The sequence below is a fragment of the Tepidisphaeraceae bacterium genome (assembly GCA_035998445.1).
GTDB lineage: Bacteria > Planctomycetota > Phycisphaerae > Tepidisphaerales > Tepidisphaeraceae > DASYHQ01.
Window position 1 is genome coordinate 1 of the sequence record DASYHQ010000005.1, and the last position, 57,671, is coordinate 57,671.

Annotated in this window: 56 protein-coding genes and 1 tRNA gene (1 of these 57 running past the window's edge); 15 read left to right on the forward strand and 42 right to left on the reverse strand. The window is 59.3% G+C overall.

Going from position 1 to position 57,671, the window contains the following annotated elements; genetic code table 11:
• Positions 1-447: 447 nt before the first annotated feature.
• From VGN72_00160 to VGN72_00310, 31 genes are all read right to left on the reverse strand, one after another.
• Positions 448-621, reverse strand: coding sequence for a hypothetical protein (locus tag VGN72_00160; GenBank protein ID HEV7297748.1), 174 nt, complete (start codon positions 619-621; stop codon positions 448-450).
• 263 nt (positions 622-884) lie between these two features.
• Positions 885-1,262, reverse strand: a complete 378-nt coding sequence (locus tag VGN72_00165; protein HEV7297749.1) for a hypothetical protein — start codon at positions 1,260-1,262, stop codon at positions 885-887.
• Positions 1,259-1,441 carry a hypothetical protein gene (locus VGN72_00170; GenBank protein ID HEV7297750.1) on the reverse strand — a complete coding sequence of 61 codons (183 nt, stop codon included), beginning with the start codon at positions 1,439-1,441 and terminating at the stop codon, positions 1,259-1,261. Before VGN72_00170 ends, VGN72_00165 begins: the two co-directional genes overlap by 4 nt.
• Before the next feature lie 340 nt (positions 1,442-1,781).
• On the reverse strand, positions 1,782-4,484 hold the full coding sequence (locus VGN72_00175) for a hypothetical protein (GenBank protein HEV7297751.1): 2,703 nt from the start codon (positions 4,482-4,484) through the stop codon (positions 1,782-1,784).
• Between the two features lie 74 nt (positions 4,485-4,558).
• Positions 4,559-5,083: a hypothetical protein gene (locus VGN72_00180; protein ID HEV7297752.1), complete on the reverse strand. Its 525-nt coding sequence runs from the start codon at positions 5,081-5,083 to the stop codon at positions 4,559-4,561.
• Entirely contained in the window at positions 5,080-6,057 is a 978-nt protein-coding gene (locus tag VGN72_00185) for a hypothetical protein (GenBank protein HEV7297753.1), read from the reverse strand. Before VGN72_00185 ends, VGN72_00180 begins: the two co-directional genes overlap by 4 nt.
• 8 nt (positions 6,058-6,065) lie before the next feature.
• Entirely contained in the window at positions 6,066-7,973 is a 1,908-nt protein-coding gene (locus VGN72_00190) for a hypothetical protein (protein HEV7297754.1), read from the reverse strand.
• Between the two features lie 270 nt (positions 7,974-8,243).
• Positions 8,244-8,624, reverse strand: coding sequence for a hypothetical protein (locus VGN72_00195; GenBank protein ID HEV7297755.1), 381 nt, complete (start codon positions 8,622-8,624; stop codon positions 8,244-8,246).
• Between the two features lie 54 nt (positions 8,625-8,678).
• Positions 8,679-9,596, reverse strand: a complete 918-nt coding sequence (locus tag VGN72_00200; protein HEV7297756.1) for a phage tail tube protein — start codon at positions 9,594-9,596, stop codon at positions 8,679-8,681.
• Positions 9,597-9,671: 75 nt separating this feature from the next.
• Positions 9,672-10,133: a hypothetical protein gene (locus tag VGN72_00205; GenBank protein ID HEV7297757.1), complete on the reverse strand. Its 462-nt coding sequence runs from the start codon at positions 10,131-10,133 to the stop codon at positions 9,672-9,674.
• Positions 10,130-10,771 carry a hypothetical protein gene (locus VGN72_00210; GenBank protein ID HEV7297758.1) on the reverse strand — a complete coding sequence of 214 codons (642 nt, stop codon included), beginning with the start codon at positions 10,769-10,771 and terminating at the stop codon, positions 10,130-10,132. Before VGN72_00210 ends, VGN72_00205 begins: the two co-directional genes overlap by 4 nt.
• Positions 10,771-11,379: a hypothetical protein gene (locus tag VGN72_00215; GenBank protein HEV7297759.1), complete on the reverse strand. Its 609-nt coding sequence runs from the start codon at positions 11,377-11,379 to the stop codon at positions 10,771-10,773. The genes VGN72_00210 and VGN72_00215 overlap by 1 nt, the downstream gene beginning before the upstream one ends.
• Positions 11,380-11,438: 59 nt before the next feature.
• Positions 11,439-11,774 (reverse strand): hypothetical protein, encoded by a 336-nt coding sequence (locus VGN72_00220; GenBank protein ID HEV7297760.1) that lies wholly within the window; start codon positions 11,772-11,774, stop codon positions 11,439-11,441.
• A gap of 27 nt (positions 11,775-11,801) precedes the next feature.
• A complete protein-coding gene (locus tag VGN72_00225) occupies positions 11,802-14,057 on the reverse strand; it encodes a hypothetical protein (GenBank protein ID HEV7297761.1) in 2,256 nt (751 codons plus the stop codon).
• 11 nt (positions 14,058-14,068) lie between these two features.
• Positions 14,069-14,938 (reverse strand): Mu-like prophage major head subunit gpT family protein, encoded by an 870-nt coding sequence (locus VGN72_00230; GenBank protein HEV7297762.1) that lies wholly within the window; start codon positions 14,936-14,938, stop codon positions 14,069-14,071.
• Positions 14,939-15,037: 99 nt separating this feature from the next.
• Positions 15,038-16,375: a S49 family peptidase gene (locus VGN72_00235; protein ID HEV7297763.1), complete on the reverse strand. Its 1,338-nt coding sequence runs from the start codon at positions 16,373-16,375 to the stop codon at positions 15,038-15,040.
• Positions 16,372-17,805: a phage portal protein gene (locus tag VGN72_00240; GenBank protein ID HEV7297764.1), complete on the reverse strand. Its 1,434-nt coding sequence runs from the start codon at positions 17,803-17,805 to the stop codon at positions 16,372-16,374. The genes VGN72_00235 and VGN72_00240 overlap by 4 nt, the downstream gene beginning before the upstream one ends.
• Before the next feature lie 12 nt (positions 17,806-17,817).
• On the reverse strand, positions 17,818-18,048 hold the full coding sequence (locus tag VGN72_00245; GenBank protein HEV7297765.1) for a DUF6148 family protein: 231 nt from the start codon (positions 18,046-18,048) through the stop codon (positions 17,818-17,820).
• A 44-nt stretch (positions 18,049-18,092) separates the two neighbouring features.
• Positions 18,093-19,868 (reverse strand): terminase gpA endonuclease subunit, encoded by a 1,776-nt coding sequence (locus VGN72_00250; GenBank protein HEV7297766.1) that lies wholly within the window; start codon positions 19,866-19,868, stop codon positions 18,093-18,095.
• Between the two features lie 112 nt (positions 19,869-19,980).
• Entirely contained in the window at positions 19,981-20,232 is a 252-nt protein-coding gene (locus tag VGN72_00255) for a hypothetical protein (GenBank protein HEV7297767.1), read from the reverse strand.
• A gap of 2 nt (positions 20,233-20,234) precedes the next feature.
• Positions 20,235-20,711, reverse strand: a complete 477-nt coding sequence (locus VGN72_00260) for a helix-turn-helix domain-containing protein (GenBank protein HEV7297768.1) — start codon at positions 20,709-20,711, stop codon at positions 20,235-20,237.
• On the reverse strand, positions 20,677-20,841 hold the full coding sequence (locus tag VGN72_00265) for a hypothetical protein (GenBank protein HEV7297769.1): 165 nt from the start codon (positions 20,839-20,841) through the stop codon (positions 20,677-20,679). Before VGN72_00265 ends, VGN72_00260 begins: the two co-directional genes overlap by 35 nt.
• 213 nt (positions 20,842-21,054) lie before the next feature.
• Positions 21,055-21,303 carry a hypothetical protein gene (locus VGN72_00270; GenBank protein HEV7297770.1) on the reverse strand — a complete coding sequence of 83 codons (249 nt, stop codon included), beginning with the start codon at positions 21,301-21,303 and terminating at the stop codon, positions 21,055-21,057.
• Positions 21,303-22,172 (reverse strand): DNA cytosine methyltransferase, encoded by an 870-nt coding sequence (locus tag VGN72_00275; GenBank protein HEV7297771.1) that lies wholly within the window; start codon positions 22,170-22,172, stop codon positions 21,303-21,305. Before VGN72_00275 ends, VGN72_00270 begins: the two co-directional genes overlap by 1 nt.
• A gap of 208 nt (positions 22,173-22,380) precedes the next feature.
• On the reverse strand, positions 22,381-24,012 hold the full coding sequence (locus VGN72_00280) for a DUF1565 domain-containing protein (protein HEV7297772.1): 1,632 nt from the start codon (positions 24,010-24,012) through the stop codon (positions 22,381-22,383).
• Entirely contained in the window at positions 24,009-24,761 is a 753-nt protein-coding gene (locus tag VGN72_00285) for a hypothetical protein (GenBank protein ID HEV7297773.1), read from the reverse strand. The genes VGN72_00280 and VGN72_00285 overlap by 4 nt, the downstream gene beginning before the upstream one ends.
• A 7-nt stretch (positions 24,762-24,768) precedes the next feature.
• Positions 24,769-25,179 (reverse strand): sigma-70 family RNA polymerase sigma factor, encoded by a 411-nt coding sequence (locus VGN72_00290; protein HEV7297774.1) that lies wholly within the window; start codon positions 25,177-25,179, stop codon positions 24,769-24,771.
• Between the two features lie 4 nt (positions 25,180-25,183).
• Positions 25,184-25,681, reverse strand: a complete 498-nt coding sequence (locus VGN72_00295) for a sigma-70 family RNA polymerase sigma factor (GenBank protein HEV7297775.1) — start codon at positions 25,679-25,681, stop codon at positions 25,184-25,186.
• Entirely contained in the window at positions 25,674-26,024 is a 351-nt protein-coding gene (locus VGN72_00300) for a hypothetical protein (protein HEV7297776.1), read from the reverse strand. The genes VGN72_00295 and VGN72_00300 overlap by 8 nt, the downstream gene beginning before the upstream one ends.
• 340 nt (positions 26,025-26,364) lie before the next feature.
• Positions 26,365-26,916 carry a hypothetical protein gene (locus VGN72_00305; protein ID HEV7297777.1) on the reverse strand — a complete coding sequence of 184 codons (552 nt, stop codon included), beginning with the start codon at positions 26,914-26,916 and terminating at the stop codon, positions 26,365-26,367.
• 125 nt (positions 26,917-27,041) lie between these two features.
• Positions 27,042-27,398: a hypothetical protein gene (locus VGN72_00310; protein ID HEV7297778.1), complete on the reverse strand. Its 357-nt coding sequence runs from the start codon at positions 27,396-27,398 to the stop codon at positions 27,042-27,044.
• 1,292 nt (positions 27,399-28,690) lie between these two features.
• On the opposite strand from VGN72_00310, the gene VGN72_00315 reads away from it, so the two are divergent.
• The 4 genes from VGN72_00315 (at position 28,691) to VGN72_00330 (ending at position 30,444) form a co-directional block, all read left to right on the forward strand.
• Positions 28,691-29,035, forward strand: coding sequence for a hypothetical protein (locus VGN72_00315; GenBank protein HEV7297779.1), 345 nt, complete (start codon positions 28,691-28,693; stop codon positions 29,033-29,035).
• Positions 29,036-29,053: 18 nt separating this feature from the next.
• Positions 29,054-29,629, forward strand: a complete 576-nt coding sequence (locus VGN72_00320; protein HEV7297780.1) for a hypothetical protein — start codon at positions 29,054-29,056, stop codon at positions 29,627-29,629.
• Positions 29,630-29,742: 113 nt separating this feature from the next.
• Positions 29,743-30,165, forward strand: coding sequence for a hypothetical protein (locus VGN72_00325; GenBank protein HEV7297781.1), 423 nt, complete (start codon positions 29,743-29,745; stop codon positions 30,163-30,165).
• A gap of 87 nt (positions 30,166-30,252) precedes the next feature.
• Complete coding sequence (locus VGN72_00330) at positions 30,253-30,444, forward strand: hypothetical protein (protein ID HEV7297782.1); 192 nt, start codon at positions 30,253-30,255, stop codon at positions 30,442-30,444.
• A gap of 118 nt (positions 30,445-30,562) precedes the next feature.
• On the opposite strand, the gene VGN72_00335 is transcribed toward VGN72_00330, so the two are convergent.
• The 3 genes from VGN72_00335 to VGN72_00345 all read right to left on the reverse strand — a co-directional run bounded on the left by VGN72_00335 (position 30,563) and on the right by VGN72_00345 (position 33,221).
• On the reverse strand, positions 30,563-32,047 hold the full coding sequence (locus VGN72_00335; GenBank protein ID HEV7297783.1) for a tyrosine-type recombinase/integrase: 1,485 nt from the start codon (positions 32,045-32,047) through the stop codon (positions 30,563-30,565).
• Between the two features lie 228 nt (positions 32,048-32,275).
• Positions 32,276-33,049 carry an imidazole glycerol phosphate synthase subunit HisF gene (hisF, locus tag VGN72_00340; GenBank protein ID HEV7297784.1) on the reverse strand — a complete coding sequence of 258 codons (774 nt, stop codon included), beginning with the start codon at positions 33,047-33,049 and terminating at the stop codon, positions 32,276-32,278.
• A gap of 99 nt (positions 33,050-33,148) precedes the next feature.
• Positions 33,149-33,221 (reverse strand) — tRNA-His (locus VGN72_00345).
• 158 nt (positions 33,222-33,379) lie between these two features.
• On the opposite strand from VGN72_00345, the gene phnD reads away from it, so the two are divergent.
• The 3 genes from phnD (at position 33,380) to VGN72_00360 (ending at position 37,124) form a co-directional block, all read left to right on the forward strand.
• Positions 33,380-34,474, forward strand: coding sequence for a phosphate/phosphite/phosphonate ABC transporter substrate-binding protein (gene phnD, locus VGN72_00350; GenBank protein ID HEV7297785.1), 1,095 nt, complete (start codon positions 33,380-33,382; stop codon positions 34,472-34,474).
• A 91-nt stretch (positions 34,475-34,565) separates the two neighbouring features.
• Positions 34,566-35,882 (forward strand): homoserine dehydrogenase, encoded by a 1,317-nt coding sequence (locus tag VGN72_00355; protein HEV7297786.1) that lies wholly within the window; start codon positions 34,566-34,568, stop codon positions 35,880-35,882.
• A gap of 42 nt (positions 35,883-35,924) precedes the next feature.
• Positions 35,925-37,124, forward strand: coding sequence for a cofactor-independent phosphoglycerate mutase (locus tag VGN72_00360; GenBank protein ID HEV7297787.1), 1,200 nt, complete (start codon positions 35,925-35,927; stop codon positions 37,122-37,124).
• A 346-nt stretch (positions 37,125-37,470) separates the two neighbouring features.
• Here VGN72_00360 and lpdA read toward each other — a convergent pair whose 3' ends face one another.
• Positions 37,471-39,342 (reverse strand): dihydrolipoyl dehydrogenase, encoded by a 1,872-nt coding sequence (gene lpdA, locus VGN72_00365; protein ID HEV7297788.1) that lies wholly within the window; start codon positions 39,340-39,342, stop codon positions 37,471-37,473.
• A 229-nt stretch (positions 39,343-39,571) separates the two neighbouring features.
• Here lpdA and VGN72_00370 point away from each other — a divergent pair, with 229 nt between their 5' ends.
• Positions 39,572-40,651 carry a DUF3524 domain-containing protein gene (locus VGN72_00370; GenBank protein ID HEV7297789.1) on the forward strand — a complete coding sequence of 360 codons (1,080 nt, stop codon included), beginning with the start codon at positions 39,572-39,574 and terminating at the stop codon, positions 40,649-40,651.
• 209 nt (positions 40,652-40,860) lie between these two features.
• On the opposite strand, the gene recN is transcribed toward VGN72_00370, so the two are convergent.
• The gene (recN, locus tag VGN72_00375) at positions 40,861-42,639 is read right to left on the reverse strand and encodes a DNA repair protein RecN (protein HEV7297790.1); all 1,779 of its coding nucleotides are present in this window, start codon (positions 42,637-42,639) and stop codon (positions 40,861-40,863) included.
• Between the two features lie 92 nt (positions 42,640-42,731).
• Entirely contained in the window at positions 42,732-43,076 is a 345-nt protein-coding gene (gene metG / locus VGN72_00380) for a methionine--tRNA ligase subunit beta (protein HEV7297791.1), read from the reverse strand.
• A 145-nt stretch (positions 43,077-43,221) separates the two neighbouring features.
• On the opposite strand from metG, the gene VGN72_00385 reads away from it, so the two are divergent.
• The 4 genes from VGN72_00385 (at position 43,222) to VGN72_00400 (ending at position 47,352) form a co-directional block, all read left to right on the forward strand.
• Positions 43,222-43,428 carry a hypothetical protein gene (locus tag VGN72_00385; protein ID HEV7297792.1) on the forward strand — a complete coding sequence of 69 codons (207 nt, stop codon included), beginning with the start codon at positions 43,222-43,224 and terminating at the stop codon, positions 43,426-43,428.
• A gap of 189 nt (positions 43,429-43,617) precedes the next feature.
• Positions 43,618-44,676, forward strand: coding sequence for a pyruvate dehydrogenase (acetyl-transferring) E1 component subunit alpha (pdhA, locus tag VGN72_00390; GenBank protein ID HEV7297793.1), 1,059 nt, complete (start codon positions 43,618-43,620; stop codon positions 44,674-44,676).
• A 27-nt stretch (positions 44,677-44,703) separates the two neighbouring features.
• Positions 44,704-45,771: a pyruvate dehydrogenase complex E1 component subunit beta gene (locus tag VGN72_00395; protein HEV7297794.1), complete on the forward strand. Its 1,068-nt coding sequence runs from the start codon at positions 44,704-44,706 to the stop codon at positions 45,769-45,771.
• 111 nt (positions 45,772-45,882) lie between these two features.
• Entirely contained in the window at positions 45,883-47,352 is a 1,470-nt protein-coding gene (locus VGN72_00400) for a dihydrolipoamide acetyltransferase family protein (protein ID HEV7297795.1), read from the forward strand.
• Between the two features lie 652 nt (positions 47,353-48,004).
• On the opposite strand, the gene VGN72_00405 is transcribed toward VGN72_00400, so the two are convergent.
• Both VGN72_00405 and rpsT read right to left on the reverse strand, forming a co-directional pair.
• Positions 48,005-49,612 (reverse strand): glycine--tRNA ligase, encoded by a 1,608-nt coding sequence (locus tag VGN72_00405; protein HEV7297796.1) that lies wholly within the window; start codon positions 49,610-49,612, stop codon positions 48,005-48,007.
• A 260-nt stretch (positions 49,613-49,872) separates the two neighbouring features.
• Positions 49,873-50,199: a 30S ribosomal protein S20 gene (rpsT, locus tag VGN72_00410; protein HEV7297797.1), complete on the reverse strand. Its 327-nt coding sequence runs from the start codon at positions 50,197-50,199 to the stop codon at positions 49,873-49,875.
• A 427-nt stretch (positions 50,200-50,626) separates the two neighbouring features.
• On the opposite strand from rpsT, the gene VGN72_00415 reads away from it, so the two are divergent.
• From VGN72_00415 to VGN72_00425, 3 genes are all read left to right on the forward strand, one after another.
• Entirely contained in the window at positions 50,627-51,142 is a 516-nt protein-coding gene (locus VGN72_00415) for an adenine phosphoribosyltransferase (protein HEV7297798.1), read from the forward strand.
• Between the two features lie 76 nt (positions 51,143-51,218).
• Positions 51,219-51,425: a hypothetical protein gene (locus VGN72_00420; GenBank protein ID HEV7297799.1), complete on the forward strand. Its 207-nt coding sequence runs from the start codon at positions 51,219-51,221 to the stop codon at positions 51,423-51,425.
• Between the two features lie 106 nt (positions 51,426-51,531).
• A complete protein-coding gene (locus VGN72_00425) occupies positions 51,532-52,479 on the forward strand; it encodes a hypothetical protein (protein ID HEV7297800.1) in 948 nt (315 codons plus the stop codon).
• 187 nt (positions 52,480-52,666) lie between these two features.
• Here the strand turns inward: VGN72_00425 and mfd are convergent, their stop codons facing one another.
• The 3 genes from mfd to VGN72_00440 all read right to left on the reverse strand — a co-directional run.
• Positions 52,667-56,071, reverse strand: coding sequence for a transcription-repair coupling factor (mfd, locus tag VGN72_00430; GenBank protein HEV7297801.1), 3,405 nt, complete (start codon positions 56,069-56,071; stop codon positions 52,667-52,669).
• Positions 56,072-56,465: 394 nt separating this feature from the next.
• A complete protein-coding gene (locus VGN72_00435) occupies positions 56,466-56,771 on the reverse strand; it encodes an acylphosphatase (GenBank protein ID HEV7297802.1) in 306 nt (101 codons plus the stop codon).
• Between the two features lie 55 nt (positions 56,772-56,826).
• Positions 56,827-57,671 carry the 3' portion of a hypothetical protein gene (locus tag VGN72_00440; protein HEV7297803.1) on the reverse strand. It continues 121 nt past the right edge of the window, so the window shows 845 of its 966 coding nt (coding positions 122-966); the start codon falls outside the window, past its right edge; its stop codon occupies positions 56,827-56,829.

A 57,671-nucleotide genomic window follows, 5' to 3' on the forward strand; every position in this document is an offset into this window, starting at 1 on the left:
CGCGGGAATGGTCGCCACCACAATGGTGGGCGAACTTGTATCTGCTCGTCGTGCTGCTCTGCGTGCTACTCGCCGGCCTGGGCAGTTGGTGGGCCGTTCACGTTCTCGGCGGTGCGGCCGCAGCATAACCAGCCAATGCAGTGGACCGAGCCGGCGGGTAAGCTTTTTGTGGTTCGATAGCCGGCGCGGCGCCGGCTCGGCCACTGATCGGCATTACGTTATCCCACCTGCTTTGCGTCGTCTGCCTCACTCCGGGTGATCTGCGGCCCCGCAATGGTGGGTCCGATTGGAGGATCTGGGTTTTTGCCCCGGGGAACATGCGGAAACAAAGAGGCGGCGTGGCACTCTCGGCTAAGAAAGAAATGCCGTAGCAGGAGCGCCAGAACGCATTTCTGCCAAGAAATCTGCCAAAAAATCCCCGCTCACCGTCTCGCCTGTTAGGGTGGGCTACTGACGCTCCAGTCGCCTTTGTTCTATTAGCTCATCACCACGAGCGGTCAACTCTTTCAACCTCACCATGAGCTTGGGGAGGTCATCGGGTAAGACGTTCTGCATGTCAGTACAGAGCTTATTCATCTCCCTTGCCAGCGCCTCAAACATTTCCTCGGTGATTCGGCTCATCTCAACTCCATCCAGCGGCGTTCGGGCGGCAAGACGCAAGGTCAAGCAACTGGTACGTGGTTACGGCCCTTGAGGTTTGATCCATCGGGATTTCTCTACCCTTTGCCCCTCTTGCCCCGCACAACGAACTCGACCTTGCAAACCTCTGCGGCGACGGTAAAGTTCACGGCAACCGCCGAACGGTCCCCCGCCAGCTTTCCCCCCCAAGCTGGCAATCGTTCGGCGGTTTTTTTATTCGTCAGGTTCTGCCGCCAGCGTCCACATCATCGCTTGGCCTTTACCCGTTTCGGCACCTTTGGTAGGTCATCACGCATCAGGTTGTTCTTGAGGATGGCCCGGTAAGTTTCAGCCACCGCTGCGGCATCCTCACCGTCGAGGGCATCGGCAATGGCCATTAAGTCATCCATCCCGACGACGTACTTTTCCAACCCGAAAATGCTTTGCAGCGAGTCGAGGGTTTCCTGCAACGTCTCGAATTCCTCGTGCGTGTCGTCGCCCTGAGTCGCTGCGTCAAGTTCCTTCACCTCAGCCGCTAGGCCAGCGATGATCTTGACATCGAACTCGTTGACCGGTGCCGCCGTTGCTTTTCGTTTTGCCATTGGGGCAAGTTTATAAGCTGCGGTTTGACGTTGCCAGTTCACTCGGCTTTTCGCCTCATCCCCCTGACGATGTTGAACAACGTCAACAGGCCCACAGCGATGCCGACGAGGGCACCGCTGATTCTGAGGCCCTGCTCAAACTGTGTCATCGTGAGGCCGACAGCCGCAAGCGACGACGAAATACCAATGGTCGCTTGTGCGATGATGTGCTCACGGCTCATGTGCCCCCTGTTTGTCCACATATCTAAATAGCTTTCGATGGCTCGGTTGTCCCAATTTCGACTGCTGCCCACTTTCCAATTGGGCAACTCTCACCTGCTAAAGTCGTCTTGGCCTTCAAAACGCAACCGCATTTTGAGCAGGTGCATTTCCTCGCCGGCAGCAGCGGGCAAGGCTTGGCGTGCTCGCAACCACGACAGATACCTCGACGCTCCTCAATGATCGGCAGCGGTGCCTGCTCCAAACCGATGACGGCCTTCGTGAGTCCTACTGCACCCTTGGCCACCGTTTGTGCTGCTGATTTTATTTTTGACTTACATCCACACCCCATCATCCCCCAATTTAGATTCCATCGTCAGCACTAACCGTCACATTCGTAATGGTAGTCACGCCAAACGGTGCTTCAGGGCACTGGAAGAATGGCTCAGCAGGGATGTACACACCTTCTGGCGTGTCACCCGTTTCTTTGACGCCCCCGCCACGATCTCCAAAACCCACCTCCCACTTGCAATCCTCTATATACAGGTATGCTTCGGATATCTGCGTAAACCCGTACCAAAGACACGGGTTTGATGGGTCCACTATCTCAACTATTCCACTGGCGTCTCCCTCTATGATGCCGCCGTTGCAGTCATCAATCGAGTAGTGAAAGGAAACCACGTACGACGTAGCCAAACCGGTTGGGCACGTACACGGGGCAGGTGTAACCGGGTCACATTCCTCACACGTCGAAAATCGCTCTCCCGGCGAAACCGACCCGCCACCTTCGGGGCATGGCGTGCCGTCGCCTGGGCAGTCGCCACCGGTTGATGCGATGGTGCAGCGGCCATTCTGGCCAGCAACGTAGTAGCACTGGCCACCGATCTTCGTAACCGGCTTACCACTGCCACCACCGGCCACCCAATCCAAAACGTTGACGTAGCTGCCACTTGGCTGGCCCGTCTCGCAATTGATGAGCGGCAGGAAATCGAGGTCAGCGTTGCACGCCGTACACGTTTGGTAGATCGCATCGGGCGATGGGCTGCTCTCGATGTCGCCCGAATCCTTTAGGTACGTGACGACGTAACACTCGCTGCCGAGCCGAATCGTCTTGCCAATGAGGCCAGCGGCAATCGGCACATACTTATCCACCAGTTCGCCGGTCGAGCAGCACTTGAGCCGCAGTCGATTCGGCAAGGGAATCGGCGGTTTCTTCGGTGGCTTTGGTTTCGGTGTCGGCGTCGGCGGTTCCCCCGGCTCGTCAGGTTCTGGCTCTGGCTCAGGCTCTGGCGGTGTCGGTGGCGTCGGCGGGTCAGGCGGCGGCGGCGGGTCTGGCGGTGGGTCTTCATCGCCGTTGCAGATGTCGCACGACTCGTAACTATCGTCGGCGTTAGGGCACACCGATGCAGCACCGTCAGGTCGAGCCGTGTTTCCAGTGCCACCGCCGTGGCTGTAGCAAAAGCCAGCGTACGAAAAAATCACCGGGCCACTGCTACAGCAGTTCGATATCCACACTTGCGGTGGCTCACCGACACCGCCCTCACTGGCACACACAGAGGCGAGCGACCCCTTAACGCACCCGGCACAGGTGGTGCCCGATACACCGCCACCGATGACGTAGGCATAATCGGGAATCGGTGCCAGCGTCGAGGATGGCGAGAACGAATAGCACACGTCATCGACGGTGACGGTGATGTCGTCGGCAGGGATATCGGGTTCAGCGATCCACACATCAGCGACCGCTGCACCACATTGCCCCGAACATGGCGAGCCTTGAATGCCCATCAGCGGCGGGTCAGTCGGGTCAATAGGTTCTGGCGGGTACGTGAACAGTGCGGCAATACAGTCGTTGCAGTCGAGAAATGAATTCTGAGGGTTGATCGTCGTGGTACCACCAACCGGGATGGCTGAAATCGGCTCGTCAGGATCGACGTAATAGCACACCCAGTTCTTCAAGAATGTGATGGTGCTGTCAGGCAGGTCATCAGTCTTGACGTACAACTCTTCGGCATAGGATGCGTACGGCTGGCCCACGCACGGCAATGCCCTAATGCCTTTTTCGATGTGTGGAACGCCGCACAGACAGCTTTGGCAGTCATCGTATTCGAGCGTGGGGGTGCGAACGATGGCACTGGCACCGTCAGGCATCGTCACCGGTGGGTCAGTCGGGTCGATATACCAGCAACGCCCCGCCTCCTTAAAGTACCACACGGTCTCAGGCAGGCTGTCGAACGGTATCCATACCTGCGGTGCCTCTTCGGGGTTCGGCTGCTCAGGGCAAGCGGTGGCAAGCACGCCCTTCACACATGACTGACAGTCTTCATATGGGCTGCTCGACGGTGGCGTCACCAACGTTGCACCAAACGGGATATCCTGTGCGGTCTGAAATTCGTTGATCGAGAAACACCTACCGTCAACCTTGAACGTCACCTGCCCTTGTTCGGGCAAGTCGGCGTATCGCACCCAAACGTTTGGCAGGTTTTCCAGTGACTGATTGGCACAGATGGAAGCGGGTGCCCCGCCGTTACATGCAGGGCAATCGGCGTAGGTGCCGTTAACGTACACGACTTTATGAGCAGGCGTGATGACCACGGGAGTGCTGCCCAAGTTGAATGAGTAGCACAACCCGGCGTACCTGAAATATCGAACGCCGACGTAGCCCACGCCCTGCATACGCACGAGCAGGTTGGCAACCACGGCCTCTGGTGGCGATCCCTCGCAGGGCGTTGCTACGTGGCCATACTGGATAATGGGTGGCGGGTATCCACCGCCGCCCCCACCGCCCCCGCCCCCGCCTCCCCCTCCACCGCCACCTCCACCACCGCCATCAGGAGGTGTTTCGGGATTGAGGCAGGTTTCGCAGTCAACGTAAGGGGCAATGCTTTGCAGCCACACGTCGCCCCGTGGCGGTTTCTGTTGCTCACCGTTCGGGTCGATGGTGTAGCACCAGCCGTAGAACTTGAACACGGCCCCGAACTCAGGAATCGCTTCATGCTTGACCCACACGGTTGGCGCTTGATCGGCCAACTCCTGTGGGATGGGGTTGCCTTCCTCGTCTTCATCCAAGCACAGAGTGGCTTGGATGTACGAGCAGCACGCCTCGAAATCGCATGTATAAAATATCCCCGGCATAGACCTCTTTATGGGCAATTACCTTCAGGTGCCGACACACCGTTTTCGTAGGAGAAAATCCAAACGAGTACGTCGTTGCAGTCCTCAACCAACGTGGCCTGCACGACGGGATTCCCCTGCACCGGTTGAAGGCTGTAGCCCGGTGGCAGCGTCGATACGTTTGTCGAGTTGCCCTGTACCCCGCTGTCACTGTTGTTCGCCTCAATCGAGTTGTAGGCCACTCCTAGATCGGCGTGCGTGTTTCCATCGGGCACGTCTTCCCACATCCCATCATCAACGAGTTGGCTTTCGACCCATTGATATTTCCATCGATTCGTTGCACCGGTGATCGCTGCGTAACCGGTGATCCTGATCCACATCGAAGGGCCAGCCTGTTGGTTTGCCCGTCGCCTGCCACCGTGCTGGCGAGTTTGCGAATTGACGTAGATGGCCGTGGGCGTGTTGACGACGCCCGGCCCTTTGATGCTGTCGATTTTCTTTCGCAGCCGATTGAACTCACGTTTATCGGCCTCTGTGAAAACGTATTGCGTCAAATGATTACCCCCGCAAAAGCCTTAGCTTTGTATCGCTTGTACAGGAGGTATTTGGCGTCAGCGGTCCCCTCGATGGTCGCACCCGTAGGCGTACCGCCGGGTCGAGCGACAGGCGTGTACTGCTCACCACCGTCACGTACCTTTAGCGTCGAGTCGAGCGGCTTACCGGTGCCGTCGAGCAGCTTGTCGTTTGCAACGTATTCGCCCTGATCGGTACACAGTGAGCCATTCTTGACGCCCTCGTCGTTGTACCAACCCGATGACCCTTGATCTAAAATGCGGCACTGATGCGGCTGCGTCGTGCTGATCTCGGCCAAGTCCCAAATCTCAAATGTTCGAGTGATGGGGACGTAGCTATCGGTTGCCTTGTACATCCTCGCAGGTGCGATGCTCACGCACTTCACTGTGCCAGCGGCAAACGTGACGGTAGTGCTATTGGGTTGATCGACCTCGATGGAGTCGCTGTTGACCGTGTTGATGTACGGCTTGTAGCCAGCGTAGTTGTAAAACTCTTCGTTGGTCGTGATCGTCAGCGTGCTGTAGACGTAGGTGCGGCTCGGCGGGTTCGCAGGAGCATCACCAGCACTATTTAGGACGGGGTTACCGTCGATGTCCCGGTCAAACGGTTCGCTGACAATGTTTGGCGACCACGAAATTTCAGCCGGTGCGTCGAGCGGGTCTGCGTCATCCTCTGGCGTCTGCCAACTGCCGTTGGGTGGCACCGAGTAAACGGCAGTGACCTCGTGTACGCCAAGGCCAACGGTGCGGGGCTGAAACGTCTTGAGCTTCAGCGCCTCCATGTTGAGGTGCGAAGAGTTGTAGTTGATGTTAAAGGCTGACCTGACCGCAGAGACGGCACCGAAACCGTCAGCGGCCCCCACCACGTCGAACGCTCGATTAAACGTATTGCCGTTAATCTCGGCATCGAGCGTACCACCGATGTTCGACCATTTTTCAGTTGCTACTGCTGGCATTCACCCCCTTACTCAAGCACGCCTGCGGTCAACGTGATTCCCTGTGTCTGTCCCCGTTGCCGATACTCGACGAGGTAATCGCCGAACATCTTGTTCAGTTCCTTTTGCAGCTTTTTCGATTCTTCTGTGTGTTTGCTTGTCGCCTTGGTCCAGTCGGTGCTAGCCTTTTCGCTCATCGCAGCAGTGACGCCTGTAAGCGTGCGAGACTCGGCAATCTCAAATTTGCCCGAACGCTGCGGCGGCGGCTCTTCTGCAACTGCGGTATCGAACGCCTTGCCCTGCAAGCTCACCCACTGTTGCAGCATCGTCGTCATCTCGTTCTTCTGCTCAGCGGTGGCGTTGGGGTTCTTAGAGAACTCTGTGACCTCTACCTGCCGTCGCCTGAATTCGTCTCTGATCGACTCAGCCTCAATCTGCCGTCGTGCCGTAGTGCGTTCGGTCAAGCTCGTCGAGGATTCGGCGACCTGCTCAAGGATGTCCTTACGCTGTTGCTTGATCTGCTCTGTGACGGCCATCTGCTGCGTGACGGCCTGCCCCTTGATGCCCTCCTGCGCTGATCGCTTGGCCTGCTCTGCGGCCTGCCGTTGCTCAGGAGTCGCAGCGGGATTGTCGAGGATCGCCTGCTGCGTCTCGATGATCGTGGTGAGGCGTTCGTACTCCTGCCGAGACGACTTGATCGTTTCGAGCCGCTTAAGCTCAAGCTCGGCAGAGCGGTTGCCCGCTGCGGCCTGCTGCGTCAGTTGACGGGTGCGAATGTCCTCAAGCTGCTGCTTGACGAGGGTCTGCTTTTTTTCCTCAACGCCACGCTCAATCGTGTTGATCTGAATCGTGGCATTGGCCTTAAGGCCCTCAGCGATGAATGCCGGTGCCGTCTTAAGCTGTTCTTCAAGTTGCTTTTCGATGGCCTTGCGTTTCGCCTTGGCGTTCTCATCGACGAGCAACAACTCAGCCTCTAAATCCTTACCGAGTGCCTTGAGCCGATCTGCCCGCTGCTGAACTTCCAGCGACGCCGTTTCATCGCTGTACTTTTCGATCATGCCAGCGGCCTTGTCGGCGTGCTCCTGTCGCAGCTTATCGACCTCAGCGCCCTGGGCTGCGATCTCAGCCCGTTCAACCTCAGCATACTCCCGGCGTATTTTTACAACTTGCTCCTCAGCGGCCCTGTTGATCGACGCCTTGGCAGTCTGCTTTTGCTCGTCGTCGAGCGTGTCATCATTGATGACGGCCTCGACCTGCTGTTTGCGTTGATCCTCGACAGCAGTAACGGCGTCGTCTCGCTTCGTGCTGATGCCCTTGAGCTTGGCCCTTGAATCGAATTGCTGTTGTAGATCGGCACGTTCGGCATCGTTGTCGGTGGTGGCGAGCTTTCGGCGTTGGTTGGCCTGCGTCACCGACTCTGCGATTTCCTTCTGTAGCTTTTGCTGTTGCTTGAGCAGGCCAAGGCGGTAGTCGATGAGGGATTTTTGGAGCTTGGCGCCAGCGTTGATCTTATCGATCTCTGCCTGCTCGCCGGTGATGAGTTCCCGAATGTTTTTGCCAGCGGTCGCAAACCCGCCGATGATCGGCAGGCTTTCGAGTAGCGATTGCGTGAGGCCAGCGGCATCGGTCTTGCCGTCCCTCAGTGCGTCACGCAGTTCGATGGCCTTGCCGGTGACGTTGGCCAGTCCCTCGCCAGCAAAGCCGACGAGGCCACCCTTTAGCACCTTGCCAACGGCGTCATCCTCACCGAGCTTGTTGCCGACGCCTTTGAGCCGGTCGTCTAACGACGATTTAGGGGCGTTGACATTGGCAGCGGCAGCATTGACCTCAGCGAGCTTACGCTTGAGTGCGTCGGCAGAGGCACCGGCTTTCTTAGCTTCAGCGCTGATGCCGTCCCGGCCTCTTATCTCGACTTCAAGAGTTTTCTTACTACTCATGCTTGGCCTCCCACTGTCGCCACTCACGTGAGACGACGTTCAACGCATCGACAAACGATTGCGTCTGTGCGAGGCCATTGCCATCCTCTGGCAGCACGTTGTTTTCGAGGTACTGACGTACCCAAGAAAACATATCCCACGCCTCATCACTCACCTGCTGCCGAGCACACGAGGTCAGCATGACATAGCCGTCGTCGCACTGGTTGCACCCCCTGCCGTAGCAGGTGACGCATTGCATATCGGTAGGCTCAGCCGGTGAGGGGCAGTCGCCTACGCACTTGCCTTTGCCGTCGATTCGGCAGAGTTCCCCCCAGTAGATTGCCGTCGCAAGGCAGAGACTTTTTTTTCGTTCTCACTCAATCGCATCTCGATGACGAGATGCTCGACAAGCTCGATGACATCATCGAGCGTCAACACGCTTTCGAGCTTGCCGATGCTGTACTCGACAGGCCTACCATCGGCATCACCCACGTTACGCCACCCGACGAGGATCATGCCGATTGCGGCAAGGCTCTTATCAATAGTGACCTCCTCATCGCTCGCCTTTTCGGCGTCGATGAGGAGCCGTCTGACCTGTCGATACTCTCGGCAGGTCACAAACCGGCCAACGAGGGCAGGCCGCACATCCTGCGGCTTGTCCCTGTCGGCCATCAACACGTATTCAAAAGTTTCTGATGATGAGACTGATAACCCCACCCGGCCCCCTTAACTGAATGCGATGACCAACTCGGTATCAGGCTCGTCGTTGTCACAAGTCAGCCTGAATTCGGCATCGTTGGTGACGAGGCCATCACGGTCGCCCTCCTGCACATTGATGTACTGCAATGCAGGTGCGGTGATGGTGACGATGTTGTTGGCCGTCGCACCGATGACGAGGTTGAGTGCGGCGGTCGTGCCAGCCACCCAAGCTGCATAGATGCCGTCAGCGGCAACCGTCAACGATTCGGGGTCGATGTTGCCCGTGAGGTTTCGCTCGGTCACGACGGCACGGTCATAACCGGTAACGTCGGTGATGTCCTCGACGAGCTTGAGGGTGTTGTTGGTGGCGAGTTTCAGCGTCGAGATTTTCTTGGTGCTGCCACCGATGGTGAACGTGGCACCAGCGGCACGAGGCGGTATGACTGCGTATGCAGGCAATGCCAGCATCGCACCATCAGTGACCGCTGCCCAAATGCCAGTGAACTCGAAATTAATTGTTCCACGCACGCCACTGGTAACGTCAACGGTAAACGTTCCCATCGCACCGGCCATCTTTTTGACGATGCCATCCTGATAGCAACCGAAAGTGACCGTCTTATAGTCGGCGGGGTCGCTCGTCGGCGAAAACGTGGCGGTATCCTCGACCATACCGCAACCGAGCAGCAAGTCAGCCCATTGCGGCACGGCATCAGCACCGCCGCCAGCCAGTTCGACGCCAAAGGTGATCTTGGCACTGCGAGCGCCGCCAGTGCTGACGAGGCGACTCAGCGAGCCGGTCGCAAACCGGTCGGTCTGTGGAATGTCGTATTGGATGATCGGGTCGATTGACCAAATACATTCAGCGGCGGTCAGCGTCTCAGCGGTCCCCGGCGTGGTTTCGAGCTTGAACGCCAGTACACGGCGCTTTTTCAGTTGTGGCATCATCCCCCTATGTCTTTATGTATGTATGTCCTGCTCCACCTGTATAAATAGCCAGCGACGCCCACCTGTCCAAAGTCATCAGGCCGATGCGGGCAATTCAGGATGGTCGAGGATGTGTCGGTAACGCACGTCAAAGATGGCCGTTGTCCCCGCATACTCCCCTTGGACAGGTGGGAAGTAGAGCATCGGCCTGATGAGCGTGTCGATTGCCAGCCCGCCCCGTGTCGTGTCTGCGGCTAGAGCTTTATGCAGGGCCATCGCAACCTGATTGTTGTAGGTGTCGATTGGCGTCTCGTCGTCGTCGAGCGGGATGACGTACGTCACCACGGCGTAAGGCTGCAACCATCCTGAGTATCCCATCACCGATGATTCCTCATCCTCGACGGGCGAAAGCTGGTGAATGATAGACTTGAGATGTCTAGGTTCGTTGACGGCCTTAGCACGATGCACGTCGAGCTTGATCTCGTAACCGTTCTCGGTGGTGATGGCCTGTAGGCTCGTCAGTACGTTCTCGCTGATTCGTTCAAGTACACTTATCATTTCCCCCCTGCTGCGATGGTCGCCAATGCCTTGTCGATTGCGGCCTGTAGTATCTGAGTATGCATGCCACTGTTTTTCTGGGCATGCGTTGTAAAGTCGAGGCGGTCAACCTGATTGATGGCCTTGCGAAAGATCGCCAGTATCTCGGTACGGGTGCCCTTGCGAATCTTGCCAGTCTTGGTCAGGCCACCGACCTCACGAATGATGATCGGCCCCCGAGGTGTCGGGATGATCTTGACCTCACCGCTGGCGAGCATCTGCCTGATCTTGTTGGCCGAATACTTACGGCCCCCGTTGGCTTTCATTCCTGCCTCAGTCAGGATCGGCATTGCCTTACCTTTGGCCCTGACCTGCCCGCCCGTCTCAAAGATCGGTGCCGCTTTCCACTTGGTGTATTCAGACACGAACAACTGATCGAACGTCTCGACCTTTGACGGGTCGCTCGCACGAAACTTGAAGGTGTTCCCAACCTTTTTACTCTTAAACTTGCCGACACCGCCGGCACGAAACGTATCGATGTCATACCTGCCGATGTCCCGGTATCCCTTGGCCAGTTCCTTCAGTAGCACCTTGGGCGCTGTACGCATCGCTTGGGCCAGCCCGTCAAGCTGCATGAGGTTGATATCGCTGCCCATCATTAACGAACCCTCAGCGTGTGCATGCCTGCATCAGAGTTGACGACAGCGGTAACGAGTAGCGTCTTAGCGGTGCCGCCGTACACCGGTGAAAACGTGATGGTATCCCTGCCGTGTTGTACGTTGACGATGCCGAGATTTGCATCGTTGTAGATACATATCTCGGTGAACGTCGCCAGCGTCCTGCCATCCTCACCCACCTTTGTGGGCAGGCTGCGATTGACGACGGCCCTGATGGTCTTGCTGTCACCGCTGAACTCGTTGTAGGTAATCGGCTCTGCGAACTCGTTGATGAACGTGTCGGTGTCATGGCTCAGTTGAATCATGAAATCGCTCGACGAGTCGGGAATGCTCGTGATGCCTGACCACGAGAACACGCCCTCAGCAATGACCTCATCGTCGGCCTCGACGGGTTCGGCCCCGATCTGCTCGTAAAGGGTCACGAGGTACGAGCCGTTTGAGACGAGCGGGAAGTCGCCGAAATACTCGTCGGTGTCTGCGTCGAGCGTCAGCGTGATTGCGTAGCTCGACCAATCGGCATCTACCTTCGTGACGAGGCTCGTACCGCTGATGTACTTGCTGTCAGCGACTCGATAGGCGACGAAATACATCGGGTTCGCACCTGCGTAATCCTCACCGCTCAGTATGATCTCTCTCCCCATCCTCCCCCTTACTCAGTGACCACTGTTTCCTGTACCTCTTTGAGCGTGATGACTGCTGTGCCGTCTGGATTGATGACGTACCCATACTCAGCAGGCACCACTGAGCTTTCCTCACCAGTTACGTCAGAGATGAACGTGGCGAGCTTTGAAGACAGTTGAAAAAGCTCAGCAGCATCAGTGCCGTAAGCCTCTGCCATAGCCATCGGCGTGTGACTGCGATTGGCCCAAAAGCCACGGGCCAGCATCCCGTATTGGCTCTTGACCATGTTCAAGAATCTCTGGATGTGTTCCTTGTGATCCTCTACCGCTTTGGTTGCTGTGTTATCGTTAATTAGAATCGCCATTGTCTTATTTCCTTTACGCTGAAATTGTTAAACCACACACCTTACTTCACCCGTTGTGGTCACGTAGAACGTACCGACTGCCAACCCACCTGTAATCGCTGCTGCGTTGGTATTGTATTTGGTGGCGGTGTATCGCTCTATCCTGCCGCCATCCATATACAGCGTGCCGCCACCTGAACCCAAATCGCCCATCTGGATCGTGCCACCGTCAACAAACAATGTGCCACCTCCAGTACCATCGCCAAAACCCATAAACAGATTGTAGCCGTTCTGATTTAGCGTGCAGTTCTGAAGATAGCCACCCTCGCCACCACCGTCGATAATGCCACCGTTCATCGCAATGACGCTGCCAGACGACGATGACATTTCAAGCGCAAAGCACTGGTAAATCGCACCATTACCCATATCAATCGTGCCACCGCTTGCGTTAAGCGTGCCGCCGCTTAAATCGCTTGTGTAGTTGCTGTCTGGGTGCAACAAATAATCGGTTTGGCTTGACACATATGCGGTATTTGCGTTACCTGCTTCATATGCAAAGAAACATTCACCGCTGAACGTGCCAGTACCGCCTGCCGTGATAGACCAACCGTCACCTGTAATATCGGTAACGCCAGTAATGCTACCGCCATCCATGTACAGCGTGCCGCCGCCTGATCCGGTGCCATCATTCATATTGATAACGCCACCGCCCATATAGAGCGTACCGCTGCCGTTGAATATGAGCGTCCCACCCGAACCCATCTCAATACCGCCGTTGAAATAGGCAGTACCATTTACACCAAGCGTATCAGTTACGTTGGCTTGATAGGCAACCAACTGGCCTTCAGCGGTGATGTCACCTGCTGTCGTCACGTTGCCGCTGCTGTCGGTCTGGAACACGTAACCCGCACCGTCCACGAAATGCGAGAAGCCCGACGCAGCATCGACGCCGATCGAATCGTAAGTGGTGTTCAGATACATCTGACTCGACGAAAGGCCACCAGTAACGAACGATCCAAGCGTGATGGCACCAGCCGTCAGCGTTCCACCATCGAGATTCAGCGGGCTGGCAGATGTGCCTTGGAGCAGACCGTAGTTGGTCAGTGCATCCTTGATGTCGGTCGTGGCCGATTGACGAGCTACGGGAGTGCCAGCATTGAAGAAACTCAGAGTTGAACCGTTGTGGTCCAAGGCTCCACTGACGGTCACGTTGCTGTACGCAAAGAACGGGTCGTAAACGTCCACGTAGGCGTTGGGGGTATCGACCCTCAACGAGCCAAAATTTTTGAGGCCGCTGGTGGCCGTGATGGCACCTGCTGTGACAGTCCCCGTGAACGTGGGCGATGCTAAAGGTGCCTTGGCATCCAATGCCGTTTGCAGGCTCGTCACCTGAGAGATGGGGATATCGCCTGACAGTGTTGATGCGATTGATGCAGTGCCCGCCGTGTTTGCGTACGAGGCTGTACCCGCCGTTGACGCAAACGTCGCCGATGTGGCAGAGGTGGCCGTGGTGGCGTTACCAGTGAGCGAACCAACAAACGTGGGAGCAGTGACGGTCCCCGTAAACGTGGGGCTTGCCAAGGGAGCCTTGGTGTCGATGTTGGCTTGGAGATTTAGCAACTCGTCAGAGAGGTAAGCCACTTCGCCCATCGTGTGACCGTGGAGCACGTTGGCTTTGTCGGTCAGGAGCGTGTCCACCTGAGCCGTGGTATACGCCCCCACCTGTGAGGCCGTAGTGCTGTGTGGGTTTGATGTGTTGCCCGTATGGGCCGTCAAGTCGCTGAGTGCTGCCTTGCCGTCAAGCTCCCCTTGCAAGCTCGTAACTTCGGCCTCGACGTTATCGAGGTCTACCTGATCGGCTTTCGCTGCCACCGTCACAGCTAACGCATCAACCGTCGATGTGGCTGCCTTCGTATCCACCAGCGTCGAAAGCTCGTCAACGTCGCCCTGGGCGGCCTTGGTGGCGACGGTAGTGGTAAGCGTATCGAGGTCGTCATCGGTGGCGAACTCGTTGGCGTTGCTGCCGCTGTCAGTCAGGTTGCCATCGGCGTCGAGGCCAGCGAGGTTGCCAGCGGTCGCACCAGCAACCTTGTCGGCCTTCCCTGTCGCCTCGACGACTGCCGGCGTTTCGTTCTGCCACTTGCCGCTCGTCTGGTTGTAGGTGAGCACCTGTCCATCGGTTGGGTTAGTAACCCCAACGTCGAGCAGTTGAATGAGTCGTCGGTACACTCTGGCAAAGATCATGGCCCCCCCTAAGAAAACAGCACCGGCGCTCTTAACGCCGATGCTGTTAGATTTGCTCACCCCCCGATGGATTAGGCAGCGTTGCTCAAGGTCGCCTTAACGGCACTCTGATAGCGACCGGGGCAGGCACCACGAACGGCGTCGTATGCAAACAGCACCTTGCGATGCTCCCGTGCATATTCTGACTCAGGCCCAAGGGCGATTGGCTCGGCAACCACTTCGCCAGCGATGACGGCCTTGACGGCACCGTCGTTACGCAGCATGTAAATGCTGTCGCCGGTCAGAGTCGGCACGAAGATCGGCTTGACCTTGACGCCACCGTCAGCGAGTCCCTGCAACGGGTTGTCACTGAGGTTGCTCAGGCGTTCGTTGCTGACGGCCTTGATGGCTGCGGTCCACTTTTTCATGTCGCCGACGAGCAGCGTCACGCTACGGCAATCCTCACCGTTGGCCTCGTCGCCCTGACGGTCCTTAAGGCCGATCAGGTGAGCGAACAAATCGAGGATGACGTTGGCCATTTCCACGTCAGTCGGCGTCAACTTATTCGCAACGGCAAGCGTCGAGATATCAGAGGCCGTCACGAGGTTTTTCTGCGTCTGAGCACCCGACAGAGTGTACGGGTGGTCGGTGTCGAAAAAGTTCTGCCCGTCAGAGCAGATGCCGTTAGTGGTCAGCACAGCCGTAACCAACTTGTTGAACTGGTATCGAGCCTTGCGGGCAAGTTCACGCACGTTGTTCTCGAAAATCCCGATGGAATCCAAGTTGTAGTTATCGAGCGGGTATTCCACGCTCGACTCGTACGGTGCCGAAGTCAGCGTAATTTCGAAATCAGTGGGCACGTTCTTTTGGCGGGTGCCGCTGAACGCAGCCAGATTCGGCACGCTTTCCATGCCGGGGATGATCGTGCTGAGCGAGTTCAGCCCCGTGTAAATGTTCGCCACATCGTTCGCCCACAGCCCATCGAACGGGCCGTTGTACGCATCCATAAATGCGCCGATGTAATTCTTAATATCAACTGCCATTGTCCCCCAATCACTTGTTTACTTGTTCAACTCGTACAGCTTGTACGAGGCGTAATTCGCCTTGCTACCAAACTGTTTCTGCAACTCTGTGCTTGCGTCCCATTCCCGCTCGAACTCCTCACGGGTGCTGGCAACGCCATCACGCTTAGGAGCAATAGCCACCGGCTCTGCTCCCACCGACACGCCGCCACGCAGCGAATCGTTTTCGTTCTTGAGCAGGGCCGCATACTCTGCGGTTGCCTTGCCCAAATCGTGCCCCTTGATGTACTGCTCGACGGCGAAACTTGGCCGATCTTTGCAGAGGCTCACAAGGGCCTTGAATCGTTCCTGCTCGTGTCGCTGCGCCTCAGCGTATGCGTCGGTAGCAGCGGCTTTGATCTTCGTTTCGATGCTGGCCTTAGCTTCGTCGTCTTCGTCCTGCTCAGCCTCTTGATCCTCGTTTTCCTTTTCGTCTTCGTCGTCGTGTTCGTCATCCTCGACGGTCACGGCAACCTCGACCTCGACGCTGGCTTTGGCTTTGGCTAGTTCATCGCTCGTCAGTTCGTTTTCAGGCATCTTGATTATTTCCTTTACGTCGTTCCCACTCAGTTTTCTGATTACGTTTTCGACGGTATCGATACCGTCGATAAGGCCCATCTTTAAGGCGTCACTGGCAACCCAAACTTGGCCCGTTGCGACGTTCAATGCATCGCCTTCACTCATTCCCCGCCCCGTCGCCACGGCCTCGACAAACAGCGTGTACACGTTGTCAATCGTTCTTTGCACGTCGGCAAGCTGCTCATCACTGATCGGCAGTCCCTCGACGCCCGTACCCTTTTGGCTACCAGCCTTGACGAGCTTCGGCACGATCCCGGCCTTTTCGTACAGCGTGCTCGTGTCGTACATCACGGTGTACACGCCGATACTGCCGACGAACGCCGTGCGGTTCGCAAACACTTGGCCGGCCTGCGATGCCACCCAATAGGCTGCACTCGCACCAAGGTCAGAGATATATGCCGTCACCGGCTTTCGCTTGTTCGCCGCTGCAACGGCCTGAGCCAGTTGATCGGTGCCGCTGACCTCACCCCCCGGTGAGTCCACATAGATACAAATAGCCTTCACCGACTCGTCGTCCAAAGCGGTCGAAAGATTTTTCAGCAACTCGGTCGTAGCGGTGCCACCAAAGTATTCGAGGTAGATGTCGTCATACTTGGCGACGAGTCCCACGAGGGTCATTACGGCAACGCCGCCGATGACCTGATAAGGCTCACGCTCCTGCGGTTCGGCCTGTGCCTGTTGTGGTAGCTCTGCCTCAGCCATCGCCATGAGTGCCGGCTCGTGCATCGCCCATAGGCTGCCGTTAATCAATTTGTTCACGCTGCCTCCCCTCGTTGGTCGAGCGTCTGCATGGCAGCGCTGTGATATATCGGGATGCCACCGGCACGCAGGGCGTCGAGTTCGGCCTTACGCTGCGTCACCATCTCATCCCAATCCTTACCCTGACTCGTCAGCACAGATGCCAGCGTCTCGGTGCCAACGTCAATGCTCATCTGCATCGCTTGCAGTTCCTTGATCGGGTCGAGGTACGGCCACTGTGGTGCAATCCAGCGATGCTCAAACGCATCGGGTCGTGCAGGCAGTTGGCCGTCGTTGATGAATTTGGAAACTCGCCATCGGTAGATGCGAGCGAGATACCTATCGGTCATCAGCTTTTGCATCGATTCGAACGATCGATAGGCTTGGATCATCGAGGCCCTAGCACTCGCATAGCTCGTACGTGAAAAGTCGAGCAGCACGAGTTCAATCGGCATACCCAAGCTAAGGCCCAAGAGACGCATGAACATGGTGAGGGAGTCAGGGAAGCTCTGTTGCGGCTGGCTTGGGTTGATCGTGGTGATGCTTTCGCCCGGTTCAAGCACCGGCATCATGCCCGGCTCAAACCCCATCTCTCGCTGCTGTTGTCCCTGTCGGTTGCCGGTCGTGCCCAAGTTGTTTAAGAATTGGTTCGGCTGTGCTTTGGTGATCGCAACGCCGAAGCAAGCGGCCATTCTCGCTGCGACGATGACGGCCTCGATATACCCGTCGAGTTGATCGAATAGCCCAAAGCTCTGCGTGAATGCCGACTCGCCACGAACCTGATTGAGCCGCTTAAGGCGTGGAAGGAAAACGAAGTCGTTTGCGTCAACGGCTCGGTGTACCTCGTTGCCGTTGGTCCCGACAGCAGCGATGAAAAAGCGAGTAGGCCGGTTGTATTGATTGAGTCCAACGCCGTCGATGATGCTGTCGTCGTTGCGACCGGTAGGCGTAGAAATCAGGTCAGATTCAATGGCCTGCAATCGGCCCTCTCGCAGGAGGATGCTGCCAACGTCGCCGTCACGAATGTGCGAGCGAAATACAAGCCGCTGATGCTCGGCCCACGTTAGCCCCGTGATGTCGGCGGTATCGAACCAATCGTAAAACAGGCCCTCTGCCTTTTTGTTCCATTCGTTGTCATCGGTGGTCGATTGCAGTTCGAACCCGGTGCCGATGACGTTATCGACGCAGCGGTTGAGCAACCCGTCAGCAATGATGTTGTTTCGCTCAAGCTGCCTCGCACGATTACGCATCTGCGACAGTGCGTAGGAGTTTGCGATCTGATATTGAATGCCCGATTGCGTCGAGCCGGGCCAAGCGGTCGATAGGCGTGTCGGCACGGCACCGCTGTAGCTGCCGAGTATCTGGCCTGCTGTACGTGCCTGCTGTCGCTTGGCCCCCCACGTAGGAGAGACGAAACTGATTGTGCTATCGAGCCAGTTCGATTGCCCCACCGCCCCCCTTACTTAGTTGAACCGGGCCAGCACGATGCCGGTTCCTGTTTCGTCGTCTTCTGATTCGGCCTGCTCTTCACGGGCGATCTCGTTTTGCAACCATGCGATGGTTTCACGTACTTCGCTCAGGCTCGCACGGGTCAGGCTGCGACCGCCGGGCATCGTGTACGCCTGCCCCGTCGAGATGGTCAGCAGGGCCGATTTGTAAACTGCTAAAAGTTCTGCGTACGTTGGTTCTGCCATGATCCCCCACCGGTATAAATAGCCTCGTTGCCCCCGCTGTCCAATCAGCCCATCCAACGATTCGAGGTCTGTAACCATTTGCTCGGTCGCATCCTCATCGAGTTGGGTTTGTGTTGTGGCTCAGCGGCCTGCTGTCGCATGAGTTGTACGTGCTGCCGCTGTGCCTCAAGCTCTGGCTCGCTCGGCAGGACCGATGCCCCAACCACGTCAGCGGCGGCACACTGGTAAACCTCAACGTCAAGGTAGTGATTGGCGGCGCTGCTCGATACGAGTTCCCAACTCATTGCCCCGGTTCGACGGTCGATGACTTTGTGCTCTGCCGCCAGATGCTTGAGGTAGATATCGCCAACCGCTGCGTTGATGCCCCACTTTCCCTCATGCCTGAGCGATAGCAACCGATCCTTGAAATAGTCGGTATCGAGGATGGCGAGCGTTATGCCAAGCTCTTTGGCGACGATGCCCCACGAGATAGTTTGCTTTGGTTTGGTGCTGGCACCTTTGACCGGCCTGATACGGGTGTCGGTGCCGCAAAAGTTGTATATCTCGTCGGTGCGATAGCCTGAGTCGATGAGCATCAGGACGGGCATCAGATAGTCGTCCCACCCGTCGAGTTTGTACGGGCGATTGAGACATTGCTCCCGTAGCTCGTCGAGGTCGTGCGTTATGCCGTGATGGATCAACTGCGATCTGTAGCCGTTACCCCACGCTCGTACGCCGTAGTAAAACCCCTTGCCGTCGCCGTGTACGTCAGCGGTTGCCGTGAGCACCGCTGCCCACTTCGGCACGACGAGCGGTGCCGGTGCCGTCTCGATGTCGGCACTGAGGTCAGACACCTTTACAGTGGTGGCAAGGTGTTCGAATACTTCTGCAAGCCACTGATTACGAAACTCCATCATCATGCCGACATCGCCGATTGACCGGATGAACTGTGCGGCCATTGCCGAGAACGAAACCCAAGGGCTGTACAACGCCGATATCTGAAACCCAACCCGCTTGGCCTTTGGACGCAGGCCGGTGACGGTGCCGTCGATGTCGATGCTCTGCCCCTCGCTGAGCCACACGCCACGCAGGAGCATCGCCGGTTTGTGTTGATCGGTGATGGCCTGCTCGCAATGCACACACTCGTAGTAGCTGCATTGCGTGGCCTCGATGTGGTCGGCACGTTTGATCTTGTCGTCGTCGTCGTGATTGAACTTGACCTGTTGAAAGTCGAGGGCCTGATACTCGTGGCAATGAGTACAAGGGACGTGATACCGGCGGCGGTCCCCGCAATCCTGATACGCCTTGTAAATCGCACCCTCACGGGTCGTGGGCGTCGAGCCGATGACGATTCGCTTGCGGTGCAGGTAAGTTCTGGCTCTGGCTCTGGCCAAGCTGATCGGGTCAGCGTCTCGACCCGAAAAGGCAGGGTACTTATCAACCTCGTCTAAAAAGATGTACCGACAGGCTCGACGGGCAAGGCTCTGAGGGCTGCCTGCCCAACCGAGATAGAGCGGCATCGAATCGAACCGCAGGGCCTCTTTGGTGATGTCCCACTTTTCGCCCGTCAGATGTGCTTTGATTGAGGGCGTGAACTCGATGAGTGGCTTGAGGTTTTCCTCGACAACCTTGCGAGCTTCATCTTGCGACGGCATCACGAGCAGGGCAGGTGCTGGCTCTTGATCGATGGCCCAACCGATGAGCGATTGCAGGGCAGTGGTAAAGCCAAGCTGAGCCGCTTTGAGAATGACGATCTCCTCAACATCCTCAGTGACGGCATCGATGATGCCAGCGATGTACGGCGTGCGAGACGAACGGTAGCGGCCCGGCTCTGCCGCCACGCTCGATGGCAGGTAGCGATTCGCATCTGCCCATTGAGTGGGCGTGAGCCGTTCGGGCGGTGCCCATGCAGCACGTTCTTTTTCGGTGAATACTCTCCCCACTCACCCCCAATCACTGCCAGACGTTTTCAACCGAAAGCACCTGCGCCCCATCGGCCAGCACCATCGACACGGGAGCCGATGCAATCGTGACGGTGTACCACTTGAACGACGCACCGATTGCGGCCAGCTTGGTGTTTTCGTCCTCGCACCAACCTATGATTTCCTCCATGAGCACAACGTCGAGCCAGTAGTTTCGGGTTGGCGTTGCCGGCATCGGCTTGTCGTCGTTGATGTGTTCCACGTAGTCGAGCCAGTCAATCATAGTTATGCCTTACTAAGTCCCTGTAGTACGTCCCTGATCTGTGCGTCGAGCAACTTCTCAATTGCCGGTGCGTCGAGGCCGACGAGGCTTGGCGCCAGCGATGCTGAGATGCCGAGCAGTCGATTTTTGACCGTCACGAACTTTTGCACGTTGTCGGCCTCGACCGCTGCGGCCTCGACGAGCACGCCCTTATCTCGTGCAACCATGATCTCGTATCGCTCTGCGAGGGCGTTCTCTTTCCTGATGCGTGCCGCTTCCAACGTAGGGCTGATGAGTTCCTTCGGCCTGCCCCGTTCACCGGTGAGGCCCTGTGACTTCATCCATGCGACGACTTCCCCCTCGTCGAACTGCCGAGCCTTGCCCTTGCCGCTCTTGTCGTGCGGGCAACCCTTGGCCACCCATCGCTTGACGGTTGACTCGTCAATGTCGAGCAGGTCGCAAAGCTCAGCGGTCGTTAGCGTTCTCGTCGTCGTCCCCATCGTTCCCCCTCGGCTTTAGCAACCAACAGTGCAGGCCGTCGATGCTCAGGCCGTCCCGCTCGACCTCGTAATCGTCCAACGCTCCCTCGACGAGCAGCCGCTCGATGAGCGGCACCAGTTCGGCGGTCACTCGCAAGTTGGGTTTAATAACGCCCCCTCTGTGGCTCGCTGCTGCGTTTGATTTACTCGACGACACGAGTGCCGCCCCTGTTGCTCGTCGTCGCCCTGGTGCGTCCTAGCGGCCCGTAGCGGGTCATTTAAGTTGGCGGCGCTGGTATCGCTTGATAATTGATCTCGCCAACTTCAATGATCCCACCCCCGGTCAAAGGATTGTTATGCCCCCCTACCCTGCCAAAGTGACCGATTTTGCCTGTTTTTCAGGCATTTCGACGTGTCGCCAGTTCCCAAGCCAACCCTCAAGGAACGTGTTCACCGCCTCTGCGTTCGGCGCAATGGCAAGTGCAGGACCGGGAATCGTCATCACCTTGATAGCGTTGAGGATCGCCCTGCGTTCCTCGTCGGTGAGTTCGTTCCTGTGGCGCATGTACTCTGATGCCATGACGCACAAAGGTTCTGGATTGATCTGATTCATTATGCTGCCCTCGCTTTCGTCCCCTTAAGCTCCTGTGCAATCGGTGCGAGCAGGTGAGCGATGACGGGAATGGTGAACCCATTACCGAGCATCCTGTAACGCTGCGACTCGCTTGCCGCTGCGGTGTAGTCGTCGGGTACACCTTGCAACCGCTCGACCTCGTGAGGCGTAAACCGTCGAACGATGGGCATCAGGTAATGCCTACGGTCGATGAGCATTGACGACGGGTCGCCCCTGCATGCGGTCGTAAGGGCACCGGCCTTATCGTGGTCGGTGTCGTTATGCCAGCCTTGGTCCCACCGGGTGCGGCCATCCTTAAATTTATAATCCATCATTCGATAACGTGGATAAGTTCGAAAATGCTCAGGGTCGAGGATGTCGGCCAGTCTGATACCATGATCCTCTGGCTGAGTGACTTGCCAGTTGCACCAGTAGTACCGACGACGACGCTGAGCCGTCATGAGTGCGGAGTTGATGAGTACCGGCTCGACGCCTAGCTCTGCGCTGATCGCATCACGGTTCACCTTGCTCATCGAGGCGACGTTTTCCATCATCCAAAAGCGAGGCTTGACCTCACGTAGGATTCGCAACGCCTCGTAGAAGAGTGAGGAGTGCTGCCCCTTTAGTCCCTCTTTCTTCCTGTTGAGGCTCGACAGGTCAGTGCATGGTGAACCGAACACCATGAGGTCAATCGGCACTGGCATCTCAGCGACCTTGCAGACATCACCGATCTGTTCGATGTCGGCAAAGTTGGCTGCTGATACAGCCATTGCGTGACGGTCGATTTCGCTGCTGAAATAGTTTGTGGGCGTGATGCCGAGCTTGTGAAGAGCTAGGCGAGTCCCCCCGAGGCCGTCAAAAAGGCTCAAGACATTACACGACATCCACCCCCTTAGCTCGACGGGCCTTTGCCCGTGCTGCGACCGCTTGCAACTGTGCTCTCGTTACGAGCTTCACAACTGACCTCATTTCTTTCGGTGCCAGCACTTGCCGCTCTAATACCGACAACTCGAATATCTCTCGTTTCGTCGTTTTGACTCTTTCGCTCATAGACCTCCTATTGTCTTAACCGAGTATCTATGCAGCAGATTTTGAAATCAGTTTGCTATTTTTCTCGATGCCCATCTCTTGGCACTTTTTCAGATTCCATCGGCCCGTGGCGTACCCGCCAAAAAACCAACAGAGTCCCCTGCTGTCTGGTGAGAATTGGTTGCCATCGCTGACGATGCCAAGGTCAGACGGTTTGACCGGATGGCCAAAGATGCTCCCATCAGTGTGGAAAGGACCATCCAAGATCGTGCAACCGATGATGTCGCCCCCACCAAACATCGTGTGGACCTTCTCACCCGTACGATGATCGTCATACGATCTCTCTTTAGGCTTGCCCTCCCATGACATCTGACGTAGCTCCATCGCAAACCCTTTGGGGTCGATGTCCTGAGCCAGCTTGTTGAACTTGTGGCCTTTCACGCTCCAACGTGTGAAGTTCCACGTCTTGCCCCCGTCAACGCTCCACTTACCCGACTCCCAGATGCCGATGTGCCCTGAGCCTCCCTCAATGGTCAGCCCACCCTTGGCAAGCTCATAGGCGTAGTAGTCGATGTCACAGTCAACGAGATGAACGCCCTCGTTGCCGATGTCATCCCACATGTCTAGGCCGTTGTTTCCAGACGCCTTGTGCCTGACCATCCTTCGCCTGAGCGTACGGGCGAATTTGTTGACCTCGTACCCCTTGGACTTGCCAAACTTCCCGCCACCGTAATCCTTATACGAGCCACCCTTGGCTGCTCTGGCAGCATTCAGGACGTGCCCGTAGTTGTTCCTGTGATTTTCGCAGTCCTCAAAGTAGTTGTCTTCGCAACGAGCGGCCTGAAAACCATCCAGCCCATTATCGTTCGCCTTCACCCTGTAGAACTTTGTGTCATTGATCTCGTTGCCGATGGCACATCCACCGCCGACGTTGAACTCGCTAGTGATGTCCTTAAGGATGCAGCCAGAGCCAGCCCTGATGGCTGACTCGTCAGGGTGATAACCGCTGAAATACTTGGTGACGGTGAGGTTGGATACCTCTGCGTTTCTGCTTTTGCTTAGGTCCAGACCAAAGGGGAGCTTCTCATGACCATCAAGCACGACACCGGCCTCTGACTCGCCAACGAGCTTGATCGTCTTAGTGATGGTGACGGCCTCGTAGTACCAGCCTCTGTAGACAAAAATGCTCTGGCCATCCTTGGACAGGTCTACGGCCTTCTGAATGGTTTGGAGCGGCTTATCGTGCGTCCCTGCGTCGTTGTCGCTGCCCAGAATGCTGACGTAGAAGTCGTAGACAGGAGCAGGAGCGGGTTTAGGTGGCGGCGGGGTCGATGTTGATACCTTGACCCACTTCCCAGCCTCTTGGCGCCACCACATCCCGTGTGCGGTTTGGTAGATCGTGCCCGCAAGATCGATGATCGCATCGACCTCATTGGTTACAGGATCGACTACGCCGTCACGAGCGATCTGCCCATTTACCAGCGTCCACACGGTGCCGTTGCCGTCCTTCACTGCCGCTGCTGGTGGCGAGGCGGTGCCGAATTCGGCAGTCGGTAGGAGGCGAGCCTTTAGGGCCTCAATCTCGGCCTGTAAGGTCGCCTTTGCGGCCTCTAGTGCGGTCGCTGTAGACGACAGTGCGTCAACCCCTGCGTAAATCTGCTGAGTAGTCTCTGCAATCAACTTCCCCCTTTGATCTTTCTAAAAAACCAGTTGTCGGCGGCACTGGTGATGAGGCTGATGCCACCGCTGAGAATCCCGAAACCGACTGTTGAAATCGTCGCCAGTACAGCACCGACAGGCCCCGGCAAAGCAAGTGCGACCGCACGCAGGACTATCGAGATTGTCAAAAGCCACCAGAACCATCGCATGATCCATTTGATGATGCCGTCGAGGTACTGCCCGACGACGACAAACCACCGGCCATTGAGCTTGTCGTGATCGGCCTTGAGTTCGTCGAACCGCCGCTGCGACTCGTGCAACGTGTTTGCGTGTGCAACACGTTCGGCCTGCAACGCTGCGGCTGCGGCCTTGAGGTCGTCCCCCTGGGCGAATAGTTCGGTCGTAGCGGTGTCGAGGTTGACGACGTACGGCCCAACGGTATGCGGTTTGGCGATTTCAATCTGATTGATGGCGTGCGTGCGTCGAACGTCGGCACGCACGATGCTTTCCCCGGTGATGTTGCTCGCTGGTACGAGCTTCCCCTCGTTGACGCATCCAGCGACGACGAGCGAACCGAGAAACATCATCCAACAGACTGGCCTGAGCCAACGTCTCTGTTTTCTAACTTTTTCAATCGGCTCAGGCTCAGGTGTCTTTTCAACGATGGGTTTCCTACCCATGTAGGCGACGGTGCCGGGTGGGAATACACCTGCCTCACCCTGCCCATCACCCCGATATTCAAACGTGAACGTGACTGGTTCGATTTCCACCGTCCCCCTATACGAGCCGTCTGACGGCCTGCCTCAGTCGGTAATGCACTGTGCTCTTTGGCGTCCTGCTCCTGCTGCCGATCTGCCTGATGGTCAGGCCCTCGACGTAATGCATCTTCAGCAGTTGTCGCTCGTCGTCGGTCAGCCGTGGATCGTCGAGTAACGTCTCATTCGGCGGTGCATCCTCGACGGGAATCTCGATAACAAGCTCGACGTTGGCCTCGTGCCGCTGCTCTCGTCGCCAGCATCGCCACGCCGCTTGTGCCATGCATAGATACAAATAGCCACGGCTCGTCGCTTTGTCCCGATGCTTACGAGATAGGGCCTGCCATCCTGCCAGCAGCGCCGCCTGATGACAGTCGTCTCGGTATCGTCTATCAGGTTTGATCTTGTTAATAACGATGTCGGCGATCCTCATTAGCTCATCGGTTGTCATCGAGCACCCCCAATCGTCGTCGCATCTTTGCGAGTGCCTTTTCGGCAGAAATCTGTACCGCTTGGTGTGATACGCCGAGCGTCTTAGCTATCGCTCGGTAGGTCAGCCCATGACGGTATCGAGCGTCGATGATGTACCGCTGACGGTCGTTGAGTACGGCTATCGCTTTGTTGAAGCTGTCGAAGTCTATGTCGGGCGGCGTTGGTGCCTCGTCGGTGCAGAGTTCGGCAGCAGCGGCAAGGTACTTTTTATATCGAGTTTGTTTGTCAGCCTCGTACATGAGCTTTCGCTCGATGAGGATGGATGCGTAGACAGCAAAGCGAGTATCACCTGCCACGTACGTCTGTGCGGCTCGCCACAGGGCGATTAGAGCGACCTGTCGGCAGTCGTCGATGTCGAGGCCGTTGCGTCTAGACCACTTGTGAGCGATGTAGTAGGCGAGGTTCTGATTCTCGTCGAAGAGCTTCTGCTGTTCGTCATTCACCTTCCCCCAATCCCTGTAGCTCGACCACTGCCCATGACAGTCTGCTCAGGTCGTCGAGCTTCACCGTGATGAGCCATTCGCCGTGGTCACGTCGATGCATGACAACAGGTACGGCATCGCCCTTGGCATCACTGACGGCCTGCTCGACGGCGTTCTCAATGTTGAGCTTCTGCACCCGTTTGATTTCGAGATGTACCCCCGGCAGGCCGACGACATCGGCGTCACCGTTGCCGCCGCTGTACTGCTGGCCACGTCGGCAGTCGGTGCCGAAGAGTTCATTGAGCCGCTTGGCCGCTTCCAGTTCGCCCCGCTTCCCCTTGGTCCTGCTGTTTATCTTCCCCACTCTCCCCCTCGTTGAACGCCTCGATTAACTCATCATTGAGTTCGCCGTCGTCTGTCGCCGCTGCGATCAAAAACTCAGGCCCCCCGTTGACACGGCACAAAATAAGGCCGTCAACGATGCGATATACTGCCGCCATCGCCCCCCTTAGTTGTTGCTTCCCCACTGATCGGGTTGATCCTCGACACGCAGCGGCTCTTCGAACCACTCAGCGACAACGGCCTCGTGGTCCTTAGCCTGGCCTGCGTGAACTCCTAGCAACTGTCGCTCTACTGCCGACAACCGGGAATTGATCTCATCGAGCCTCAGCATGGCGTATCGTAGTATTACGGTTAGTTCTTCATCATTCAGATGCATTGTCCTCCTGTAGTGCTACATTAGTTTCGAAGCGACGAAACCAACTCATGTTTTCGAGGTGATGCCACCTGATCGATAGGAATCGCCCGCCATCGTAATTCGTCTTGCGCTGCACGGCCCACTCGTCGTGCAGGTTGTCCTCGGCGAACTTGTAAAGTTTCGAAGTAACCGCAACACCGAGACTCAGGATGCTCCCGTCGAGGTACGCCTGTACCGTGATAGTCGGTTTGAGTCCCGTGTGTGCCTTGTGCTTTTGAAATTCAGTGGCAAGGCCGGTGGATCGTCGCCACCGAATCGTAAAGTTGTTGTACGTGCCGTGGCTGGCCCTCAGTCCAAGGCCATGAACCTGCCCGCCGAAACAGGCGACGGCATCCAACCCGGCCCGGCGGTCGAGCATCGCCTCAAGTGACGAGGCGTGCTTGTTGATGCTGATGACCTGAGCGTTGAGAAATTTAGAAATCGCCGGGATGACGTACCTGTCATTCAGTTCCTGCGATGTCGCCCAAGTCTCGTCTACGTGTTCTTGATATGCTGTCATTGATACCCCCTATGTGCTAGTAGAGTATCTATGACGCAGATTCTGATTCTTGAATGAAAATAAAAAAAGGTGGCTCACGATGAGCCACCCGTACGAACAAACAGTTCGCTGAGTTTCTAAATTTCTCAACCTGTCGGCGGCGGTACAGTGAGGCGATTGTTACCGCCCAACGGCATCTTCTTGTCGTTAAGGATGTCCAGTATCTCTTGCTGCGTGGCGAGCACGATGACAACGCCGTCGAAATCAGGATCATCGTCCCTCACGCACACGACGATATCAGGATGGCCGTCCTGCTTCCCTTCAATGGCGATTGGCAACGGTTGACCGTCTGCGAACGCACTAACGGCCATTGCCATAAGGTACTCCGCACCGGGTACACCTACGACCCCTTTGGTGGGAAGGAACGTTACCATCTTGCCGCATCGGTCTGAGAGTTCCTGCAACATCACCCGTAGTGTCTCGTCGTCTTCTAGGAGATTCATCTCGATAGTTTAACGAAGTGCAGGAGGCAGTTCTTTCACTTCTGAATTTGTTGTTTTTCAGGCCGCTAAAATATCGTCTGTCGTAACGATATACATCGAGGGCCAAATCATTCGCTTGTGCGTATGACCCTTGGATAAGCCAATCGACATAGCGTGCCGCTTGTTGGCTATCCTAGTACAGTATTCAAGATTTCCAATTCGGTTGTCGGTCTTGATACCGTTCAGGTGGTTGACTTCCAACGTCGAGGGACCAAAGAATGCCCATGCAACCAAACGATGTACGAGCCTGAATCTCGTCTTGCCGTCTATCATGAAATTGACGTAGTTGTATCCATTACTCGATTGTTGTTGAGTAAGACTGCGTATCTTGTTGAACCTGAGACTTCTGACATTCCCAAAGTTACTTACCTCGTAGTGTTCAAACTCGATTGGTCTCCAAATCTCCTCAGTCATTCTCCCCTTCTTAAAGTTCTCTTCCCTTAATTAAGTAAATTAATAGTTACTTAACAAGTAGTATGTCCTATTAGATTCAAGACTTGTCCTATCCTTCTCAGTGTAACCCCCGAGCGAACCTGCCCTAGCCTCTTCCCACCCTTTGAAGAAAAGAGTGTTAATGGAAGATCGACTAAGACAGGTTCGCTCGGTGTGTGATCGGTGTTTCCCCCGTCGCTTCACCTGCTGCATCGGCCTTTACGGCTCCCTCCTACTTAATCCACCGTAGGAAAGTTCTGACTTTTTAACGTAGTCGAGATGTCTATTAACCCTGAGTCACTACGCCGGGTTCTTTCCCGAAGATTACTCTTCGGTACTCGTATTCACTGGTGGATGAGGTTCTCGCATAGCGGGCAGTCTCATTTTGCACCCGGTTCTATCGACCGCCGTTTATCTCGGTCGAAAGGCACTAGCCGTGCGGGCAGTTATTGAAAGTTATAAAGTTCTCTCCCTATCGTAGTATCCTCAAAACACAATTTTCCAAGGCATGCGAAGAAAATCTCTTATTAACTTTCACTTCGGTAAAACTTGTTTCTCAAACTTAGCTTTCGGCCCCGTTTCTCAAATTTATAACGCACAGCACGATTCTGATGCTCCTAACCCTATTTGAGGAAACATGAAATTTTTCTGGCTGTTTTGGTTTTACGAGGCATAGATACGTAGTACAGTCGAATCAGCTAACAGGGTTGCCGTAACCAACCCTATTACTGTATCTGTTGGGTCATGGATGGCCGTTTGAGGAGGTCGGTGTCGTCACGTTACGGGTGGCGGCATCGGCCTTTCTTTATAGGAGTCCAAAAATGCGTAAGGCTTACGGAGTATATGGCGCAATAGTCGAGAGGCCGATCAATAACCTTTGGCCCGGCGGTTACGGTAAGGGCATCGGTGGTTGGACGTGGGAGGAACTAGAGTTGAGCGTCGATCATGTCACGGGTGCCGTCGCCGGCGTCTACGCCATCTACTGCACGAACTCGCACTACGAGGGCCTGTGGTCCTATTGCGAGGGTCGTGAAAGCGGCGGTTATGTTCAAGGGTATAAGCAGCTAAAGGGCGATCAGTTCGGCCTGCCTGTTGATCGCACCGCTGCCCGTCGCAAGCTGTTGAGGCTGTGGCGTAAACAGTACGAGGTTCCTACGAACGTCTAACCAAACTGAGGTAAAACCATGAACAAACTAAATACTTTGGCTCCCTGCCCCGCTACTACCTTTGTGCTGAAAGATGGCCGGGTTGTCGATGTAGCTGCCGGCTTAGCAGGGGAGGATCGCATCTACAGGAGGGGATACAACCAAGCAACCGGCTTGGTTGGCCACGTAGCCGGGAAAAGGATGTTCGGCGACGAGGACAACGCCGAATACTGTCGCATCGAGTCAGCGATTGAATCATGGGCGATGTCGTCCCTGCTAAGCGGTGGCGTACAAATCATCTGGCATCGGGGCAATTGGGATACACCCGGTTGGGCAGAGGCCGTGACCGCTCGGCTCGTGCCTTGCGAGAATGCGATACGTGCCGCCGTGGTTGAGATCGAACGTGGGCAAGGATATCAGTGTGATGCTGATGATAGAGCAGACATCACTGCTCAATGGGTCGATTGGGCTAAGGCGACTATCGAGCGACGGGAAAAGTTTAAGCGTGATCGTCTGGCGGAGTCGGCAGCGGCGTCGAAACGTGGCGAACGGTACAGCCGGTCGCTCGGTGGTTATTACCCCCGTAGCACGGTCGAGGAGTTCGACGGGGATTAACGGGCTGGCAGTGTTTCTTTTCGCATCGTATCGTTGTCTCTACAGGCATCGCAATTGACGTAACTATCGGCTCGCTCGTCGTGAGCCGATAGTTACGAGATAGGAGAAACGATATGAGCACGAACACCGTTACCCGCCCCGCTGAGGCGTTGAAACTTTTGCAGGGCGATCTAGGTCGATACATCCCTAACACGCAGCGGCGGGTTCTTACTGACCTCCTACGAGGCGAGGAGCGGGAAGGCATCGCCGACACCCTCATCGAGCTTGCCGAACGCATCGCCACGATGCCGAAGACGTACGAGCAGGACGGTAAGGGAATGGATGCCGTCGCCCATCTGCACTACTTCGGCCCCGGCAGGATGAATTGGTGGATTACTGAAAAGGATTGCGATGGCGGCACCGAGCAGGCTTTCGGCCTTGCCGATCTTTTCGGCGATGGCGGGGAACTCGGCTACATACCCATCTGCGAGCTTGTCGGCTCCCCTGTCGAGCTTGACCTCTATTGGACGCCTAAGCCGCTGCGGGAATGTCGGTAGCCATTGGTTGTGTTTGAAGAATTAACAACGCTCGTGGCCTCGACGGCTCGTTGTCGTCGAGGTCACGAGCGACAGAGGAGAAGTCAGATGAACTCGTTGCAAAAGGTCGGTCTAGTCGCTTCGTTTGTTTCGCTCCTGATTGCGATCATCGGCGGTTGGCTGTCGTCGTCGCCCGATGCCGTCGCCGGTGGGCCTGCGGCTCGTACGCTCGGCATCGGTATCGTGCTGCTGCTCGTCTCGCTCCTGATCTTCGGCATCGGGAGGATGACGGCTAAGTGAGGGCGTTCTAAATTTTTCAACGCAGAAGGCCGCAGGAGCGATTCCTGCGGCCTTTTCTCGTTAATGGGCCTCGTCGTAGGCCCGTTGCGTTGTCGTCGCCCTGCGTGGCTCCTACGGCTCACACGGTAGCGAGTTTACGAGGTTGGTACTTACTGCCAACCGCCGGGCCGATCTTGACCGCTGGCACCGATGCCGGGAACGGGGCGTAGGCCGCACGAACGGCATCACAGGCCCCTCGTACCATCTTCGGGGCACGAGCAACGTAGTTATCGACCTGCCCCGCCATCTTGTGACCTGCGAGGAACTGACAGGTAGCGAGCGGCACCCCGGCCTCGACTGCTGCCGTATACGCCCCGTCACGAATCTGATTGTGCTCGACCTCGACCTTAACGGCCTTACGCAACCGAACGAACCGCTTGCCGAAACTCGTTACGTTGAATCGGGAGCCGTGCGAACTGGTGAACATGTACGGGCTGGCAGCACGACGCTCGATAGCCTTCACGGCCTCGACGGTTTCGGGCCAGAGGGTAGCGGCACGACGAATCCCCGTCTTGCCTCGACGGCTGGCGAATACCCCTTGCTCTAGGTCGATCTCATCCCATTCGATGCTAAGGGCCTCAGAGTTGTACATGCAGCAGTTGAGGCTCAGGAGCAGATACGCACGCATCGTGTAATCGGCACCGCCGACGAGCTTGCGAAACTCGGCAGGCGTAATCGGGTTCGGGTCCAACGGTGTTCGCTGACCTTCGGTGTGCAGCTTAGCGAGGCGGTCGAGACAACCTCGAATCGATGTCTCGTCGAACGGCCCTTTAAGGCCCCACGAGATGACGGCCTTTAGCATTCGGTAGTAACCCCGCTGCGTCTCGTTTTTGAACTTGCCGACGAATGCCTTGAACGCCGTCAGTGCCTCGTGGTCGATGTCACGCACCGTCGTGACTTTCGTGGCCTTAACGAATTCGCCGATGACCTGCTTTGCCCGGCGGTGGCTGCCGGGTTTGACTTTCTTCTGCCCGTACCATTCCAGCAACGCCGCAATCGTCGGCGCTCTGCCGGGCATCGGCATATCTTGGTAGGTGGCCAGTTGAGGAATGCCGGTGCGTTCGGCGACGTAGTGAGGCCGGTGCAGGAAAAGCTCGGTGACGTAGCTCCAAAACTCGACCGAATCGACCTCGACCTTGCCAAAGTTTGGATGAGGCTCGAAAACCTTTTCGGCTGTCTGGCCTCCTGACGTGATGCTGACGGTGCCACCCTCTGCCCCGATCATCGACGACAAGCCAGCACCGAACCGGCCCCGGCGTCGAGGTGTCGGTGCAGCCTTGCCGGGCAACGAAATTGAGTTGCGTTTCTCTTTCGCTCGCAGGAACTGAGCGACGGCTTTGGCCTCGTCGGGTTCGGTCCAAGTCTTACCCGTTGCCTTGTCGATCCATCGGCCATCACCACGACGGTAAAGGCCGCTGATTTCATCCCCCGATTTAGTCGTGTAGCTCTTGCTTGGACGGCCTTTGGTCGAGTGCTTCATGCCGACGAAAATACGGGTTATCTGTTCGGTATGCCAGATTCTGCCAAATAATGTGCCAAGAAATAACTTATAGACGAAAATCAATCCGTTTGTAAGTAGCTCTATTTAATGGCTTTAGGTGTGTAAACAAAGAGGCGGCGTGGCACTCTCGGCACGCCACGCCGCCCAGGGAAGGAGATCGTTACACCATTAATACGCTGACGCGCACCCGTGGTTCGCACGGCATGACGACAACCGCGCATTTTCTGCGGGCGAGGCGAGCGGGTCCTCAGGATCGATGGAGCCCGTGGAAGAGCCTGCAGGCGGGCGGTGTCAGGTGAGGCGAACCGGCACTTGATGGTCGGCCAGGAATGACTTCACCTGCCCTACCGTGTAGGTGCCGAAGTGGAAGATGCTGGCGGCGAGCGCGGCGTCGGCGTGGCCAGCCTGAAGGACGTCGAGCATGTGCTGCGGTGATCCGGCGCCACCGCTGGCGACGACCGGGATCTTCACCGCGTCGCTGACGGCGGCGGTCATCTCCAGGTCGTAGCCGCTGGTCGTGCCGTCGGCGTTCATCACGTTCAGGACGATCTCGCCGGCGCCCAACGCTTCAGCCTGGCGACACCAGGCAAGCACATCCACACCGGTGTTTACCCGACCACCGTTGACGAAGACCTGCCAACGCTCCTGGCCGTCCTCGCCCTTCACTCGATTGGCGTCGACACCCAGAACTGTCGCGCAGCGGCCGAACTTGCGGGCCACCTGGTACACCAGATCCGGGTTCTTCACGGCGGCCGAGTTCAGGCTGACCTTTTCGGCGCCGGCCTGGATGAGCCGGGTGGCATCATCCAGCGTGCGAATGCCGCCACCGACCGTCAGCGGCATGAAGATGACCTCGACCACCTTCGCCACGAAGTCGGCCATAATCTGGCGGCCCTCGTGGCTGGCGCTGATGTCGTAGAACACCAGCTCGTCGGCCCCCTGCTCCTGGTAGCGCTTCGCCTGCTCGACCGGGTCGCCGGCGTCCACGTGATCGAAGAACTTGACGCCCTTCACCACACGGCCGCGGTCAACGTCTAAGCAAGGAATGATGCGCTTGGTAAGCATGGAATGAGAGTGGGCAGCGACCAGTGGACCATGGGCAGCAAAGGCAGCCCAAGCTGCGCTTCCTGACCACCATCAACTGACCACTGCCCACTGAAAAAGGGTGACCGACGGGATTCGAACCCGCGACGTCCACGACCACAACGTGGCGCTCTACCAACTGAGCTACGGCCACCAGATCAGACCGGCCGACGGATCGGCCAATCGAGCTTCGCATTGTGATGGGGAAGCCGCCTGCTGTCAATCGGGTGCTCGGCGTTGACCTAAGGCATTTCCTCAACTCGACAACCGCCCGCGCCAAGGTAGCATCGTGTACCTGTAAACGTCTGCCTGATGAGCACCCGCACCGCGACAACTTCACACCGATCGGGCCGTACGACCTCTCTGACGGTCGTCCTGCTGGCCTTTCTAACGCCGATCGTCATCGTCATCGCCGCCGTGTTTTACGTGGTGACGAAGGGTGCGAGTCGGAATGGCACGGCCGAACTGAACCAGCGGGCGATGCTGCACATGACCGGCCTGAACCCGCCAACGGTGAACCGGTTGCACGCCCGTTTCAGCGATCGCGACGGTGATCTGATTGCCGATTCGCCGGTCGAGCAGACGCAGTTCATCGATCCACCGACAATCCGCTTTTCGTTCGTCGCCACCGCCGAGCCGGAGATTTACCAGAAGGCGTGGCAGCCGTTCGTCGACCACCTGTCGAAAGTGACCGGCCGACCAGTTGAGTATGTATTGTTCGACGACGCCAAGACCCAGTTGCGCGCCCTGCGCGACGGCACGCTGCACGTGACGGGCCTGAACAGTGGCAGCGTGCCTACCGCGGTGAACGTCTGCGGTTTCGTGCCGATCGTGACGCTGCCGAGCCCCGATGGCAGTGGCACGGCTTCGATGGATATCATCACGCCAGCGCGAAGCAACATCGTGACCCCCGAGGACATCCGCGGCCGCGAGTTGACGCTCACAGAACCGGGCAGTAACAGCGGGTACAAGGCGCCGCTCGTGCTATTGCGCAGCGACGCCGGACTCGATCCCGGTCGCGACTACACGATTCGGTATTCGGGCAGCCACGACCGCAGCATCGAGGGAATCGTCAGCGGCGAGTACGAGCTGGCCGCCGTCACCAGCGATTTGATCGAACGCGCGCTGAAGCAGAACCGCCTGAAGCGCAGCGATTACCGCGTCGTCTTTCGCTCCGAACGCTTCCCGACGGCCGGGCTGGGATACCTGCACAACTTGAAGCCGGAGCTGGCAATCACGGTGCGGAAGGCCTTCCACACCTTCGACTGGTCGGGCACCTCGCTGGAATCGGAGATCGGCGTGGAGGACCAGCCGAGCACATTCCCTGTGGCCGACTACAAGGAACAGTGGTCGCTGATTCGCCGGATCGACGACGCGTCCGGCACGGTGCACGAAGTGAAGGACTGACGCGCCCGGCACGCCCGCGTCTGCCAACTTGATCCGCCGCCCCACCGCTCTTACATTCGGCGACTCTTCACCCTTGGGCAAAGCGGTTTCTATGAGCGAATCTACCATTGGCGTCGCGTTGATCGGCTGCGGGATTGTGGGCGGCGGCGTGGCGCAGATCATTGCCGACCACCAGGCCTTGCTGCAACAGCGAACCGGGCTGGCGTTCGAGATCCGCCATGTCGTGGTGCGCGACGTGAGCAAACCCCGGCCCATCAAATCGGTGGCCGCCACCACCGACTGGAAGGCGGCGATCGACGATCCCCGCGTCTCCATCGTCGTCGAGCTGATCGGTGGCACCACCACCGCCGCAGACATCGTCGCCTACGCGTTGAAGCTCGGTAAACACGTCGTGACTGCCAACAAGAGCATGTTGGCCGCCCGCGGCGCCGACTTGTTTGGCCTTGCCCGCAAGCACAACGCCTGCATCGCCTTCGAGGCCAGCTGTGGCGGCGGCATTCCGATTATCGACGCGCTGTGCCGAGGGTTGATCGCCAATCGGGTCGATGCGCTCGTGGGCATCGTCAACGGCACGTGTAACGTCATCCTGACGCGCATGACCAAGAACGCCTGGAGCTACGGCGAAGCGCTGGCGGAAGCCCAGAAGCTGGGCTTTGCGGAGGCCGACCCCACGCTCGACGTTTCCGGTCGCGATGCCGCCCAGAAGCTGGCGCTGCTGGGGAGCCTGGCATTCGATTTGCGCGTGAGCGAGAGCGACATCCACGTCGAAGGGATCGACACGCTTCAGACGACCGATATCAAGCTGGCCGGCGAACTGGGGTACGTGATCAAGCTGCTGGCAATTGCCGAGCGCGTGGGCGATCGCGTTGCGCTGCGGGTGCACCCGACGCTGGTGAACCATTCCGACGTACTGGCCGAGGTGGGTGGCAGCTTCAACGCGATCAGCGTCTACGGCAGCGCCGTCGGTCACACGCTGTTCTACGGCCGCGGCGCCGGCGCGATGCCGACCGCCAGCGCGGTGGTTGCCGATCTGGTGAACGTGGCGCTGGGGTCCACACCGTTGCACTTCAAGCAGCTGCGCATCTTCCCTGACACCACCCCCGCTGCCAGCGTGGTGCCGGTGAGCGACCTGCGCAGTCGCTACTACCTTCGGTTGACCACCCGGGACGTCCCCGGCGTGATGGCTGCCGTCACCGCGGTGCTCGGTCGGCACAGCATCAGCCTGGCCTCGATCAGCCAGCGGGAAAGCAACGAGGGGGAGCTAGTCCCCGTCGTCATCACGACGCACGTGGCACGCGAGGGATCGATCCGCCAGGCGCTGCAGGAGATCGATGCGCTGGAGAACATCCAGCCGGCGACCGTTTGTCTGCGCATCATCGATCAACCGAAGGAATTCGCCGGTAACTAACGGAACGCCTGAAGCGGTTGGTCAGCAACGGAGTGTGCAAGCATGAAATACGCGATCATCATCCCCGACGGCGCCGCCGACGAACCACTGCCCGAGCTGAACGGCAAAACACCCTTGGAAGCCGCGGCGACGCCGAACATGGATCTCATTGCGATGGAGGGCCGCCAAGGCATCGCGCGCACCGTGCCGCCGGGATTTGAGAGCGGGTCGGACGTCGCGACGATGACGCTGTTGGGGTACGACCCGAAGGTCTACCACACCGGCCGGGCCCCACTGGAGGCCGCGGCGCAGAACATCCCGCTATCACCGACGGACTGGGTGTTCCGCTGCAATCTCGTCACCGTCGTCGACGGCATCATGAAGGACCATTCGGCCGGCGGCATCACCGATGCCGAGGCGCAGCGGTTGATCGGCGATCTGTCGAAGGCGCTGCAGCTGGCGGGCTTCGAATTCCACTACGGCGTAAGCTACCGCAACCTGCTCGTCTATCGCGGTGAACAGGACTTCGAGGTGACGACGAAGCCGCCACACGAGTTTCCGGAAGAGCCGATCGCCAAGTACCTGCCGCGCGGCGAGGGCAGCGAGATCCTTCGACAAATCATGGACCGCTCGCGCGAGCTGTTCGCGGGGCACGAGATCAACGAGGTGCGCACGCAGACCGGCTACAACCCAGCATCGCAGGTGTGGCTGTGGGGCCAGGGCCACGCGCCCGCGCTGCCCACGTTCGAGGAACGCTTCGGCGTCCAGCGCGGCGCGATGATCACCGGTGTCGACCTGCTGCGCGGCCTGGCGAACCTGCTGGCGTGGGACGTGGTGGAGGTCGAAGGCATGACCAGCTTCCACGACACCGACTACGCCGGCCAGGGCCGCGCGACCGTCGATGCACTTGACCAGTACGACATCGTGCTATCGCACATCGAAGCGCCCGACGAGGCCAGCCATCAGGCTGACTTCCGCACGAAGGTGGAGGCGATCGAACACATCGACCGCTACGTGGTCGGCCCGGTGCTGGAAAAGATGCGATCGTTCCCGCAGTGGCGCATCCTGGTCATGCCCGACCACCCCACCAACATCGCCACCCGCAAGCACGGCTACGCCCCCAGCCCCTTCGCGATGGCCGGCACGCGCGTTCGTAGTGTCATTAAAGGCCCGTACAGCGAGAAGAACGCTGCGGCGAGCGATTTGAAGATCGAGCGCGGGCATGAGCTGATGGAGTATTTCCTACGCGGCGGGAATTTATAGCGTGGCTGTTGAAGCGCTCAGTCAGCAAGTGCCGTTTGCGTCAACCGTCATCCCGATGAGAGCCTTGGCGACCTGAGGGATCTCGACTTGCTGAGAATCCCGTGGCAATACGAGATCCCTCCCGTCGCCTTGGGCTAACGGACGAAACCTCAGCGCAATGTGCTACTCGTCATCCCAAGGGGAGCGGTAGCGACCCGAGGGATCTCCCGAGGCCGAGTACCGTCCGTGGTCTGAGATCCCTCAGGTCGCTACCGCTCCCTTCGGGATGACATGGGGCTTTGTCCTCTAGCCTTTAGGCTCCGCTCGGGATGACCGTCATTCTTAGCTGCAGCGATTCGGATTGACGCTACAAGTGAATCGCCCTGCCCACCGCGACGCCCGCCGCTTCCATGACGGCTTCGCTGAGGGTGGGATGCGGGTGGATCGCCTCGATGATCTCGGACTCCGTCGCTTCCAGCTTGCGGGCCATCACCAGCTCGGCCAGTAGTTCGGTGACGCTCTCACCGATCATGTGAACGCCGAGCAATTCGCCGTATTTGGCGTCGAAGATCAGCTTCACGAACCCGTCGCTCTCACCGGCCGCCAGCGCTCGGCCACTGACGCTGAAGGGGAACTTTCCGACCTTCAGTTCGCGGCCCGTCTCACGCGCTTTCTTTTCCGTGTAGCCCATGCTGGCGACCTGCGGGTGCGAGTATGTGCAGCCGGGGATCTGCTTGTAATCCAGCGGGTGGAAATCCATACCGCAGATCGCCTCGACCACCGACACCGCTTCGTGGTGGGCCACGTGCGCCAAATCTGGATGGCGATAGCCACCCATGCCGGCCTGTTCCGGCCAGTGGAGCGACGTGCAGTCGCCGACCGACCAGACGTTCTCCAGGTTCGACTGGAAGTTCGGCGTCACCTTCACGCGCCCCTTGAACAGCTCCAGCCCGCTCTTGGGGTCGACCGCACCGTCGGCGTTGCCCGTGACGCCGATCGCCACCAGCACCGCGTCCGCCTCGACCTCGCCGGCCTTGTTGCCCGACAGCGTGATCTTCACGCCATTGTCGGTCGTCTCGACCTTGTCGGTCTTGGTCTTCACGCGCACGTCGATGCCCTTCTTGGCGAACAGGCGTTCGAGCAGGACGCTGACGTCCTCGTCTTCGTTGGGCAGCAGGTGGTCCTGCATCTCGATCAGCACAACCTCGGTGCCAACGGCGTTGTAGAAGTCGGCGAACTCACAGCCGATGGCGCCGGCGCCGATGATCGCCAGCCGCTTGGGCTGCTTGGGCAGCACCATCGCCTCGCGCGAGGTGATGACCTTGTTGCCGTCGAACTTCACACCGGGGATCGGCGTGGTCTTGGCACCCACCGCGACGATGATATGGTCGCCGGTGACTTCCTTATTGCCGTCTTTACCGGCTATGGAAACCTTGTGCGGGCCCATCACCTTGGCGGTGCCGAACTCGCTCTTCACGTCGTACTTCTTGAACAGGTGCGCGATGCCCTTCGACAGCTTGTCAGCAATGCCGCGGCTGCGCGCAATCATCTTGGAGAAGTCGATCTGCAAGTTATCGAACGTGATGCCACGATGGGCCGCCTCGGTGCGCACTTTTCGGGCGAAGTTGCCGTCTTCCAGTAGCGCCTTGGTCGGAATGCAGCCCCAGTTCAGGCACGTGCCGCCGAGGTTTTCCTGTTCGATACAGAGGACGCGCTTCTTCAGCTGCCCCCCGCGAATGGCGGCCGCGTAACCCGCGGGGCCACCGCCGATGACCACGATGTCGTACTGGTACTTGCCGGGGTTGGACTTGATCGGTGGCACGTTGGATGGCGCCGGCGATGCCGACTGAGGAGCGGCCTTGGGCTTCTCGCCCGCCGGCTCTGCTTTGGGTGTCGTTGCTGCGGGCTTCGCCTCTCCCGCTTCCGGTTTGGCCGCGCTGCCCGTCGCCACTGCACCACCGGATGGCTTGAACCCCTTCTTCACATCCTCCGGCTTCTCAGAACCGGTCGCGATCACGCCCAGCACCGCCCCTACTGGCGCCTTGCCCCCTTCGACGATCGCGATGACCGCCAGCGTGCCGCTCTCGAACGATTCCATCGGCATCACGGCCTTGTCCGTCTCGACGTCGGCGATCTCTTCGCCGGCTTTTACCTTGTCGCCTTCCTTCTTGTGCCATTTGACGACCGTGCCTTCGGTCATGGTGTCGGACAGCTGTGGCATCGTGATTTCTGCGGGCATCGTATTGGTCTCCGTCTATCGTTAAGTAAGGCGTCGGATGATAGGGAAACCGCCGCCCGTTGTCATGTTGCGCTGCAGGTCGGCCGGTCGCGCAATCCGCCGTTTGTGGCAGGTTCGAACTCGATCTTGCCAGCGGTTGCGTTCCCCGGCTGGAACCATTCGATTGTTTTGTAAGCGCGTTCACCTCAACAGTGGGCCGGACATCGCGTACAATGATTCGTTACGCCCAATGTCGTCACAACTGGATATCCTCGCGCTCGAACCGTTTTACGGGGGCGCTCGCCGCGTGATGCTGGAAACGGTGATGCGCTACAGCCGTCACCGCTGGACGCTGCTGAAGCTGCCACCGCGTCGAATCGAGCGCCGGTTATCGGTGGCGGCCCACTGGTTCGCGGAACAGCTTCAACGGCACTGGTCGGGCAAAATCGACCTCGTCTTCACGAGCGAAGCGCTGAACCTCGCCGACCTGCTACGGCTGGTGCCGAAGCTGTCGAAGAAGCCGACGATCGCCTACTTCCACGATAACCAGTTGCCCGACGTAACGGCTACCGGCAGTCAGCCGTTGGACTTCGTCAACATCAACACCGCATCGGTCGCCGACGAGGTTTGGTTCAACAGCGTCTTCCACCTCAAGACGTTCCTGGCCCGCGCCAATGCGCTGCTCGCACGGCACCCCGAGTACGCTGCGCTCAGCCCGATGGCGACGTTGGCCGGCAAGGTGCACGTAATGCCACCGTCGATCGACACGGGCGACATTCAGCAGCATCGCAAGGGCGCGTTGATGCCTCGGCCGACGCGCAGCATCTTCGTCGACACGCGCGACGCCGACGTGCGCCTGCTGAACGCCGCCATCGGCATGCTGCAGCGGCGCGGCGAGAAGTTCGACCTGACGACGATCGGCCCCGTCGACGGGCTCGACCCCAGCCTGGAACGCCGAACGCTGCCGGAGCAGGACCACCACGCCCATGTCCAGGCGCTGTTTGCATCCGGCGTCTACCTGAGTTCCAAACCGGGCGCCATGTCTGACTTCCACGCGATCCGCGCGCTGTCGGCCGGCTGCTGGCCGGTCTTCCCGCGTGGCGGGGTTTACCCGGAATTGCTGCCACCAACGATTCACTCGTCTTGCCTGTTCGAACCGGTCGCCGAACGGATGGCCAGCCGCATGCAGGACGCCTGGTACCTGGAACGGCCGGACGGCTATCAATTGCAGTTGACCGAGCTGCTCAAGCGCTTCGACCCCGTCACCGCCTGCCGTGCGATGGACCAGCGTCTCGAAGAGACGGCCGTGCGGCACGTGGTTTCAAAGTAGACGTAGAGACACTCCCCTGTAGTGGCGACGCCCGCGTCGCGGTGTGGCGCAGCCACAATGCTTCGCGTGCCATCGGCGGCTTGCCCGCCCGTGTTCTCCTGATCGATACGACATCAGCCGCGCGCGGACATTCCGCCAACGGCACGCAGTTCCGTTCACTCGACGCTGCGCCTCGACCGCGACGCAGCCGTCGCCACTACAGGAGTTGATCAGGCGCTCTTGATGCGCTTCGTGGGAGTGGGTTTCGGCTTGCCGGCCACCACCGGCGTTACCGCGACCGACTTGGCCGGCGCGAATTCCGACTGGGCGGTTTCCAGCAGTTCTTTCGCCTGCGCGCGGGTCGTGTCGGTGATGCGGGTGCCACCGATCATCTCGGCCAATTCCTGAAGGCGTTCGTCGCCATCCATCACGCGCACGGTCGTACGCGTTTCGTTGCCGGCCACGGCCTTGCGCACCGTAAGATGACGGTCGCCGTAGCTGGCGATCTGCGGCAAGTGCGTGATGCAGAGCACTTGGTGATGCGACGCGAGGGCGCGCAGCTTGTTACCGATAATCGACCCGAGTCGACCGCCCACGTTCGCGTCGATCTCGTCGAAGACCAGGACCGACACGCGGTCGCTTTGCGCCAGAATGCCTTTCAGCGCCAGCATGATGCGCGACATCTCACCGCCCGAGGCAATCTTGCGGAGTGGCTGTGGCGTGAGGCCTGGGTTCGTCTGTGCGATGAACTCCACGGCATCGAAACCCGACGGCGTCGCGCCCGATAGATCTGCACCGGGCGGCGTTTGGTTCACTGCTACCGTGAACTTCGCCTTCTCCATCCCCAGCTCGGCCAGTTGACTCTCAATCAACGGCGACAACTTCTTCGCCACCGCCTGCCGCTTGGCCGTCAGTTCGGCGCCGAGCACTTTTACCTTCTTGGCCAAAGGATCGATCTGCGACGTCAGCGTCGACAGGTCGTCGCCGGCACGTTCCAGTTCGGTAATCGTCTGGCCGATCTCGGCACGGTAGGCGATGGTCGCCTCGATCGGATCGCCGTACTTGTTCAGCACCCGGTTGATCGTGTTCAGGCGGTCGTCCACCTCGGCCAGTTCGGCCGGGTCGAGGTCCAGCTTGTCGAGGTAACGCGACAGGTCGTACGACGCCTCTTCCACCTGAATCGTCGCGTCGCGCAGCCCGTTGGCAATGGGCTGCAGGCTGCCGTCGAGCATCGCCAGTTCCGCAACAACCCCGGCGGCCATCTTCATGCGTTCGACGACGGACCCATCGGCTTCGTACAACGCGGTGTAGGTTGCCCCCGCATCCTTCTTCAGCTTTTCAAGGTTCTGCAGGATCGACGTGCGGGCTGATAGCTCCGCGTACTCGGCCGGGTCTAGCTCGGCGTTGTCGATCTCGTTGGCTTGAAAACGGTACAGGTCCAACTGCTGGCGGCGCAGCGACTGATTCGTCGACAGCTCGGCCAACCGCCGGCGGGCTTCGGTGAGTTGGGTGTAGGCGTCGTTGTACTGCTTGCGCAGTCCCCAGAGGTCGCCAAACTGGTCGAGCACGTCGATCTGGTGCGCCGGCTTCAGCAGGTACTGGTGATCATGTTGCCCGTGCACGTCGACGAGCGCCTCGGCGACGACGCGCAGCATCGTCAGCGTGATCGGGTTGCCGTTGAGCGTGACCGAACTGCGGCCACTGGCGTGCAGGCGGCGCGTCAGCAGCAGTTCACCCCCGTCGGCCGATAGCGAAGTGTCGGTGACGGCTTCCAGGTGTCTAATCGTTTGCCTGTCGCGTAGTTCGAACACGCCACTGACGCGGCCTTCATCCACCCCGCCGCGCAGCATCTCAGCGCCACTGCGCAGGCCGAGCAGCAGCTCGATCGCGCCGATGACGAGGCTCTTTCCGGCGCCGGTGGCGCCGGTGAAGCAGTTTAGACCGGCGGCGAACTCAATGCGCGCGTCGGCGATCACCGCGAGGTTCGAGATGTGTAGTTCGCGAAGCATGGTTGGAAGTCGGAAAGGGGGCAATACGAAACGCGGCAGCAAAGACGGCGATCCGCTCTGGCGATCGCGGTCTCCCTGTTCCCCATCGCGTTCTAACTCACGCGCGAGCCAGGTGCCGTCTCTTGGCTGGGCATGGCGACGATCACCTTGTTCGTGGCTGCATCGGTGGCGGCCAAGAGCATGCCCTGGCTGATCTCGCCGCGCATCGTGCGGGGTTCCAGGTTAGCCACGATGATGATCTGCTTGCCCACCAGTGCTTCCGGCTCATAGTGACCGCGCAAGCCTGCGCAGATTTGTCGCTGCTCACCACCCAGGTCAATCTTCAATACCAGCAGTTTATCCGCGTTCGTGTGCGGCCGGCACTCCACAATTGTCGCGACCCGAAGGTCCAACTTGGCAAAATCGTCGTACTTGATGGTCGATACTGTCGTGTCCACGCGCTGAGCCTCCGGAAGATGGATAAGCAGAATAGTTTATGCACGGCCACCGACAAAGCCAAGGCAAAACGAAGCTGGAACTTCGGTTTTGGCACGGCCTGTGCAATGGAAGAGCTCGTAGCTTTACTGGCGAAAGGAGCCATTCATGAAGCGTCAGATCACTGCCTCGATGTTGTCGGTTGCGTGGCTGGGCCTGCCCGTTCTGGTCGGTTGCGATGATACGATCGCAAGCAAGGAGACGACCAAGACCTCCTCGGACGGCACCGAGATCCGCAAGGAGACCGAAGTCAAAGAACGCCCCGATGGCACGATCGTGAAGGAAGAGACGAAGACGAAGACCGATGTGGACTAAGCGACGGTCCGTCGACAAATTCAGCAATACCCACACGGGCTGGGCCGCGTAAATGCGGTCCAGTCCGTTTGCGTTAGATACTGCCCATTGAAGGAAATAAGAAAACCCGTACACTTCGAAGGCGCTAGAATCGGCACAGGCTGGCGTAACGCCTGAGAAGTGAAAACCGACCTTCCTCCGGAGCACCGAATGTCCGTGGTAGACGAAGTAGCCAAACGTCCCGCAACCCGTAAACCGCCCGAGTCGAACAGCGCCGCCAAGTCGGATGGCTCGGCCGAGCGGGCTCGCCTTCGGCTGATGATGCTCATCCGCCGGTTCGAAGAACGCACCGTGCAGGAATACCAAAAGGCCGGTCAGAAGATTGGGGGCTTTTGCCACGTCTACAGCGGCCAGGAAGCGATCGCCGTCGGTATTTCGGCGATCTTTCAAAAGGGCAAAGACCAGCTGATCAACGGCTACCGTTGTCATGGTCACAGCCTGGCGCTGGGCATGCCCGCCCGCGACTGCTTCGCCGAGCTGTTCGGTAAAGCGACCGGATGCAGTAAGGGCAAGGGCGGCTCGATGCACTTCTTCGACGCCGAGGCTGGCAACAACGGTGGGCACGGCATCGTCGGTGGACACATCCCGGTTGGCCTGGGGCTGGCATTCGCACAAAAGTACAAGAACACGGGTGGCGTTACCTTCTGCCTGTTCGGTGATGGCGCTATCAACCAGGGCACGCATAACGAAGCGCTGAACATGGCCAGCCTGATGAAGGCGCCGGTTATCTGGATCGTCGAAAACAACGGCGTCGCCATGGGCACGCAGGTGGAACGTAGCAGCGCCGAGAAGGACCTCGCCGAGCGCGGCAGCGGCTACGCGATGCCGCACTACCACGTCGACGGCAACGATGTCGACACGGTCATCGAAAAATTCGGCGCGGCCGTCGAGCGAGCCCGCAAGGGCGAGGGCCCCAGCTACATCGTCGCCGACACATATCGCTTCCGTGGTCACTCGATGTCCGACGCGATGAAGTATCGCACGAAGGACGAGATGGAGAAGGCCAAGCTCCGCGACCCGATCACGCTCTACGAGGTCCGCCTTCGCGAGCAGGGCCTACTGACGCAGGAGCAGATCGACCAGCTGCAGGAAGAAGTATCCAAGGAAGTCGCCGACGCGGTGGCTCAGGCGGACAACGATCCGCACCCGCAGCTGGAAGATCGGTTTGACGATATCTTGGCGGAAAAGTATCCGTATCAGCCAAAGTGAGGCTGGGGCGCCTCGTGCGTACCACGGGTGGCTCGCCCGTGTTTGCTTTTGAATCCAACATCGAGACACGGGCGAGCCGCCCGTGGTACAGCAGATAGAACGACTCCCATGGCGCAACTGCAATTTCGACAAGCCCTCCGTGCCGCGATGACCGAGGAGATGGAGCGCGACGAGAACGTATTCCTGATCGGCGAGGAAGTCGCCGAGTACAACGGCGCCTACAAGGTGTCCGAAGGCATGCTCGACAAGTTCGGGCCGAAGCGCATCATCGACACGCCGATTTCCGAGGCCGCCTTCAGTGGTCTTGCCGTCGGGTCGGCGTGCATGGGGCTGCGGCCGATTGTGGAGTTCATGAGCTGGTCGTTCACCTGGGTCTGCATCGACCAGATCGTCAACAACGCCGCCAACGTGCGCTACATGTCGGGCGGGCAGTACAAGGTGCCGGTCGTCTTCCGTGGTGGCAACGGCATCGCTCACCAGCTCGGCGCCACGCACAGCCACCGCATGGAGAGCGTCTACGCCCGCATTCCCGGGCTGATCGTCGTTCATCCTTCTACGCCCGCCGACGCCAAGGGCCTGCTCAAGAGCAGCATTCGCTGTGACGACCCGGTCATCTTTCTCGAATCTGAGAAGATGCTGAACGAGCTCGGCGAGGTGCCGGACGATGCGGACTACACCGTGCCGATCGGCGTCGCCAACGTGGAACGCCAGGGCAAGGACGTAACGCTCGTCAGCTACGGCCGCGCGCTGCAACGCGTGGTGCGCCCCGCGGTGAAGGCACTGGCCGACGACCATGGTATCGACGTCGAGCTGATCGACCTGCGCACGCTGCGCCCGATGGACACGAAGACGTGCATCGAGAGCATCAAGAAGACCAACCGCTGCGTGATCGTCGACGAGGACTGGGGCTACTGCGGCATGGGCTCGGGCATCCTGCAGAAGCTGCAGAAGCCCGCGTTCGACTACCTCGACGCCCCGATCGAGTACGTCCACAGCGACGAGATCCCCGTCCCCTTCAACCACTACCTCGAGGAAGCCATGATGCCGTCCGTCGATCGCATCGTGTCGGCCGTGAAGGAAGTCTGCTACCGATAGAGATGATCATTGCGGATTGGGGAGTTCGGATTGCGGATTGAAAGATCGCCGGTCCTGGGCATTCACAATCCGCACTTCGAAACCCGAGATCTGCAATCTGGAGTTCCCGACATGCCCGCTGAAATCACCATGCCTCAGCTCTCGGACACGATGACCGAGGGAACCGTCGTCAAGTGGCTCAAGAAGGAAGGGGACAAGGTCCGCGCCGGCGAGGTGATCGCCGAGGTGGAGACCGACAAGGCCAACATGGAGATGGAGGCCTTCGAGGCCGGCACGCTCGCGGTCATCGCGGTGCCCGAAGGTGGCAAGGCGGCGGTGGGCGCCGCGATCGCGATCCTGGCGACGGGTTCCGAGAAGGTCGAGGACGTGAAGAAGTCGGGCAGCACGACGGCCAAGGCGGCCGCCAGCGCGCCGGCGGGCAACGCAGTCGCACGTCCGGAGGCCAGCAATCAGCAGGCGGCACCGAAGGCGGCGATGGCGGCGGCCTCGGCAGGTCAGGAACGCGTGCCGCAGCCGGCGGAATCGGGTGGCGCGGTCGCGACGCACGAGGCGGCCAGCCGCAGTGAAATTCACGAGCCCGACGGAGTCGGTCACGGCGCGACGCGCGGGCCGGCCCATGCGGTGCCGCCCCTGCCGCATGGCAACGGAAATGGCAACGGCAACGGTTCGCGCGTCTTCGCATCACCGCTCGCACGTCGCGTCGCGGCCGACAAGGGTGTGGACCTTGCCGAGGTGAAGGGCACGGGGCCGAACGGTCGCGTCGTGCAGGCCGATGTGCTTTCGTATCAGCCAACAGCGAAGCAGGCTGGGGGAGCCACCGAAGAGAAGACCACCGGCAAGCCGGCGGCTAAGTCGGAAGCGACGGCGCCGGCACGCGTCGGCACTGGCGAGAAGCAGGTCATCCCGCTCACGAAGATGCGCCAGACAATCGCGGCCCGCCTGCAGCAATCGAAGCAGCAGATCCCGCACTTCTACGAGACGGTCGACGTCGACGTCGAGGCCCTCTCCGAACTGCGCGAGCGCGTCAATAAGCAGCTCGAGAAGGAAAAGGTCCGCCTCAGCATCGGCGACTTTATCGCCAAGGCGGTCGCGACTGCGCTCGTGCAGCACCCGGCCGTCAACGCGCACTACGACGGCAAGAACAACCAGATCATCCGCTACGGTGACGTTCACCTCGGCATGGCCGTCGCGCTGCCCGACGGGCTGATCGTCCCCGTCCTGCGCCACATCAACCAGATGGGCCTGAAGGAGATCCGCCAGCGCTCGGCCGAGCTGGTCGACAAGGCCCGCGGTCAAAAGCTCAAGGGCGACGAGATGAGCGGCGCGACGTTCACCGTCAGCAACCTCGGCACCTTCGGCGTCAAAGAATTCGCTGCGATCGTGAACCCCCCCGAGGTCGGCATCCTCGCCATCGCCGCCGCCGAGCCACGGGCGGTGGTGCGGAACGGGCAGATCGTCGCCCGCACGATCATGTCGATCACGCTGTCGGCCGACCATCGTGCCGTCGATGGCGCCGTTGCCGCCGATTTCCTGCGCACGCTGAAGAACCTGCTGGAAGAGCCGGGGTTGATGCTGGTTTAACTGCAGTACGAATTGACCGTTTGATTGATATCAAAAGCAGAGATGGAACTTCGGATTCCATCTCTGCTTTTTTATTGGCCTGCGCCGTTCTGTTTCCAGCGCGCAACATCGATTTCCATCCATTCCCGGTGAACTGAACCCGATCGGGAATGAGCGGAATCTGCCCAAACCGCTTTCGTTCATGGCGGCGGTTTGGGCAAGCGACAACCCGAAACGGTGCACCATTGTGCACCATCGGGTGATGGGCAGCAGGGAGGCGATGTCGCAGGCGCCGGCTATTCAGTTGTCAAAGAGCACGCTATCCATCTCTACGCCTGCGCTGCGCAGAAGACGCGGGGTTGGCGCAACACCATCCGCATTTCTTCGCGTCCGCCTTCGCGTCCTTCGCGCCTTCGCGTCTCTGCTTTTTCGCAATTGCGGCTCCGCCGCGTGGCAGACAAGAATGTTCGGCGGACCAAGAAGACAAAGACCAAAGAGATACAGGCTAGAATGCCTGTGCCACAGAAGAGGGAATACGGGGGGAGAGACAGGCAGGAATGCCTGTCCTACAGAAGAGGCGTAACGCCAAAGGGGCGCGTGGTGGTCGCGTTGAGGCGCGACGAAGCGCTGACGCCCTTGAGCCGCGGCGCGGCCCAAGGGTGTCCGGCCGTGATTACCGTTCCAGCCGTTCCAGCAGGTACGACTTGATCTTGTCGATCGAGACGCGTTCCTGCGTCATCGTATCGCGTTCGCGAACCGTCACGGTTTGGCTCGCCAGCGTGTCACCGTCGATCGTCAGGCAGTACGGCGTGCCGATCTCGTCCATGCGGGCGTAGCGCTTGCCGATCGACTGCTTTGCATCGTACTCGCACGTGAACGACTGCCGCAAATCGAGGTAGAGCTTCTCGGCGACCTCGGGCATGCCTTCCTTGTTCACCAGCGGGAACACGCCGCACTTCACCGGGGCGAAGCGGGGCTTAAACGAGAAGTATTCCTCGGCCCCCTGCCGGCCCTTCTCATGGCGGTACGATTCGCACAGCAGCACCAGCACCGCGCGTGTCAGCCCGCTGGCGGGCTCGATGACGTGCGGGACGTACCGGCTGCGCGACTTGATCTCGTCGGCGGCGACGCCCTGCTCCTTCAGCTTCAGTTGCAGTTCCTGATCGAAGAAGTCCAGCTTTTGGCCGGAATGCTTCTGGTGCTGCGTCAGGTCGTAATCGCCACGATGCGCGACGCCTTCCAGTTCGCCGAACTCGGGGGCGGTGAAGGGGTACTTGTACTCGATGTCGGTGGTGGCCTTGGAGTAATGGCTCAGCTCATCGGTCGCGTGGTCGCGGAAGACGAGGTTCTCCTGCTTCACGCCGAGGCTCAGCCACCACTTCATGCGCTCCTGCTTCCAGAACTCGAACCACTCCAGCGACTGGTCCGGCGGGCAGAAGAACTCCATCTCCATCTGCTCGAACTCGCGCGAGCGGAAGATGAAGTTGCGCGGCGTCACCTCGTTGCGGAAGCTCTTGCCGACCTGCGCCACGCCGAACGGCACCTTCACGCGCGTGGTGTCCAGGATGTTCTTGTAGTCCAGAAAGATGCCTTGGGCCGTCTCCGGGCGCAGGTAGACCAGGTTTTCCTGCGTCTGCTGAAGGCCGGCGTAGGAGATCATCATCAGGTTGAACTGCTCGGGCTCGCCCAGCGGCGCGCCGCAGAGGATGCAAGGCTCGGTGTTGGCCGCCAGCGCGTGCACGACCGCCTTGGCGTCTGCCCCGGCGGGCGCTTCGACCGCTGCCTGCGAAATGGCGGCCAGGTTGGGGGCCGACTTGCGGGCCTTGTTCTTCACCCAGCGGATGAGCGTATCGGGATCGGTCTTCGTGAAGTTCTCGGTCGCGGTCAACAGCTCGGCGAACCATTTCGACTGGGTGGCGAGAATGTCCCAGTAATGGTCGGCGCGCAGGATGTGGCCGCACTTCGTGCACTTGCGCATCGGGTCGGCGAACGTCGCGGTGTGGCCGCTGGCATCCCAGGTCTTGGGGTGCTGGATGATCGACGAATCGAGCCCAACGATCTCCACCGGGTGCCCGTCCGGCCCGATCGGTGGGCACTCGACCATGTTCCGCCACCACCAGTCGCGAATGTTGTTCTTCAGCAGCACGCCGAGCGGCCCGTAGTCCCAAAACCCGCGCAGGCCGCCGTAGATCTCGCTCGCCTGATAGACGAACCCCCGGCGCTTGCAGAGGGAGACGATCTGTTCCATCACGTTCACGTTGGGTGCGGCTGCGTCGGGCATGTTTCGGTTCCTGTCTTCCGTACCACGGGCGGCCCGCCCGTGATCTGCGCTTGTTCGCGAAGCAGAGGACACGGGCGGGCCGCCCGTGGTACGTCTGCAAATACAGACACCCGGCATCAGACATTCGCAGTCGACGCGACTCAAGCGCTTTCGCGCCGCGTCACGGAGTGCAAATGCCTAATGCCGGGTGTTTTGGATCGAATGTGGCGACTAAAACGCGCCACACTGGATTTTCGACTGTTCGGCTATGTACGCCGCGATTAGGCTTTTGCGGCGCCGGTACCCTTGACCGCCCCACCGATGACCGCGCTGGCCTTCACGCCAGACTTCACCAGGTTGGCCTTCTTGGCCAGCCGGCTGCGCTTGCGGGCGGCGGCGTTCTTGTGGATGGTGTGCTTGGCCGCCATCCGATCCAGGACGGCAGAGGTCTTGTTCAGCTCGGTATCGATCTTCGCATGATCCCCACCGGCCAGGGCCACGGTGAAGGTCTTGACCTGATCCTTGAGGACCGCCTTGCGGGCGCGGTTACGCGCGTTGCGCTTCAGGGTCTGGCGAACGCGTTTTTTAGCAGACAGCGAATGGGCCACGATCAACTCTCCAATGGTTCAACCTGCTCCCATCACCGGGAACAGAGTCGAACAAGGATAGTGAATTTGCAATCAATGTAAAGTGGACGGGGGATCGGAATTGGGGAATGCGAACTCGCACGGACGATTGGTCATCTTGAGGGATTGCCTATTAGGTCCGACCACTGACTGGGTCGCGCCAAATGTCTTCCCGATGGGAGCATCAGGCGACCTGAGGGATCTCGAGCGACGGACACTATCGGCCTTGGGAGATCCCTCAGGTCGGCAAGCCTCCCATCGGGATGACACGCCCCTGATCAACGCAGGGTTTTGTACGCTACCCTTTGGGACGAACGAGATCCTTCGGAGTTGATTAGGATGACGTCTGGTAATCAAAGCCTATAGATCCATTCGGCATTCCTTCCCCCACTCACTACAATCCCGCCCCATGGAGCACCTCAAGCGACTCATCCGCGATATCCACGACTTTCCGAAGCCCGGCATTATGTTCCGCGACATCACCCCCCTGCTGGCCGACCCGGCCGGTCTGGCGCTGTCGATCGAGCTGCTGGCCAACCCGTATCGCGGGAAGTACATCGACCTGGTCGTGGGGGCCGAGAGCCGGGGGTTCATCTTTGGCACCGCAGTGGCATCGCATCTTTCAGCGGGGTTTGCGCTGGTGCGCAAGCCGGGCAAGTTGCCGAGCAAGCGGGTCTCGATCACGTACGACTTGGAATACGGCACCGACACGCTCGAGATGCACGATGACGCCGTCATCGAGGGCCAGCGCGTTTTGATCATCGACGACCTGCTGGCGACGGGCGGCACCATGAAGGCCTGCATCGACCTCGTCACCCAACTGGGCGGCGACGTGGTCGGGGCGGCGGTGCTGATCGAGCTCGACGGCCTGGGTGGCCGTGACAAGGTGGGCGACGTCGACGTGCACTCGGTGCTGCAGTATTAGCGCGCGCGGTCCGGCTGGTCGCATGGACTTCGCCTCAATCAACGGCGCCCACCGGCCGATAATAGAAGCGATGGGCATGCTTCTCGTCATTGCGATTGCCGCCGCCTGGGTGACGTTGTCGTTGCTCGGCAGTGAGATGCAGCGTCAACGGCAGAACCAAGCGGTGACCGAGCACATCGCCGCCCGCCGCGCCGCCAAGGAGGCCGCCGCCGCGATCGAGGCGGCCAACGAGGCCAAGGCGAAGGCCGACAAGGCCGCCGCGGGTCGCCGACCTTCACATTGACACGTATTTCCTTCCAGCCTAAAGTCTTGCGCTGGTTGGGTCCGCTCATCATCCCCACGTCGCGAGGTGGCCCGTGCAACAGGATAATTCTTATTTTTTCGCGTCATTGATCGCCTTTTCCGTCGCGGCCGTCCTGGTGGTCGGTGGGCTGTACCTCGGGCTTCGGCACCGGGACTGGGACATGTTCGCGCTCGCTGGCGTCTCGCTCGTGCTGCTCGCCCTTGGCGTCTACGCCCGCAGCGAGATCAACGGTGCGCGGGCCACCGCGAATAAGTCGCTGGAACATGCCGCGGCGCTCGGTGAGCGGCTGGAACAGATCTGCGTCATCCTGAACGTCATCAGCGAACAGCAACTGCTCAGCGACCGCGCCAAGAGCGTCGCGTTCCGCGAAAAGGACAGCGAGGCCCTTCGCCGGGCGATCCGCGAGGAAATCTCCAAGCAGAACTTCGACGGCGCCGTCGCGCTGGCCGACGATATGGAGCGCACGTTCGGCTACAAGGCCGAGGCCGAACAGTTCCGCGCCGAAGTGCAGGAACGCCGCGAGGAACGCATGCGACGGCAGGTGGTCGAGGCGATGGGCGCCGTCGACAAGCTGGTGCGCGACGAGCGATGGGCCGAGGCGTTCCGCGAAGCCGAGCGGTTGCGCGAGCGGTTCCCGGAGTCCGAGTCGGTCAAGCTGCTGCCAAAGGAAGTGGAGATGCGCCGCGAGGCGCACAAGAAGCAGTTGCTGATCGAGTGGAACGACGCCGTGAAGCGGCACGACACCGACGCGAGCATCGAGATCCTGAAGAAGCTCGACCTCTACCTGACGCCGGCCGAGGCCGAATCGATGCAGGAAAGCGTGCGGGGCGTGTTCAAGGACAAGCTCAACGCGCTGCGAACCCAATTCTCGCTGGCCGTCCAGGATCACCACTGGCACGAGGCCGTTCGGCTCGGCGAGACGATCATAACCGACTTTCCCAACTCGCGCATCGCGACGGAAGTCAAAGAATCGATGGACGGCCTTCGCAAGCGCGCCGCGGAAGAACCGGAAGAAGCTACGGCACGGGCGTAGGCTGCTGGTCGTATCCCCGGGACGGCGTTACCACACGAGTTATCATCCCGATGGGAGGCTTGCCGACCTGAGGGATCTCGACGGGCGGACGGTTCTCGGCTGTTCGAGATCCCTCAGGTCGCCTTAGGCTCCCATCGGGATGACATCCTTTTGACCCATACTGTGCACCATCAAAGAGCCGGAAACGTCACTTCGCAGCGAGTGCCGGCTCTTTCTCTTTCACCACGCCGCGCTTCTTCTCCTCGTTCTGCTTCATCAGGTTGCGAAGCACCATCAACAGCGTCTCGCTCTCCATGAACGTTGGCGGCATGCGGAGGTAGACCGTCTTGTCGTCGATCACGCGGAGAGTACCAGGGGCGTTGGTTAAACCTTCCGAAGCCAGTTTTGCATCGCGGACGGTCAGCACAACGTCGGGCGCCTTCTTGATAATGCTCTCGACGCCGAAGATCTGGCAGAGCAGGCGCATTTCCGTGAGCGCAAATAGCACCACTACCTGCCGCGGCGGATCGCCGAAGGCGTCCTTCATGTCCTGTTCGAGCAAGTGCAACATGTCCAGTGATGTGCAGCGGGTCATCCGCCGGTAGACGTCCAGCCGCTGCCGGTCGGCGGTGATGTAGGTCTTGGGGATGAACGCGCTGATGCCGATATCGACGTGCGCTTCCGGCGTCGTCGCCTTCGGCTCGTTCTTTAGCTGCCGCGTGGCCTCTTCGAGCAGCTGGCAGTACATCTCGTAACCCACGGTAGCGATGTGGCCCGATTGTTCCGGCCCAAGGATGTTACCGCTGCCGCGAATTTCCAAGTCGCGCATGGCGATCTTGAAACCAGCGCCCAGGTGGCTGTACTCCTCGATCGCCTTCAGTCGCTTGGCGGCCACGGGCGTCACCGGGCGGTCGGGCGGTAGCAGCAGGTAGCAGTAGGCGCGGTTCTTGTAGCGGCCGACGCGGCCGCGCAGCTGGTGCAGTTCCGATAGGCCGAAGCGGTCGGCCTTGTTGATGAAGATCGTGTTGGCGTTGGGGATGTCTAGGCCGCTCTCGATGATTGTGGTGGCGACCAAGATGTCGGCCTCGTGGCGGATGAACTTCATCATCACGTCTTCAAGTTCGCCGTCCTCCATCTGGCCGTGCCCGACGATGATGCGCGCGTCCGGCACGAGCTGCTGCAGCTCGTCGGCGACATCGAGGATGTTGTAGACGCGGTTGTGGACGAAGTAGACCTGCCCGCCGCGGTTCAGTTCGCGCAGGACTGCCATCTTGATGCGGCTCTTGTCGTAGGTCGCCACCTCCGTCACGATGCTCCGCCGGTCCTGCGGCGCGGTGGTCAGCGAGGAGATGTCGCGTAGGCCCAGCATGCTCATGTGCAGCGTGCGCGGGATGGGCGTGGCCGACATCGTCAGCACATCGACGGTCTTGCGCATCTGCTTGAGCTTCTCCTTATGCGTGACGCCGAAGCGCTGTTCTTCATCGATCACGACGAGGCCGAGGTCGGCGAACTTCACGTCCTTGCTGAAGATGCGATGCGTGCCGATCAGCACGTCCACCTCACCGGCGGCCGTGCGCTTCAGCGTCTCCTTGATCTCCTTGCTACTCTTAAATCGGCTGACCGATTCGACGTTGAACGGGTAGTTGACCATGCGCTCTTTAAATGAGCGATGATGCTGCTCGGCGAGCACCGTCGTCGGCACGAGCACGGCCACCTGCTTGCCGTATTCAACGGCCTTGAACGCCGCCCGCATCGCCATCTCGGTCTTGCCGTACCCCACGTCGCCGCAGAGCAGACGGTCCATCGGGCGGTGCTTCTGCATGTCCTGCTTGATCTCCTCAGCGCTGGTGAGCTGATCGACCGTCGGCTCGTACGGAAACTCCGCCTCGAACTCCCGCTGCCATTCTGTATCGGGCGGATACGACACGCCCTTCTCCGCAGCGCGCGCCGCCTGAACCTCGATGAGTTCCGCGGCCATGTCCATCACCGCTTCGGCGACCTTGGCCTTCTGCTTCTCCCAAACCCCGCTGCCCAAGCGCGACAGTTGTGGATGGCCTTGGAACCCGCCGATGTACTTCTGAATCAGGTTCACGCGCGTCGCCGGCACGTGCAGCGTGGCGTTCTCGGCGAAGCGAAGTGTCAGGTACTCGTCGTTCTTGCCATCCTTGCTGAGCGTTTGAATGCCGGTGAACTTCGCGATGCCGTGCGCGACGTGAACGACGTAGTCGCCGACCTTCAGGTCCAGGAACGAATCGACCGGCCGGCTCGCGACGACCTTCTTCACGCGACGGCGCTGTTCGTATCGATGGAACAGCTCATGGTGACCCAGCAGCGCGATCGGCTTGCCCGTACCACGGGCGGCCCGCCCGTGTTCCTCCGCGTCATCAGAAGACACGGGCGAGCCGCCCGTGGTACGGCTGTCCCACACGAATCCACGATGCAGGTAACCGATCGGCACCTTGATCTTCTTGCACGCATCCGACGAAACGTCCGCTTCCAGCAGTTCGCAGAAGCGTTTTGCCTCGCCTTCGTTCTCGCAGTAGACGACGACCTCGTGCGTCTCGGCCAGTTCCGCCAGTTCGCGCAGGGCCTTCTTCGCTTCCGTCTCGAAACGCTGAAGCGACGTGATCGGCAGCTTCATCGCGCCGGCAGCCGCATCACCCACGAGTGATGGCGCTGCGGACGTGCCTTGATCAAACTGGCTCAGTTCCAACCGCGGGAAACCCGCGGCCTGGGCAAGCACGGCCTTCAGCGGATAAATCCCCTTCACGTCCGGCAACCGGCCGAAGTAGCTCTTGGCCTGCTCGGCGATCTCCAGCGGTTCCCAGAGCACCACGACTGTGTCGGGCGGCAGATAGGTGAAGATGCTCGTGCTGTCGCCGCTGTCGAGCTGGCCTTTGAGGTCCATCACGCGGACGTTCTCAAGTTTGTCACCGGAGCCGAGCGTATCGAGGTCGAACTTGCGGATGGACTCGATCTCGTCGCCGAAAAAATCGACGCGCACGGTCAGGCCGACCATCTCACCGGCCTCTTCGAAGTTGCCGGGCATGTAGATGTCAATAATGCCGCCGCGCACCGCGAAGTCGCCGGGCACTTCAACTTGGTCCAGGCGGTTGTAACCGTGCTCGCTCAGCCAGACGATGAGTTTCTCCGGTTCCATCGCCATGCCCGGCTTTAGCGTCAGCAGCAGTTGCTGAAGTTGATTGCGCGACGGCACCGCCTGCATCAGCGCCTGGATCGGGGCGACCAGCACCGGCGCGTCGGCCTTGCCCGTGGCGTACTTCGACACCATCTGCAGGCGGTTCGACACCTGCTCTTCACTGACGCGGCCCAGGCTGCCGCCGAGTTCCAGCGCCGGCATGACGTCTGGCCGAAAGCCACCGAACAGTTCGACGTCGTCCGCCAGGTCGTCCCCTTCGTCCAGGTGACCGCAGATGAACAGCACCCGCTGACCGAGCTGCTTGTGAATAGCCGCCACCACGAGCGCGACGCTGCTGCCCCACAACCCCGCCGCCGACGCGGCACGGTGGGTACGGACGGTGTCGGCCAGTTGCTTCAACGGGCGCGCAGCGACAAGCCGCCCGACAACTTCGGGAGGGGTGGAGTTGCTCATAGGTGTAATATTAGGCGGGTGTTATCGGGCCGTAAAGCGCCCAATGCGTCCCGTTCTTGCTAGCTGTGGGAGGCTCTGCGGTTATCTCTCCAAGCCTAAGAACAGCTCTGAGAGCGTGAGAGTTACTCTGGCGGCCTCTCCATCAACCTGCGAGCGCGACAGTTAATCTGCGGGTCTCAGAGTAAACGCTAAGCTCTTAGATTGAATCGCAGGGCCTGAAGTTTACTCCTAGAGCCTCAGAGTCAACGAGAAGGCTTCCTGTTTACTCTCACGTCTTCAGATTGAGCCCTGAGGCTTAGGATTGAACGCCAAGGCGTGAAAACAAACGTCAAAGCATTATCCGGACGTCCGCTGGCAAGCCGATTGGCTAAGTGACCGATCACTGCCTAATTGGTCAATGTCGGATATAGAAGTGTTCAAACTCGCCCGTTGCGGGCAGGTCTTTCAGGTCGACCTTTTTGATGAAGCAGTTCATCTTCTGGCTGACCGTGCTGACGATCTCATCCATGTCGCCGTCGGGGCCTTCCATGATGAGTTCGACGCGGCCATCGGGCAGGTTTTTGACGTAGCCGTGGACGTTGTAGCGTTGGGCGATGTTCTGGACGGTGTAGCGGAAACCGACCCCCTGGACGCGACCGCTAAAATGACATTCCCGGCGATGGGTGGGGTCGGCCGGATGTTGAAAGTCTCGCCACGACATCTGCAGGGAATATACCGATGCAATCCGCTATCGCCAACCCAAATTTTCACGAGATTTATTGCCACTGCTGCATGTAGTCGCGAAACGCGATTTGATTGCAGTAGGCGATGAATTCGCGATCGAGCTGATCCAGTGGGGCGCCGAGATAATGCGTCAGGATGGTCACCGTGTTGTCCGCAGTCCAACCGCGGCCATCGGTTAAGCCCCACACCGTGCCGGCGGCGACGTCGGCCAACAGTCGGTCGAACGCCGGGCGGTACATGCCCTGCTCGCCATCGCGCAGGAAACGGATGAACGCCCAGCATTGGCTGTAGAACGCATCGATGCGGTCGCCCGGTCGATGCACGACCTGACCCGCGTGTAGGGTCATCAGTTCCGCGAGCGAGAACAGGAACTTTCCCTCGATCGATCGGCGTAACCCTTGCGCCCGGTTCGAGTTGGTCTCCAGCTTCCATTTCGGCAGGCCGTGGAAGGCGTCGACGTTCTCGAACTGCGTCGCCATCCCCTCTTCCAGGAATCGCGGCAACTCACCCTTGAAGTATCGTGACGCGAACTGGTGCCAGCCCTCGTGGGCCGCGGTGTAGAGCGTGCGGTAGTCGCCGATGTCGTAGGCGACGAAGACGTCGCCAATGGCGTACGCGCCGACCGAGATCTGTAAGTACAGGCTTGCGCGCGGGCCGGTCTGCCGGCGGGTGAACTCGACCCACTGCGATCGCTGGCCGAACACGTAGCAGTCCAACGGTTTGCCGTTGTGAACGACGTTCCCTGCCAGCCGGCGGTACTGCGTGTAGGCCCCTTCCATCAGTTGGGGCAGCGTCTCGAAGAGCGTTTCATCGGGCGAGACGGTCGTGTAGATGCGGTAGTGATCGGTCGTTAAGACGTGGCCGGCTGTCCCTTGGT

Coding starts and splice junctions, on each gene's coding strand:
- VGN72_00405 (HEV7297796.1), bottom strand. CDS start 49,612: ATGCCCGACGCAGCCGCACCCAACGTGAACGTGATGGAACAGATCGTC.
- recN (HEV7297790.1), bottom strand. CDS start 42,639: ATGCTTCGCGAACTACACATCTCGAACCTCGCGGTGATCGCCGACGCG.
- VGN72_00260 (HEV7297768.1), bottom strand. CDS start 20,711: ATGGGGACGACGACGAGAACGCTAACGACCGCTGAGCTTTGCGACCTG.
- VGN72_00290 (HEV7297774.1), bottom strand. CDS start 25,179: ATGAGGATCGCCGACATCGTTATTAACAAGATCAAACCTGATAGACGA.
- VGN72_00320 (HEV7297780.1), top strand. CDS start 29,054: ATGAACAAACTAAATACTTTGGCTCCCTGCCCCGCTACTACCTTTGTG.
- VGN72_00400 (HEV7297795.1), top strand. CDS start 45,883: ATGCCCGCTGAAATCACCATGCCTCAGCTCTCGGACACGATGACCGAG.
- VGN72_00270 (HEV7297770.1), bottom strand. CDS start 21,303: ATGAATCAGATCAATCCAGAACCTTTGTGCGTCATGGCATCAGAGTAC.
- mfd (HEV7297801.1), bottom strand. CDS start 56,071: ATGAGCAACTCCACCCCTCCCGAAGTTGTCGGGCGGCTTGTCGCTGCG.
- VGN72_00360 (HEV7297787.1), top strand. CDS start 35,925: ATGAAATACGCGATCATCATCCCCGACGGCGCCGCCGACGAACCACTG.
- VGN72_00185 (HEV7297753.1), bottom strand. CDS start 6,057: ATGCCAGCAGTAGCAACTGAAAAATGGTCGAACATCGGTGGTACGCTC.
- hisF (HEV7297784.1), bottom strand. CDS start 33,049: ATGCTTACCAAGCGCATCATTCCTTGCTTAGACGTTGACCGCGGCCGT.
- VGN72_00215 (HEV7297759.1), bottom strand. CDS start 11,379: ATGTATTTCGTCGCCTATCGAGTCGCTGACAGCAAGTACATCAGCGGT.
- VGN72_00210 (HEV7297758.1), bottom strand. CDS start 10,771: ATGATGGGCAGCGATATCAACCTCATGCAGCTTGACGGGCTGGCCCAA.
- VGN72_00310 (HEV7297778.1), bottom strand. CDS start 27,398: ATGAATCTCCTAGAAGACGACGAGACACTACGGGTGATGTTGCAGGAA.
- VGN72_00200 (HEV7297756.1), bottom strand. CDS start 9,596: ATGATGCCACAACTGAAAAAGCGCCGTGTACTGGCGTTCAAGCTCGAA.
- VGN72_00315 (HEV7297779.1), top strand. CDS start 28,691: ATGCGTAAGGCTTACGGAGTATATGGCGCAATAGTCGAGAGGCCGATC.
- VGN72_00190 (HEV7297754.1), bottom strand. CDS start 7,973: ATGAGTAGTAAGAAAACTCTTGAAGTCGAGATAAGAGGCCGGGACGGC.
- VGN72_00415 (HEV7297798.1), top strand. CDS start 50,627: ATGGAGCACCTCAAGCGACTCATCCGCGATATCCACGACTTTCCGAAG.
- pdhA (HEV7297793.1), top strand. CDS start 43,618: ATGTCCGTGGTAGACGAAGTAGCCAAACGTCCCGCAACCCGTAAACCG.
- VGN72_00355 (HEV7297786.1), top strand. CDS start 34,566: ATGAGCGAATCTACCATTGGCGTCGCGTTGATCGGCTGCGGGATTGTG.
- VGN72_00195 (HEV7297755.1), bottom strand. CDS start 8,624: ATGGCCGACAGGGACAAGCCGCAGGATGTGCGGCCTGCCCTCGTTGGC.
- VGN72_00325 (HEV7297781.1), top strand. CDS start 29,743: ATGAGCACGAACACCGTTACCCGCCCCGCTGAGGCGTTGAAACTTTTG.
- VGN72_00420 (HEV7297799.1), top strand. CDS start 51,219: ATGCTTCTCGTCATTGCGATTGCCGCCGCCTGGGTGACGTTGTCGTTG.
- VGN72_00305 (HEV7297777.1), bottom strand. CDS start 26,916: ATGACAGCATATCAAGAACACGTAGACGAGACTTGGGCGACATCGCAG.
- VGN72_00370 (HEV7297789.1), top strand. CDS start 39,572: ATGTCGTCACAACTGGATATCCTCGCGCTCGAACCGTTTTACGGGGGC.
- VGN72_00220 (HEV7297760.1), bottom strand. CDS start 11,774: ATGGCGATTCTAATTAACGATAACACAGCAACCAAAGCGGTAGAGGAT.
- VGN72_00385 (HEV7297792.1), top strand. CDS start 43,222: ATGAAGCGTCAGATCACTGCCTCGATGTTGTCGGTTGCGTGGCTGGGC.
- lpdA (HEV7297788.1), bottom strand. CDS start 39,342: ATGCCCGCAGAAATCACGATGCCACAGCTGTCCGACACCATGACCGAA.
- VGN72_00205 (HEV7297757.1), bottom strand. CDS start 10,133: ATGATAAGTGTACTTGAACGAATCAGCGAGAACGTACTGACGAGCCTA.
- VGN72_00330 (HEV7297782.1), top strand. CDS start 30,253: ATGAACTCGTTGCAAAAGGTCGGTCTAGTCGCTTCGTTTGTTTCGCTC.
- VGN72_00170 (HEV7297750.1), bottom strand. CDS start 1,441: ATGAGCCGTGAGCACATCATCGCACAAGCGACCATTGGTATTTCGTCG.
- VGN72_00160 (HEV7297748.1), bottom strand. CDS start 621: ATGAGCCGAATCACCGAGGAAATGTTTGAGGCGCTGGCAAGGGAGATG.
- phnD (HEV7297785.1), top strand. CDS start 33,380: ATGAGCACCCGCACCGCGACAACTTCACACCGATCGGGCCGTACGACC.
- VGN72_00255 (HEV7297767.1), bottom strand. CDS start 20,232: ATGATTGACTGGCTCGACTACGTGGAACACATCAACGACGACAAGCCG.
- VGN72_00435 (HEV7297802.1), bottom strand. CDS start 56,771: ATGTCGTGGCGAGACTTTCAACATCCGGCCGACCCCACCCATCGCCGG.
- VGN72_00245 (HEV7297765.1), bottom strand. CDS start 18,048: ATGGCAGAACCAACGTACGCAGAACTTTTAGCAGTTTACAAATCGGCC.